General features: G+C 72.4%; 50 protein-coding genes and 1 other RNA gene (1 of these 51 running past the window's edge). 36 read left to right on the forward strand and 15 right to left on the reverse strand.

Annotated features, from left to right (window positions below; genetic code table 11):
- Positions 1 to 269 precede the first annotated feature (269 nt).
- The gene (locus OO60_RS40740; protein WP_033263399.1) at positions 270 to 3,506 is read left to right on the forward strand and encodes an ATP-dependent helicase; all 3,237 of its coding nucleotides are present in this window, start codon (positions 270 to 272) and stop codon (positions 3,504 to 3,506) included.
- 53 nt (positions 3,507 to 3,559) lie between these two features.
- Here OO60_RS40740 and OO60_RS40745 read toward each other — a convergent pair whose 3' ends face one another.
- A complete protein-coding gene (locus OO60_RS40745; RefSeq protein ID WP_033263376.1) occupies positions 3,560 to 3,928 on the reverse strand; it encodes a DoxX family protein in 369 nt (122 codons plus the stop codon).
- A gap of 79 nt (positions 3,929 to 4,007) precedes the next feature.
- On the opposite strand from OO60_RS40745, the gene OO60_RS40750 reads away from it, so the two are divergent.
- Entirely contained in the window at positions 4,008 to 5,087 is a 1,080-nt protein-coding gene (locus OO60_RS40750) for a potassium channel family protein (RefSeq protein ID WP_033263377.1), read from the forward strand.
- Positions 5,088 to 5,168: 81 nt separating this feature from the next.
- The gene (locus OO60_RS40755) at positions 5,169 to 5,588 is read left to right on the forward strand and encodes a hypothetical protein (protein WP_003080101.1); all 420 of its coding nucleotides are present in this window, start codon (positions 5,169 to 5,171) and stop codon (positions 5,586 to 5,588) included.
- Here the strand turns inward: OO60_RS40755 and OO60_RS40760 are convergent.
- Positions 5,581 to 6,606 (reverse strand): neutral zinc metallopeptidase, encoded by a 1,026-nt coding sequence (locus tag OO60_RS40760; RefSeq protein ID WP_003080099.1) that lies wholly within the window; start codon positions 6,604 to 6,606, stop codon positions 5,581 to 5,583. The genes OO60_RS40755 and OO60_RS40760 overlap by 8 nt on opposite strands.
- A 250-nt stretch (positions 6,607 to 6,856) precedes the next feature.
- On the opposite strand from OO60_RS40760, the gene OO60_RS40765 reads away from it, so the two are divergent.
- The 5 genes from OO60_RS40765 to OO60_RS40785 are packed head-to-tail and all read left to right on the forward strand — an operon-like array spanning position 6,857 to position 12,083.
- Entirely contained in the window at positions 6,857 to 8,053 is a 1,197-nt protein-coding gene (locus tag OO60_RS40765) for a hypothetical protein (RefSeq protein ID WP_003080096.1), read from the forward strand.
- Positions 8,047 to 8,688 (forward strand): DUF4129 domain-containing protein, encoded by a 642-nt coding sequence (locus OO60_RS40770; protein WP_033263378.1) that lies wholly within the window; start codon positions 8,047 to 8,049, stop codon positions 8,686 to 8,688. The genes OO60_RS40765 and OO60_RS40770 overlap by 7 nt, the downstream gene beginning before the upstream one ends.
- Positions 8,685 to 9,827 carry a DUF4350 domain-containing protein gene (locus tag OO60_RS40775; RefSeq protein WP_003084347.1) on the forward strand — a complete coding sequence of 381 codons (1,143 nt, stop codon included), beginning with the start codon at positions 8,685 to 8,687 and terminating at the stop codon, positions 9,825 to 9,827. The genes OO60_RS40770 and OO60_RS40775 overlap by 4 nt, the downstream gene beginning before the upstream one ends.
- Positions 9,824 to 10,789, forward strand: a complete 966-nt coding sequence (locus tag OO60_RS40780; RefSeq protein ID WP_003084343.1) for an AAA family ATPase — start codon at positions 9,824 to 9,826, stop codon at positions 10,787 to 10,789. The genes OO60_RS40775 and OO60_RS40780 overlap by 4 nt, the downstream gene beginning before the upstream one ends.
- Before the next feature lies 1 nt (position 10,790).
- A complete protein-coding gene (locus OO60_RS40785) occupies positions 10,791 to 12,083 on the forward strand; it encodes a DUF58 domain-containing protein (RefSeq protein ID WP_003084332.1) in 1,293 nt (430 codons plus the stop codon).
- On the opposite strand, the gene OO60_RS40790 is transcribed toward OO60_RS40785, so the two are convergent.
- Positions 12,080 to 13,087 (reverse strand): stage II sporulation protein M, encoded by a 1,008-nt coding sequence (locus OO60_RS40790; RefSeq protein ID WP_003084330.1) that lies wholly within the window; start codon positions 13,085 to 13,087, stop codon positions 12,080 to 12,082. The genes OO60_RS40785 and OO60_RS40790 overlap by 4 nt on opposite strands.
- 33 nt (positions 13,088 to 13,120) lie before the next feature.
- Here OO60_RS40790 and OO60_RS40795 point away from each other — a divergent pair, with 33 nt between their 5' ends.
- Positions 13,121 to 14,062, forward strand: coding sequence for an RDD family protein (locus tag OO60_RS40795; protein ID WP_003084328.1), 942 nt, complete (start codon positions 13,121 to 13,123; stop codon positions 14,060 to 14,062).
- On the opposite strand, the gene OO60_RS40800 is transcribed toward OO60_RS40795, so the two are convergent.
- A complete protein-coding gene (locus OO60_RS40800; RefSeq protein ID WP_003084325.1) occupies positions 14,059 to 15,195 on the reverse strand; it encodes a neutral zinc metallopeptidase in 1,137 nt (378 codons plus the stop codon). The genes OO60_RS40795 and OO60_RS40800 overlap by 4 nt on opposite strands.
- A 314-nt stretch (positions 15,196 to 15,509) precedes the next feature.
- On the opposite strand from OO60_RS40800, the gene OO60_RS40805 reads away from it, so the two are divergent.
- The 11 genes from OO60_RS40805 to OO60_RS40855 all read left to right on the forward strand — a co-directional run bounded on the left by OO60_RS40805 (position 15,510) and on the right by OO60_RS40855 (position 29,394).
- A complete protein-coding gene (locus OO60_RS40805) occupies positions 15,510 to 17,216 on the forward strand; it encodes a DUF2207 family protein (protein WP_033263401.1) in 1,707 nt (568 codons plus the stop codon).
- 2 nt (positions 17,217 to 17,218) lie between these two features.
- The gene (locus OO60_RS40810) at positions 17,219 to 18,730 is read left to right on the forward strand and encodes a DUF2207 family protein (protein WP_051767961.1); all 1,512 of its coding nucleotides are present in this window, start codon (positions 17,219 to 17,221) and stop codon (positions 18,728 to 18,730) included.
- 63 nt (positions 18,731 to 18,793) lie between these two features.
- Positions 18,794 to 20,086, forward strand: a complete 1,293-nt coding sequence (locus OO60_RS40815) for a M16 family metallopeptidase (protein WP_003092504.1) — start codon at positions 18,794 to 18,796, stop codon at positions 20,084 to 20,086.
- A complete protein-coding gene (locus tag OO60_RS40820; protein WP_003092506.1) occupies positions 20,083 to 21,462 on the forward strand; it encodes a M16 family metallopeptidase in 1,380 nt (459 codons plus the stop codon). The genes OO60_RS40815 and OO60_RS40820 overlap by 4 nt, the downstream gene beginning before the upstream one ends.
- Positions 21,462 to 22,481 carry an NAD(+) diphosphatase gene (gene nudC / locus OO60_RS40825; protein WP_003092508.1) on the forward strand — a complete coding sequence of 340 codons (1,020 nt, stop codon included), beginning with the start codon at positions 21,462 to 21,464 and terminating at the stop codon, positions 22,479 to 22,481. Before OO60_RS40820 ends, nudC begins: the two co-directional genes overlap by 1 nt.
- 231 nt (positions 22,482 to 22,712) lie before the next feature.
- Complete coding sequence (locus OO60_RS40830; protein WP_003092513.1) at positions 22,713 to 23,924, forward strand: ROK family transcriptional regulator; 1,212 nt, start codon at positions 22,713 to 22,715, stop codon at positions 23,922 to 23,924.
- Positions 23,925 to 23,935: 11 nt separating this feature from the next.
- On the forward strand, positions 23,936 to 25,297 hold the full coding sequence (locus OO60_RS40835; protein ID WP_033263379.1) for an extracellular solute-binding protein: 1,362 nt from the start codon (positions 23,936 to 23,938) through the stop codon (positions 25,295 to 25,297).
- Positions 25,294 to 26,280, forward strand: coding sequence for a carbohydrate ABC transporter permease (locus OO60_RS40840; RefSeq protein WP_003092518.1), 987 nt, complete (start codon positions 25,294 to 25,296; stop codon positions 26,278 to 26,280). Before OO60_RS40835 ends, OO60_RS40840 begins: the two co-directional genes overlap by 4 nt.
- Positions 26,277 to 27,167: a carbohydrate ABC transporter permease gene (locus tag OO60_RS40845; RefSeq protein WP_003092521.1), complete on the forward strand. Its 891-nt coding sequence runs from the start codon at positions 26,277 to 26,279 to the stop codon at positions 27,165 to 27,167. The genes OO60_RS40840 and OO60_RS40845 overlap by 4 nt, the downstream gene beginning before the upstream one ends.
- Positions 27,164 to 28,429 (forward strand): 6-phospho-beta-glucosidase, encoded by a 1,266-nt coding sequence (locus OO60_RS40850; RefSeq protein WP_003092524.1) that lies wholly within the window; start codon positions 27,164 to 27,166, stop codon positions 28,427 to 28,429. The genes OO60_RS40845 and OO60_RS40850 overlap by 4 nt, the downstream gene beginning before the upstream one ends.
- On the forward strand, positions 28,426 to 29,394 hold the full coding sequence (locus OO60_RS40855; RefSeq protein ID WP_003092526.1) for an N-acetylglucosamine kinase: 969 nt from the start codon (positions 28,426 to 28,428) through the stop codon (positions 29,392 to 29,394). The genes OO60_RS40850 and OO60_RS40855 overlap by 4 nt, the downstream gene beginning before the upstream one ends.
- Positions 29,395 to 29,441: 47 nt before the next feature.
- Here OO60_RS40855 and OO60_RS40860 read toward each other — a convergent pair whose 3' ends face one another.
- From OO60_RS40860 to OO60_RS40875, 4 genes are all read right to left on the reverse strand, one after another.
- The gene (locus OO60_RS40860; RefSeq protein WP_003092529.1) at positions 29,442 to 29,954 is read right to left on the reverse strand and encodes an SRPBCC domain-containing protein; all 513 of its coding nucleotides are present in this window, start codon (positions 29,952 to 29,954) and stop codon (positions 29,442 to 29,444) included.
- Positions 29,951 to 30,274 (reverse strand): ArsR/SmtB family transcription factor, encoded by a 324-nt coding sequence (locus OO60_RS40865; protein WP_003092533.1) that lies wholly within the window; start codon positions 30,272 to 30,274, stop codon positions 29,951 to 29,953. Before OO60_RS40865 ends, OO60_RS40860 begins: the two co-directional genes overlap by 4 nt.
- Before the next feature lie 172 nt (positions 30,275 to 30,446).
- The gene (locus OO60_RS40870) at positions 30,447 to 31,814 is read right to left on the reverse strand and encodes a GntT/GntP/DsdX family permease (protein WP_003092536.1); all 1,368 of its coding nucleotides are present in this window, start codon (positions 31,812 to 31,814) and stop codon (positions 30,447 to 30,449) included.
- The gene (locus tag OO60_RS40875) at positions 31,811 to 32,308 is read right to left on the reverse strand and encodes a gluconokinase (protein WP_033263403.1); all 498 of its coding nucleotides are present in this window, start codon (positions 32,306 to 32,308) and stop codon (positions 31,811 to 31,813) included. The genes OO60_RS40870 and OO60_RS40875 overlap by 4 nt, the downstream gene beginning before the upstream one ends.
- 103 nt (positions 32,309 to 32,411) lie before the next feature.
- Here OO60_RS40875 and OO60_RS40880 point away from each other — a divergent pair, with 103 nt between their 5' ends.
- The 3 genes from OO60_RS40880 to OO60_RS40890 are packed head-to-tail and all read left to right on the forward strand — an operon-like array spanning position 32,412 to position 34,543.
- Positions 32,412 to 33,116: a FadR/GntR family transcriptional regulator gene (locus tag OO60_RS40880; RefSeq protein ID WP_003092542.1), complete on the forward strand. Its 705-nt coding sequence runs from the start codon at positions 32,412 to 32,414 to the stop codon at positions 33,114 to 33,116.
- Positions 33,117 to 33,158: 42 nt separating this feature from the next.
- Positions 33,159 to 34,049: a cobalamin biosynthesis protein CobD/CbiB gene (locus OO60_RS40885; protein WP_033263380.1), complete on the forward strand. Its 891-nt coding sequence runs from the start codon at positions 33,159 to 33,161 to the stop codon at positions 34,047 to 34,049.
- 56 nt (positions 34,050 to 34,105) lie between these two features.
- Positions 34,106 to 34,543 (forward strand): hypothetical protein, encoded by a 438-nt coding sequence (locus tag OO60_RS40890; RefSeq protein ID WP_033263381.1) that lies wholly within the window; start codon positions 34,106 to 34,108, stop codon positions 34,541 to 34,543.
- A gap of 28 nt (positions 34,544 to 34,571) precedes the next feature.
- Here OO60_RS40890 and OO60_RS40895 read toward each other — a convergent pair whose 3' ends face one another.
- Genes OO60_RS40895 through OO60_RS40905 form a run of 3 tightly spaced genes read right to left on the reverse strand, consistent with a single transcriptional unit; the run spans position 34,572 to position 36,573 of the window.
- Positions 34,572 to 35,189: an FMN-binding negative transcriptional regulator gene (locus tag OO60_RS40895; protein WP_004559912.1), complete on the reverse strand. Its 618-nt coding sequence runs from the start codon at positions 35,187 to 35,189 to the stop codon at positions 34,572 to 34,574.
- A 50-nt stretch (positions 35,190 to 35,239) separates the two neighbouring features.
- Positions 35,240 to 36,073 (reverse strand): SURF1 family cytochrome oxidase biogenesis protein, encoded by an 834-nt coding sequence (locus OO60_RS40900; RefSeq protein ID WP_004559913.1) that lies wholly within the window; start codon positions 36,071 to 36,073, stop codon positions 35,240 to 35,242.
- Between the two features lie 38 nt (positions 36,074 to 36,111).
- Positions 36,112 to 36,573 carry a low molecular weight protein-tyrosine-phosphatase gene (locus tag OO60_RS40905; protein WP_004559914.1) on the reverse strand — a complete coding sequence of 154 codons (462 nt, stop codon included), beginning with the start codon at positions 36,571 to 36,573 and terminating at the stop codon, positions 36,112 to 36,114.
- Between the two features lie 439 nt (positions 36,574 to 37,012).
- Here OO60_RS40905 and OO60_RS40910 point away from each other — a divergent pair, with 439 nt between their 5' ends.
- The 4 genes from OO60_RS40910 to OO60_RS40925 all read left to right on the forward strand — a co-directional run bounded on the left by OO60_RS40910 (position 37,013) and on the right by OO60_RS40925 (position 41,788).
- Positions 37,013 to 37,834, forward strand: coding sequence for a Nif3-like dinuclear metal center hexameric protein (locus tag OO60_RS40910; RefSeq protein ID WP_033263382.1), 822 nt, complete (start codon positions 37,013 to 37,015; stop codon positions 37,832 to 37,834).
- A 10-nt stretch (positions 37,835 to 37,844) separates the two neighbouring features.
- Positions 37,845 to 38,582 (forward strand): zinc ribbon domain-containing protein, encoded by a 738-nt coding sequence (locus tag OO60_RS40915; RefSeq protein WP_033263383.1) that lies wholly within the window; start codon positions 37,845 to 37,847, stop codon positions 38,580 to 38,582.
- Between the two features lie 77 nt (positions 38,583 to 38,659).
- On the forward strand, positions 38,660 to 39,862 hold the full coding sequence (locus OO60_RS40920; protein ID WP_033263384.1) for a bifunctional RNase H/acid phosphatase: 1,203 nt from the start codon (positions 38,660 to 38,662) through the stop codon (positions 39,860 to 39,862).
- A gap of 183 nt (positions 39,863 to 40,045) precedes the next feature.
- Positions 40,046 to 41,788 carry a hypothetical protein gene (locus OO60_RS40925; RefSeq protein WP_033263385.1) on the forward strand — a complete coding sequence of 581 codons (1,743 nt, stop codon included), beginning with the start codon at positions 40,046 to 40,048 and terminating at the stop codon, positions 41,786 to 41,788.
- 111 nt (positions 41,789 to 41,899) lie between these two features.
- Here OO60_RS40925 and OO60_RS40930 read toward each other — a convergent pair whose 3' ends face one another.
- From OO60_RS40930 to OO60_RS40945, 4 genes are all read right to left on the reverse strand, one after another.
- On the reverse strand, positions 41,900 to 43,141 hold the full coding sequence (locus OO60_RS40930; protein WP_033263386.1) for an SLC13 family permease: 1,242 nt from the start codon (positions 43,139 to 43,141) through the stop codon (positions 41,900 to 41,902).
- Between the two features lie 202 nt (positions 43,142 to 43,343).
- Positions 43,344 to 46,136 carry an AAA family ATPase gene (locus OO60_RS40935; protein WP_003094517.1) on the reverse strand — a complete coding sequence of 931 codons (2,793 nt, stop codon included), beginning with the start codon at positions 46,134 to 46,136 and terminating at the stop codon, positions 43,344 to 43,346.
- Between the two features lie 31 nt (positions 46,137 to 46,167).
- Positions 46,168 to 46,545: a hypothetical protein gene (locus tag OO60_RS40940; protein ID WP_033263387.1), complete on the reverse strand. Its 378-nt coding sequence runs from the start codon at positions 46,543 to 46,545 to the stop codon at positions 46,168 to 46,170.
- A complete protein-coding gene (locus tag OO60_RS40945; RefSeq protein WP_004562698.1) occupies positions 46,542 to 47,120 on the reverse strand; it encodes a sigma-70 family RNA polymerase sigma factor in 579 nt (192 codons plus the stop codon). The genes OO60_RS40940 and OO60_RS40945 overlap by 4 nt, the downstream gene beginning before the upstream one ends.
- A 249-nt stretch (positions 47,121 to 47,369) precedes the next feature.
- Here OO60_RS40945 and OO60_RS40950 point away from each other — a divergent pair, with 249 nt between their 5' ends.
- The 9 genes from OO60_RS40950 to OO60_RS40985 all read left to right on the forward strand — a co-directional run.
- Positions 47,370 to 48,038, forward strand: coding sequence for a DUF4142 domain-containing protein (locus tag OO60_RS40950; RefSeq protein WP_004562699.1), 669 nt, complete (start codon positions 47,370 to 47,372; stop codon positions 48,036 to 48,038).
- Positions 48,039 to 48,045: 7 nt separating this feature from the next.
- Positions 48,046 to 48,858, forward strand: a complete 813-nt coding sequence (locus OO60_RS40955; RefSeq protein ID WP_004562700.1) for a ferredoxin — start codon at positions 48,046 to 48,048, stop codon at positions 48,856 to 48,858.
- Complete coding sequence (locus OO60_RS40960; RefSeq protein WP_033263388.1) at positions 48,855 to 50,090, forward strand: NAD(P)/FAD-dependent oxidoreductase; 1,236 nt, start codon at positions 48,855 to 48,857, stop codon at positions 50,088 to 50,090. The genes OO60_RS40955 and OO60_RS40960 overlap by 4 nt, the downstream gene beginning before the upstream one ends.
- A 20-nt stretch (positions 50,091 to 50,110) precedes the next feature.
- An RNA gene (gene rnpB / locus OO60_RS45265) (RNase P RNA component class A) lies at positions 50,111 to 50,508 on the forward strand.
- Positions 50,509 to 50,613: 105 nt separating this feature from the next.
- Positions 50,614 to 51,468, forward strand: a complete 855-nt coding sequence (locus OO60_RS40965) for an SCO6745 family protein (RefSeq protein ID WP_004562702.1) — start codon at positions 50,614 to 50,616, stop codon at positions 51,466 to 51,468.
- 453 nt (positions 51,469 to 51,921) lie between these two features.
- Positions 51,922 to 52,188, forward strand: coding sequence for a hypothetical protein (locus tag OO60_RS40970; RefSeq protein ID WP_004562703.1), 267 nt, complete (start codon positions 51,922 to 51,924; stop codon positions 52,186 to 52,188).
- Positions 52,189 to 52,198: 10 nt separating this feature from the next.
- A complete protein-coding gene (locus OO60_RS40975; protein ID WP_004562704.1) occupies positions 52,199 to 52,678 on the forward strand; it encodes a hypothetical protein in 480 nt (159 codons plus the stop codon).
- A gap of 3 nt (positions 52,679 to 52,681) precedes the next feature.
- Positions 52,682 to 55,630 (forward strand): ATP-binding protein, encoded by a 2,949-nt coding sequence (locus tag OO60_RS40980; RefSeq protein ID WP_033263389.1) that lies wholly within the window; start codon positions 52,682 to 52,684, stop codon positions 55,628 to 55,630.
- A gap of 115 nt (positions 55,631 to 55,745) precedes the next feature.
- Positions 55,746 to 57,671 carry the 5' portion of a hypothetical protein gene (locus OO60_RS40985; RefSeq protein ID WP_033263390.1) on the forward strand. Its footprint extends 138 nt past the window's final position, so the window shows 1,926 of its 2,064 coding nt (coding positions 1-1,926); it begins with the start codon at positions 55,746 to 55,748; the stop codon falls past the right edge of the window.

Below are 57,671 nucleotides of genomic sequence, written 5' to 3' on the forward strand. Positions count from 1 at the left end.
ACGTGCGAGGTCTCGAATGAGTCATTCGCGACGTGCGAGGTCTCGAATGAGTCATTCGCGACGTGCGAGGTCTCGAATGAGTCATTCGCGACGTCCGAGGTCTCGAATGAGTCATTCGCGTCGTGCGAGGTCTCGAATGAGTCATTCGCGACGTCCGAGGTCTCGAATGAGTCATTCGCGTCGTGCGGGGTCCCGAATGAGTCATTCGCGACGTCCGAGGTCTCGAATGAGTCATTCGCGGCATTGCTGTGCCGCGGTGGGGTGCGGTCGTGAGCCCGCTCCTCGTCGCCAACCCCGTCGAGCCCGCCGAACTCGCCGATGCCCTCGGCCTGCACCGGCCCACGCCCGAGCAGGCCACCGTCATCGCCGCGCCCGTCGAACCCTCGCTCGTCGTCGCCGGCGCCGGGGCCGGGAAGACCGAAACCATGGCCGCGCGGGTCGTCTGGCTCGTCGCGAACGGCATCGTCAGCCCCGACCGCGTCCTCGGCCTCACCTTCACCCGGAAAGCCGCGCGCCAGCTCGGCGAACGCGTCCGGGCCCGGCTGCGCCGCCTCGCCGGGTCCGGGCTCCTCGACCGGCTCGACCCGACCGGTGGCCTGCGGTCCACTGTGGTCGCCGGCGAACCCACCGTCCTCACCTACCACGCCTACGCCGGGCGCCTGCTGTCCGAACACGGTCTGCGCCTGCCCGTCCAGCCCGGCGTCCGGCTGCTCTCCGAAACGTCGTCGTGGCAGATCGCGCACCGCGTTGTGTCCACTTGGGACAACGAGCTCGACACCGACCGGGTCCCGCCGACCGTCACCGCCGACCTCCTCGCGCTGGCCGGGGAACTCGGTGAGCACCTGGTTTCGACCGAACAGCTCGCCGAGTACACCAGCTGGCTGTGCCGCGTGATCGAAAACGCGCCGCGTGCCAAGGGGCAGCGGGCCGCGCTGCCGCAGAAACTCACCGAAATCATGGCGGCGCAGCACTTCCGGCTCGCGCTGCTGCCGCTCGTCGACGACTACCACCGCCGCAAGCGCAACGAAGGCGCCCTGGACTTCGCCGACCAGATGTCCCTTGCCGCCCAGCTGGCCGGCGGGTACCCGTCGGTCGTGCGCGGCGAACGGGAGCGCTACGGTGCCGTCCTCCTCGACGAATACCAGGACACCGGGCACGCCCAGCGCGTGCTGCTGCGGGCGCTGTTCGGCGGCGTCGAGAACCCGCCGATGCCGGTCACCGCGGTCGGTGACCCGGCGCAGGCCATCTACGGCTGGCGTGGCGCCAGCGCCGCCAACCTGCCCCGGTTCACCACGGACTTCCCGCGCTTCGACGGCGAACGGCTCGTTCCCGCGCACGAATTCGGGCTGCTGACCAGTTTCCGCAACCCACCCGAAATCCTCGACCTCGCCAACGCCATCGCCGAGCCGCTGCGGGCCCGCGGTCTCGGCGTCGAACGGCTGCGGGCGCGCCACGGCGCCGGGCCCGCGGACATCGCGTGCGCGCTGCTGCCGGACATCCGCGCCGAACGCGAGTGGGTCGCCGAGGCCGTCGCGCGGCGCTGGCACGCCCAGCAGGAGGAGACCGGCAAGCCGCCGACCGCCGCGGTGCTCGTGCGGCGCCGTGCCGACATGGCGCCGATCGCCGCCGAGCTGCGGGCGCGCGGGCTGCCCGTCGAGGTCGTCGGGCTCGGCGGGCTGCTGGACGAGCCCGAGGTCGCGGACCTCGTTTCGACGCTGAAGGTGCTGGCCGACCCGCTGTCCGGCAGCGCGGCGGCCCGGCTGCTGACGGGGGCACGCTGGCGGCTCGCTGCCGCCGACGTCGCCGCGCTGTGGCGCCGGGCCGGAGAGCTCTCCAGCCCGGAGAAGGCGGACACCCCCGAGCTCGTCGCCGAGCGCGTCGAGCAGGCCGGGCTGATCGACGCCATCGACGAGCCCGGGGACCCGGCGCGGTACTCCGAGGAGGGCTTCAAGCGCATCAAGCGGATCGGCTGGGAGCTGGCCGCGCTGCGGCGGCGGCTCGACCAGTCGCTGCCGGAGCTCGTCGCCGACGTCGAACGCACGATGCTCCTGGACGTCGAATCCCTGGCACGCCCGGGATCCGCGGGACGGGCGCACCTGGACGCGTTCGCCGAAGTCGTCACCGACTACGCCGAGACGGCGCCGACGGCGACCCTGCTGTCCTTTGTGGACTACCTGAACACCGCCGCGCACGCCGAGGACGGGCTCACCCCGGGCGAGGTCGAGGTCGTGCCGGACCGGGTGCAGGTGCTGACCGTGCACTCGGCGAAGGGCCTCGAATGGGAGGTCGTCGCCGTGCCGCACCTGGTGCACGAGGTGTTCCCCGGACGGCGGCGGTCGTCGTCGTGGCTGCGGACCGCGACGTCGCTGCCGGCTGCGTTGCGCGGCGACGCCGAGGACCTGCCCGAGCTGCGGATCGCCGAGGGCTACGACCGCAAGGAAGTCCAAGAAGGACTGGAGCTGCACGAAGCGGGCTTCGTCGAGCGGGAGCAGGCGGAGGAACGGCGGCTCTGCTACGTCGCGCTGACGCGGTCCGAGCACGCGCTGATCGTCTCCGGGCACTGGTGGAACGAAAGCAGCAGCCGGGCGAAGGGGCCGTCGGAGTTCCTCACCGAGATCAGCGACGTCCTGCGCGAAACCGGTGTCGGGCAGCTCGCCGAGTGGGCGCCCGAACCCGCCAAGGAGGACGAAAACCCGCTGGTGTCGGACTCGCGGGCGGGGCGCTGGCCGGTCGACCCCCTGGCCGGCCGCCGCACCGGCGTGCAGACCGGGGTGGAGCTCGTGTCCGAGGCGATGGCCGCTCCGCCCGAGCCCGCCGAGGAGGACGACGACCCCGACGGCTGGCTGACCGACACCGACGTCCTGCTGGAGGAGTGGGCGCGCAAGGACGACCAGGTCAAGCGGGTCCCGCTGCCGTCGCGGCTTTCGGTGAGCCAGCTGGTCGCCCTGGCCGACGACGCGGCCCGGCTGGCCGGCGACCTGAGCCGGCCGCTCCCGGTGGAACCCAACAGCTTCGCCCGCCGCGGCACGGAGTTCCACGGCTGGCTGGAACGCCGGTTCGCGGGCGACCAGCTCATCGAGATCGACGACCTCCCGGGCGCGGCCGACTTCGGCGAAGCCCCCGACGCGGACTTCGAGGAACTGCAGACGGAGTTCGAGAAGAGCGAGTGGGCGGCCCGCGTGCCGGTGGCGGTCGAGGTGACGTTCTCGGCGGACGTCGAGGGCATCACCCTGCGCGGCCGCATGGACGCGGTGTTCGCCGACCCGGACGGCGGCTGGACGGTGGTGGACTGGAAGACGGGCGCGGTCCCGCCGGAGTCCCGCATCCCGGCGTTGTCGGTCCAGCTGGCGGCGTACCGGATGGCGTGGGCGGCGCTGAAGGACGTCCCGGTGGAGCGGGTCCGGGCGGCGTTCCACTACGTCCGCGCGAACCGCACGATCCGCCCGGCGGACCTGCTGGACCCGGAAGCCCTCCAGCGCCTGTTGCGGGACATCCCCGAGGCGTGATCAGCGGGGCATCACGCGTGATCGAAGGGGCATCATGCGTGCTTGAGCGGGCATCAGGCGTTGTCGCGGACCTTCAGGGCCCACGCGATCAGGGGCCACTGCAGCGGGAGGCGGGCCCAGGCGATCGCGCGCTGCGGGGCAGGTGCGCGCCGGGCGTCCACCGCCATCTTCACGTTTCCCGGGAACACGCCCAGGAACAGCAGGGCCGCCGCCAGGCCGCCGAGACGGCGGGTGCGCGGGGTCGCGACCGCGGCCGCCACCGCCAGCTCCGCCACGCCCGAGCCGTACGTCCAGGCCCGGCGGGACCCCGGCAGCGAGGACGGGATCAGGCCGTCGAACGGCTTGGGGACGGCGAAGTGCAGGACGCCCATCGTGCCCAGTGCGCCCGCCAGCACGTGCGCGGGCCGTTGCGAAGTTGCCATGAACTCATCGTTTCACGCGGCGGGCCGGTGTCCGGTTCGGCTATCCTCCGGGCGTGAGTGACGCTCGACACGAGCCAGCATGAGGGCCCTCAAACGGTTGCCGCTGGGCAGTCTCACCGATCGGCCCGACCACGAGCTCGTCGGCGTCCTGCGGATGCCGGAGCTGACCGTCAGCCCGCTGCGGTCGATCGTCAAGCGGATCATCGGCGCGCTGCTCGCGCTGCTGGCCACGGTGATCATCGTCTACGTCGACCGCGACGGCTACCGCGACGCCAACGGCGACGGCCTGTCCCTGCTGGACAGCCTCTACTACGCCACCGTCTCGCTGTCGACGACCGGCTACGGCGACATCGCGCCGGCCACCTCGTCCGCCCGGCTGGTGAACGTGCTGGTGATCACCCCGCTGCGGGTGCTCTTCCTCATCGTCCTGGTCGGGACCACCCTGGAGGTGCTCACCGAGCGCTCCCGGCAGGCGTTCAAGATCCAGAAGTGGAGGACGAAGGTGCGCGACCACACGGTCGTCGTCGGGTTCGGCACCAAGGGCCGGTCCGCCGTCAACGCGCTGCTCGGCGACGAAAACGCCGTCCCGGGCCAGATCGTCGTCGTCGACACCGACCAGCAGGCCCTCGACGCGGCGAGCGCGCTCGGCCTGGTCGCCGTGCACGGCTCGGCCACCCGGTCCGACGTCCTGCGCGTCGCCGCGGTCCAGCACGCGCGCGCGGTCGTGGTCGCGCCGAACCGCGACGACACGGCGGTGCTCGTCACGCTCACCGCGCGGGAGCTGGCGCCCAAGGCGCACATCGTCGCGTCGGTGCGGGAGGCGGAGAACGTCCACCTGCTCAAGCAGTCGGGCGCCGACCAGGTCGTCGTCTCCAGCGAGACGGCCGGGCGGCTGCTCGGCATGGCGACGTCGACGCCGCTGGTCGTGGACATCATGGAGGACCTGCTCACGCCGGAATCCGGCCTGGCGATCGCCGAGCGGCCGGTCGAGCCGTCCGAAGAGGGCGGTTCGCCGCGGCACCTGTCCGATCTGGTGCTCGGCCTGGTCCGCGACGGCGTCCTGTACCGCGTCGACGCGCCGCAGGCCGACGCCATCGAACCGGGCGACAAGCTGCTTTACGTCAAAAAGGTCACCCAGGCGGAGAAGATCGAGCGGTAACCAGGGCGCCTGGGTTTTGCCCGCCGGATCTGGAACCATGGCCGGGTGCCCCCGCGATCCCTCGCCCTGAAGTGGCCCACGGTGGCGATCCCCGCCGCGGCGGGCGTGCTCGTCGTGCTGCTCGCCTGGCTGGCCGGGCCCGGGCTGCTGGGCATCAGCAGCGACGCCGCCGGCGCGCCGGTGCCGGCGGAGGTCACCAAACCGGCGTCGTGCGACAAGCCGGACGCGAAGGAAACCGTGCGGTTCACCATCACCGGGAAGGTCCACGAGGGCACCCTCGACGGCTGCGGGCACGGCCAGGGCGAACGCGTCGAGGTCGCCGTGCCGGACGTGCTGCCGGACGCCGGCGCGGTCACCGTCACCGCCGCGGACACCTCGATGGGCGCGTCGGACGCCCGCCGCCCGCTCGGGCTCGCGCTGCTGGTGTTCGCGTGCTTCTCCGGCGGGATGTTCGCCTACCTCTGGCTGAGCATCCCGCTGCGCCCCAAACCGGCTAGCTGACCTCGGACGACGGCGCCGCGAAGGTGTTGCAGTCGGCGATCCGGTTGCTGGTCGCACCCGCCCGCCACCAGGACGCGTAGTGCGCGTTCGTCCCGTGGTCGTGGCTGCGGGAGGTGTTGTCGCCGCGGGTCTCCTGGTCGTTCCAGGCCTTGTTGTACATGTCGCGGCTGATCGTGCCGCCCTGGTCGACGTGCGCGCCGAGGAACATCCCGGAGAAGCACTGGGCCTGCAGTTCCTTGCGCCGCGACATCTCCAGCCCGGCCGGGCTGTTCTGGCCGGCCTCGTAGATCTTCTGCCAGGCCGCGTCCATCAGCCCGGCGACCTCCTGCACGTGGTGGCCGTACTCGTGGGCGAACAGGGCCAGGTAGACGCCGGGGTTGTTGCCGTACTGGTCGGTCTGCAGGCCGCGGAACGGGACGTACAGGTTGTTTTCGCAGTAGTACGCGGCGGTCGCGATGCCGACCTGGATGGTGCCGCACTCGGTCTCGAAGCTCGCGCCGGTCGGGAAGTGCAGCGACGGCGGCGTGAACGGCAGGTGGTAGGCCTCGAGGAACGGGCCCCACGCCGCGTCGAGGCACTTGCTGGCCGCGGTGAAGAACGCTTCCGCGCCTTCCTGCGTGCTCTGCCAGGCCGGCAGCGTGCAGACGCGGTTCTGCAGACCGGCGTTGGGGTCCTGCAGGATCGGGTGGTCGGCGAGCTTGAGGACCTTCTGCGGGCCGGTCGGGCTGGGCGTCGACAGCTCGGTCGAGGGGCTCGACGCCGACGCCGGGGCACCCGCGCCGCCGGGCGGGGGCTGCTGCGGGGGGACGTCCTGGGACGACGGCGCGTCGCGGAAGTTCGCGTTCGCGAGCGGCGGCGTGCCGGTGCGGTTGAGGGCCACGATCGCGACCAGCCCGAGCACCAGCACGGCGACGGCGCCGAGGCACACGCCGATCACGGCCGCCGGGGACCGGCGCTTCGGTGCGGCCACGGTGTGCGGGCGGCCGAGCCACGGGAGATCCGGTTGCGCACCCGGCACCGGCGGCGGCTGGACGGTTCCGCGAGGCGGTTCCTGGCCGTGGGGCGGTTGCGTCACTAGGCAGTCCCGAAGGGTCTCGGTACGGACCGGGGGTACCCGATCCCGCCATTCAGCATATCGGGGGAACGGGTCGTCTCGCACCCGTCCGTGCGCGTGCTGTCACGGCGACCGGACGTCACCCCAGGTCTGGCCGGGTGCAAGTGCCTCTGAGAGAGTGTGGTCAAGCAGGCACTGCAGGCGAGGGGCTTCGATGACAGACACCGGTGGCGCGCCCGGCGGCGATGGCGCCGACACGCCGACACCGAGCCAGGGCGTTCCCCAGGCTCCAGCCCCCGGATCGGGTGAACCCGAAGGTCACGCGCCGTCACCGGCGACGCCACCCCGGGGCTGGCAGGCACCGGACACGCAGGCCACGCCGCCGCCCGGCTGGGAGGCACCCGGCACCCCGGCCGCGCCGCCGCCGGGCTGGGAGGCGCCGAACCAGCCGCTGAACCAGCTGCCGTCCTACGGCGGCCCGCAGTACGGGCAGCAGCCGCGGTGGAACCCGCACGGGCTCGGCAAGCCCGGCGTGATCGCGCTGCGGCCGCTGAACATCGGCGACATCCTCGACGGCGCGATCACCGCGATCCGCCGTCACCCGCTGCTCGTGCTCGGCATCGGCGCGGTGGTGGCGGTGATCAGCGCGGCCATCACGTTCGTCGTCCAGAAGTACGTGCTGGGAGACCTGGAGAGCTTCGCCTCGACGGCCCAGCTCGGCCCGGCCGCCACCGACACCGAGCTGCGCGACGCCGTCCTGGGCACGTTCGGCGACGCCGCGCTCGCGCTCGTCTCGACCACGCTGGTCTCGACGCTGCTGCTGACCGTCACCACCGGCCTGATGGCCGCGGTGATGGGCCGCGCCGCGTTGGGCCGCGAGGTCACCTTCGCCGTCGCCTGGCGCGACGTGCAGCCCCGGCTGCTGCCGCTGCTCGGGGTCGCGTTCGTCTACGCGCTCCTGACCACCGTCGGCGTGATGCTGTGCATCATCCCGGGTGTGGTCGCCTGGGTGTTCTGGGCGCTGGCCGCCCCGGCGCTGGTGCTCGAGCGCGGCACGTTCCGGGAGGCGTTCTCGCGGTCGGTCAAGCTGGTCAGCGGGGCGTTCTGGCGGGTGTTCGGCGTCCTGCTGCTGGCGCAGATCATCGAGTCGTTCTTCGAGAGCATCATCAGCCTGCCGTTCAGCCTCGGCAGCGGCGTGTTCAGCCAGATCCTGAACCCGGGCAAGGTGACCGTGCCGAGCACCGGTGACCTGCTGCTGGCCTCGGCCGGGCAGATCATCGCGGGCACCATCGCGATCCCGTTCGTCACGCTGGTCACCGTGATCGTCTACCTCGACCAGCGGATGCGCCGCGAAGGCATGGACATCGAGCTGGCCCGCGCGGCCGGGGTCCAGCCGCCGCAGGCATGGTGACGTTCCGGCTCACCGACGTCCCGGTCGACATCGACCGGGACACCGCGCGGCGCGCGGCTGCCGAAGAGCTGAGCGACCCGAAGTACCGGGACGCGAAACCAGGCTTCCTGCAGCAGGCCGCGCAGTGGCTGGGGGAGCAGCTGGAGAAGCTGCTGAACAGCCTGTCTTCAGGCTTCCCCGGCGGGATCTTCGGGGTGCTGCTGATTCTCGTGCTGCTGATCGTGCTCGTCGTGGTGATCCGGCTGCGGACCGGCCAGGTCGCCCGCGCCGCCCGGGCCGGCCGCGTGGTCTTCGGCGGGACGCGCCGGAGCGCCGCCGACTACCGGCGGTCGGCCGCGGAAGCCGCCGCGGCCGGCCGGTTCGACGACGCCGTCCGCGACCGCTTCCGCGCCGTCGTGCGGGCCCTGGAGGAACGCGCGCTGCTCGACGTCCGGTCCGGCCGGACGGCGGACGAGGCCGCTGCCGAGGCGGGCGTACTGCTGCCTGGCGTCGCTGACCAGCTGCGGCAGGGGGCCCGGCTGTTCGACGATGTCCACTACGGCGGCCGCGAAGGCACCGAAGCGGCCTACCAGGCCTTGACCGAGCTCGACGAGCGCTGCCGACGTGAGCGGCCGGTCGCCATGGCGGGCTCGTGACCACCACTTCCGTTTCGCCCGACCTGCGCCGGATCTGGCGCGGCGCCCGCATCCCCCTCGCCCTGCTCGCGCTGATCTTCGCCGCCGGTGCCCTGCTCCTGCTCGCCCGCGGCGAGCAGACCCACGGCGCCCTCGAACCCGGCTCCTACGAACCCGGCGGCGCGCACGCCCTCGCGAAACTCCTGAAGGACCAGGGCGTCGACGTCCGGACGGTCCGGACGCTGGCCGAAGCGGACGACGCCATCGGCAAGGACGCGACGCTGCTCGTCGCCCAGCCCGAGCTGGTGCCCGCGAAGCGGTTCGACGCGCTGCGGGCGGGGGCCGCCGACGTCGTCCTGGTGACGCCGGGGCCGCGGACGCTGCACGACTCGCTGCCGCTGGTGCACCCGGCGGGCCAGAGCGACGTCGGAACCCTGAGCCCGCAGTGCACGGTCGCCGCGGCGGTCGCGGCGGGGGACGTCACGCTCGGTGGCACCGGCTACGCGGCGCCCGGCGCGCGTTCGTGCTACCCCGGCGAGGACGGCGGCGGCACCCTGCTGCAGCTCGCCGACACCGGCGGCACGACGACGCTGCTCGGCTCGCCGGCGCCGCTGACCAACGCGCGGCTCGCCGAGCAGGGCAACGCGGCACTGGCGCTGCACCTGCTGGGCGCGCACCCCAAGCTCGTCTGGTACCTGCCGTCCCCTTCGGACCCGGCGCTGGACGACTCCCGCAGGTCGATCTTCGACCTGATCCCGGCCGGCTGGTACTACGGCGCCGCGCAGGTGGGCGTCGCGGTGGCGCTGCTGGCGTTGTGGCGGGCCCGCCGGCTCGGCCCGGTGGTCACCGAGCCGCTGCCGATCGTCGTCCGGGCGGCCGAAACGGCCGAAGGCCGCGCCCGGTTGTACCGCCGGGGAAAAGCCGCCGGCCACGCGGGTGAGACGCTGCGGGAAGCGGCGCGGACCCGGCTGCGGACGACGCTGGGCCTGCCCCGCGACGCCGACGCGCAGGCGCTGGTGACGGCGGTGAGCACGCGGACCGGCCGGTCGCCGGGCGACATCGGGGCGGTGCTGCACGGCCCGCCGGTGCCGGACGACCCGGCGCTGGTCCGGCTGGCGGGCGAACTGGACAGGGTGGAACGAGAGGCGGGGCGAACTTGACCAGCGAGAACGCGACGGGGGCCCGGGACGCGCTGATCGCGTTGCGCGCCGAAGTCGGCAAGGCCGTCGTCGGCAACGACGCCGCGGTCACCGGGCTGATCCTGGCCCTGCTCTGCCGGGGCCACGTGCTGCTCGAAGGCGTCCCCGGCGTGGCGAAGACGCTGCTGGTGCGCGCCCTGGCCGCCGCGCTGGACCTGGAGACCACGCGCGTGCAGTTCACGCCGGACCTGATGCCCGGCGACGTCACCGGCTCGATCGTCTACGACGCCCACAGCGGCGAGTTCTCCTTCCGCGAGGGGCCGGTGTTCACGAACCTGCTGCTCGCCGACGAGATCAACCGGACGCCGCCGAAGACGCAGTCGTCGCTGCTGGAGGCGATGGAGGAGCGGCAGGTTTCCCTCGACGGCAAGTCGCGGCCGCTGCCCGACCCGTTCATCGTGATCGCCACCCAGAACCCGGTGGAGTACGAGGGCACCTACCCGCTGCCCGAGGCGCAGCTGGACCGGTTCCTGCTGAAGCTGACCATGCCGGCGCCGTCGCGCGAGGACGAAATCGGCATCCTCTGGCGGCACGCGCAGGGCTTCGACCCGCGCAACCTCGCCGCGGCGGGCCTCAAGGCGGTCGCCGGGGCCACGGAGCTGGCGGCCGCGCGCGAAGCCGTGGCCCGGGTGACGGTCGGGCCCGAGGTGATCGGGTACGTCGTCGACCTGTGCCGGGCGACGCGGCAGCTGCCGTCGGTGCGGATCGGCGTCTCTCCCCGTGGTGCCACGGCGTTGCTCGCGGTGACCCGGGCGTGGGCGTGGCTCGCCGGGCGCGACTACGCGACCCCCGACGACGTCAAGGCGCTCGCCCGGCCCGCGCTGCGGCACCGCCTGGACGTGCGGCCGGAAGCCGAGCTCGAGGGCGTCACCGCGGACGGCGTGCTGGACCGCGTGCTGGCGTCCGTGCCCGTGCCGCGCTGACATGGCCGTCACCGGAAGGCTCGGGCTGCTGGCGCTGTTCGGCGCGCTGGTGGTCGGGCTGCTCCTGCCGTCGGCGACCGGGTTACTGGCGGTCGGCACGGTGCTGCTGGTGCTCGCCCTCGCCGACCTGGCGCTGGCCGGGAACGTGCGTGCGCTGACGTTCCGGCGGTCGGGCGACACCTCGGTGCGGCTCGGCGAGCCGTGCGAGGTGACGCTGGTCGTCGCGAACGCCGGCGGGCGGACCGTGCGGGGCGTGCTGCGGGACGCGTGGCCGCCTTCGGCGGGTGCCTCGGACCGGCACGCACTGCGCCTTCCGCCGGGGGAGCGGCGAGCGTTGGTGACGGCGTTGCGGCCGTCGCGGCGCGGGGACCGGACGGCGGCGCGGGTGACGGTCCGGTCGGTGGGTCCGCTGGGCCTGGCCGCGCGGCAGGGGTCGCACGAGGTGCCGTGGACGGTCCGCGTGCTGCCGCCGTTCCACAGCCGCAAGCACCTGCCGTCGCGGCTGGCGCGGCTGCAGCAGCTGGACGGCCGCAACGCGGTGCTGATCCGCGGCCAGGGCACGGAATTCGACTCGCTGCGCGAGTACGTGATCGGCGACGACGTGCGGTCCATCGACTGGCGGGCGACCGCGCGGGCGGCGGACGTCATGGTCCGCACCTGGCGCCCCGAACGCGACCGGCAGGTGGTGCTGGTGCTCGACACCGGCCGCGTCTCGGCCGGCCGCGTGGGTGACGCACCGCGCCTCGACGCGGCGATGGACGCGGCGCTGCTGCTGGCCGCGCTGGCCACCCGGGCCGGCGACCGCGTCGACCTGCTGGCCTACGACCGGCGGCTGCGGGCGGCGGTGCAGGGTTCGTCGGGGGCGTCCCTGCTGACGGCGCTGGTGAACGCGATGGCGCCGCTCGAGCCGACGCTGGTCGAGACGGACGCGCGCGGGATGGTCGCGGAGGTGCTCAAGCGCACCCGCCGTCGCGCGCTGGTCGTGCTGCTGACCGGCCTGGACGCGGCGCCGCTGGAGGAGGGGCTGTTCCCGGTGCTGAGCTCGCTGACCGCGCGGCACGAGCTGGTGGTGGCGTCGGTGGCGGACCCGCGGGTGGCGGAGATGCTGGCGGGCCGCGGCGACGCGGAAGCGGTCTACGACGCGGCCTCGGCGTCCCGGACGACGGCCGAGCGGCTGCGCGTGACCGAGCGGCTGGCCCGGCACGGCGTGAGCGTGGTCGACGCGGTCCCGGAGGAACTGCCGCCGGCGCTGGCGGACCGGTACCTGGCCCTGAAGGCCGCGGGAAGGCTTTAGGCCGCTTCGGGCAAGGCGTCTCCGGCGTCGCGGGCCTCGAGGTCGCCGGTCTCGCCGTCCTTCGCCGCGCGGCGGCCGAGCGTGAACACGTAGACCAGGAACAGCACTTCGACGAGCGCGCCGATGCCCACGCGCAGCCACGTCGGCCAGCCCGACGGCGTCACGAACGCCTCGATGACCCCCGACACGAACAGCACGCACGTCAGCCCGAGCGCCATCACGACCACCGACCGGCCCTGCTCGGCCAGCGCCGCGGTGCGGGACCGGCGGCCGGGGTCGATCACCGTCCAGCCCAGCTTCAGTCCGGTGCCCGCCGCGACGAACACCGCGGTCAGCTCCAGGAGGCCGTGGGGGAGCAGGAGGCCGATCATCACGTCGCCGCGGCCGGCCGCGCTCATCGCGCCGATGATCAGCCCGGCGTTGAGCGAGTTCAGCCAGAGCGCGCCGATCACCGGCAGGCCCAGCGCGATGCCGAGGAACAGGCAGGTCGCCGCCACCCAGGCGTTGTTCGTCCAGACGTGCGCCGCGAACGACGCCGCCGGGCCCGTCGAGTAGTAGCTTTCGGCTTCGCCGCCGGGTTTGGTGAGCGCGTTCAGCTCGTCCGGCGACGCGATCGACGCCCGCACCACCGGGTCGCGCGCGATCCAGACGGCGATCACCGCCATCACCGCGATCGACACGAGCGCGGCCGGGATCCACCACCGCCGGGACAGGTAGACCGCGGCCGGGAACCGGCGCGTGAAGAACCGGGCGACCTCCCGCCACGCGGGGCTGTGCGACCCGGCGACCGCCGACCGGCCACGGGCGACCAGCCCGGACAGCCGGCCGACCAGCGCCGGGTCCGGCGCCACCGACCGGACGATCGACAGGTGCGTCGCGGCCCGCTGGTAGAGCGTCACCAGCTCGTCGGCTTCGGGCCCGGTCAGCTTGCCGCCGCGGCGCGTCAGCTCGCCGAGCCGGTTCCACTCCGCCGCGTGCGAAGCGACGAAGACGTCCACATCCACGGCCCCACCCTATCCGTCGTTACGCTGGGCTTCGTGCACGAGGAATCGGAGCTGGTCACCGGCGAAGCGGTCGTCCTCGACCTGCGGGTGGCCAAGCTCGCCAGCCGCGCGCTGGCGATGGCGCTGGACGTGCTCCTGCAGTTCGCGGCGCTGGTCGGGCTGGCCATGGTGCTGGCCTTCGCACTGCCCGAGACCGACGAAGGGCTCTTCGTGGCCCTGCTGCTGGTGTGCACGGTGCTGGTCATGGTCGGCTACCCGGTGGTGTTCGAGACGCTTTCGCGCGGCCGGTCGCTGGGCAAGCTGGCGGTGGGCCTGCGGGTGGTCCGCGTCGACGGCGGCCCGATCCGCTTCCGCCACGCGCTGGTGCGCGGCCTGGCCGGGTTCGTCGTGGACTTCTGGGCGCTGGGGTTGTTCGGCGCGGTCGCGGTGATCGTGTCGCTGTGCTCGTCGAACGGCCGCCGCGTCGGCGACTTCCTGGCCGGCACGCTGGTGGTCCGCGAGCGCGTCCCGGCCAGCGCGGGCTACGCGGCGATCACCATGCCGCCGGGCCTGGAGGGCTGGGCGGCGCAGCTCGACCTGACCCGCCTCCCGGACGACCTGGCCCTGGCGAGCCGCCAGTTCCTCGCCCGGTTCAGCGAGCTGCGGCCGGAGGCGTCGCACGCCCTCGGCTGGGGACTGGCGCAGCAGGTCGGCAACGCGCTGGGGACGCCGGTGCCGCCGGAGGTGCCGCCGTGGGCGTTCCTGGCGGCGGTGCTGGCCGAGCGGCGCAACCGGGACCACGCCCGCGCGTTCCGCGGGTACGCGGCGCCGGGGGTGCCGGGAGCACCGGGCGGTGCCGGGTACGCGGGACCGGGCTTCGCCGGCGGGCGATACCCGGCGGCCGTTCCGCAGCCGGGCGCCGCACCGGCGGAGCCGCCGACACCGCCGTCCGGGACCGCGGTGCCCGTCGAAAACCCGTTCACGCCACCGAGTTAGGACACGTCACTCGACGGCGAGAGCCACGTGTTGCACTGCTGGTTGCGGTTCCTGGTGGCCCCGTGCTGCCACCAGGACGTGTTGTGCTTGGCGCTGCCGTGGTCGCGTTTGCCGTTGCGGGCGTAGTCGTCGCCGCGGTCCTGGGCGTTCCAGGCTTCGTTGTAGAGGTTCTTGTCGACCGAGCCGCCCGAAACCGAGGCCGAGCCGAGGAACATGCCCGAGAAGCACTGCGCCTCGAGTTCCATGCGCCGCGACAGTTCCAGCCCGGCCGCCGAGTCGGCGCCCGCGTCGTAGCGCTGGTTGCCGTACGCCTCGGAGATGCCGGCCAGGTTCTGCACGTGGTGGCCGTATTCGTGGGCGAGGATCGACAGGTACGGGCCGGGGTGGTTGCCCCACGTCTCGATTTCGATCCGGTCCATCGGCATGTAGATGGTGTTGTTGCTGGGGCAGTAGAAGGGTGTGACACCGGTGGTGGTGCCGCCGCTGCCGCACGGCGTCGACGACTCCGACAGCGACCGCGGGACGGCCAGGTTCGGGGTCCGGAACGGCAGGTCCGCGCCGTCGAGCATGCGTGACCACATCGCGTCGAGGCAGCCGATGCCGGACTGGAAGAACCTCGTGGCGCTGTTCTGGTCGGTGGCCCACCGGCTCAGCGAGCACGGGATGTTCTGCAGGCCGTAGTCGGCGCGGGCGAAGAGCGGGTTGTCCCCGGTGGCCGCGACCGACCGCGGACCGGCGGGCGGCTGCGAGGTCGGGGTCCGGCGCTCGGTGCTACGGGTGGTTTCTTCGGTCGACGACGTGGTGGCCGAGGTGGTCGCTTCGGTGGTGGGTTCGTCGGAGGTGGTGGGGTAGGTGCTGGAGTACCCGGCGTCGGCGACGTGCTGCGTGCGGTGCCCGGAGAGGGCAACGGCGGCGACCAGGCCCCCGGCCACGGCAACGATCGCGAAGACGGCGACGGCGACGATCACCCCGGTGTTCGACTTCTTGGCGACGTAGGGCCGGTAGCCGGGAGCGAACCGCGGCCCGAAGGACGGCGGAGGCGCGTAGTGCGGGGCGAAGACCGGGGGCGGAGCGGCACTCGGCGGCGGCAGGGGAGCGCGGGCGGGCGGCGGCGCGGGATAGCCGAAGGGCACGCTCGGCGGTCCACCGAAACCGCCGGGGCGCGGCGGCGGACCTTGCGGAAACTGCGGTGGGCGACCCGGCAGCGGACCGGCGGGTCTCGGCGGCTGTCCGCCCCGCGGCAGCGGCCTGACCCCCGGTGGCGGCAGCGGCCGCGCCCCCGGTGGCGGCTGGCGGCGCGGGTCATGCGGACCAGGACCCTGCGGGCCGTGCGTCATCGAGTGGAACCCCCCGTGCGATTTCCCCGTCGGAAGCGGCGTACCTGCGGTGATCGCGCCGTTCCGGGCGTCAGCATAGATCGGTTGCTCTAGGGTGTGGTGCTGTGTCGATGAAATGGGGGGCCGCCGCCGCGATCGCCGTTGCGGCCGCCGTGCTGGGTGCCGGGCCGGCCGCCGCGCAGGGGCCCTCCGCCGGGCCCGTCCTGCCCGATCTGCCCGAAGACCAGATCAAGAAACCCCAGCTGCTCACCGGGCAGGACGTCCAGCCGCCCGCGGGCACCACCGCCGAAGTCGCCCTCAAGGTCCTCCGCGACGGCACCCTTTCCGTCACCGAACACGTCACCGTGCCCGGCGGGCAGCAGCTCGTCTCCCGCGTGCCGCTCCGGGTGCCCGCGAGCGACGACCAGGACCGCGTCTTCGCCGTCGGCGACGTCAAGACCGAAGGCGCCACCAGCGCGCTCACCGGCGACCAGCTCGTCCTCACCTTCCCCGGCGGCACGTCGTCGGTCACCTACACCGTCGACGGCGCCGTCGCCGACCTGGCCGGCCGCCAGCAGGCCCGGTGGCAGGTCGCGAGCGGCTTCGACACCCCGGTCGCCAAGGTGACCGCGTCCTTCCTCGCCCCGACGCCGCAATTGTCCCCTGTGGACTGTTTCGCCGGCCCGGTCGGTTCGAGCCGTCGCTGCACCCTCGCCGAGCTCGACCACACCGGGGTCGTGCGCCTCGAACAGAACGACGTCCGGCCCGGCGACCGGGTCGACCTGCTCGTCGGCCTGCCCGCGAACACCGCACCCGCCACCGCGAAGTTCGCCGCCATCGGCCTGCTCGCCAACGCCTTCGCGCTGACGCCGCCGGCCGGGATCGCCTTCGCCGTCCTGCTCGCCTTCCTCGTGGCGGCCTCGCTCTTCGTCTGGCGGCGCCGCAAGCAGGACGCCGGTGCGCTGCACGCCGCCACCGGGCCGGTCGAGGTCCTCCTGCGCGACGGCGGCCGGGTCTTCTTCGCCAGCCCCGACGGCGTGCTGCCCGGCCAGGTCGGCACGGTCGTCGACGAGACCGTCGACGTCGTCGACATCAGCGCCACCGTCGTCGACCTCGCCGTCCGCAACTACCTGTGGCTGGCGGAGGTCCCGGGGCCCGACTGGCAGCTCGCCCGCCGCAACCCGCCGGACGAGCACCTGCACGACTTCGAGCGGGCGGTCTACGAAACGCTGCTGCCGCCGGGCACCGACACCGTGCTGGTGTCGCAGCTGCGCGCCCGCGGCGGGCTCGACCTGCGCCGGATCAGCGACGCGATGTACGCCGACGTCGTCACCAAGCGCTGGTTCTCCCGCCGCCCGGACACCGCCCGCGGCCGGCTGACCTGGCTCGGCGCCGGCGTGTTCACCGCCGGCCTGGTCGCCACCGCCGTGCTCACCTTCACCGTCGGGTACGCGCTGCTCGGCGTCGCCGTCGCGCTCGCCGGGCTCGCCGTCGCCGCGGTGGCCGCGCTGCTGCCGTCGCGCACCGCCCGCGGCCGGGCCCTGGTGGGTCAGGTCCGCGGGCTGCTCGACTACCTGCACACCGCCCGGGCCGAGGACATCCCGCCCGGCGACCGCGAGCTCGTCTTCTCCCGTTCGCTGCCGTACGCGGTGGTGCTGGGCGACACCGAACGCTGGCTCGGCACCTTCGCCGCGCTGAACCCGTCGGCCGACGGCTCGGCCGGGCTGTACTGGTACGGCGGCATGGAGGCCGAGTCCGACCTGCGCCGGTTCGGCGCGCACTTCCCGTCGTTCCTGACCGCGCTCGACGGCGTGCTCACCGCCGCCGCGGCCCGCTGACCGTGTTCGCCGGGGCGCTCCTGGCGCTCGTCCTGACCGCGGCCCCGGTCGACCAGCCGCCCCTGCCGGCGCTGCCGCAGAGCGCCGAGGTCCAGCTCAAGGTCCAGCGCGACGGCTCGTTGTCGGTCGCCGAAGCGATCTCCGTCCCCGAGGGCATGACGATGGACCGCCGGGTCCCGCTGCGGGTCCCGGCGCCGCACCACCGCGACCGCGTCTACGGCGTCCGGGACGTCGTCCTGGAAGGCAGCGGGACGGCGAACGTCGACGAGGACACCTTCACCGTCCACCTCACCGCGGGCACCTCGATCGTCCGGTACACAGTGGACGGTGCGGTGGCCGGCGACCGCGTCACCTGGGAGCCGGCCGGCGGCTGGAGCGCCGAGCTGAAGTTCCTCCGCGCCTCCTTCGCGGCCCCGAAGATCCCGGTCGCCGTCGACTGCGTCGTCGGCGACCTGCCGTGCGGCGCCGCGCAGATCGACCACGCCGGGCTGACCCGGTTCAGCCAGCAGAACCTCGCCGCGGGCGCCCGGATGACGGCGACCGTCGAGCTGCCCGCGGGAACCGTCCCGGCCAACGAGGTCCTCGTCCCGGCGAAGACGTTCGCCGGCGCGTTCGTACTCACGGCCCCGGTCGCCTGGGCGTGGGCGGCCTTCGGCGTGCTCCTCCTGGCCGCGGCCGGCTGGGTCCTCCTTGCCCGCCGCCGTCACGTGAAGGCACCGGATGGCGGCTTCCACGGGGAAGCGACGGGGGAGTTCGCGTCGCCCGCCGGGGTGCTGCCGGGGCACGTCGGCGTCCTCCTGCGCGGCCGGGCCGGGCCGCTCGACCTGGCCGCGACCGTGCTGGACCTCGCTGTCCGCAACTACCTCTGGGTGAGCGACGGCCCGGCACTGGCGCGGCGCAACCCGCCCGACGAGCACCTGACCGCCTTCGAACGTGCGGTGTACGAGGCCGTCGTGCCGGACGAGCCGGTGACCCTCGCCGAGCTGCGGCAGCGGCACGTCGAAGTCCCCCGCGCCGAGCTGGCCGCCGAGGTCGTCCGGCGCGGCTGGTTCGCGACGGGGCGGCTCCGCCGGGCGGGGGTCCGGATCGGCTGCTACGGCGTGTTTCTCACCGTCCTGCTGGCCCTGACCGCCGGGTACGCCCAGCTCGGCGTGATCCTCGCGCTGGCCGGGGTCGCCGCCGTCGCCACGTCGGCCGCCTTGCCCGCGCGGCGGCGAGCGGGCGCCGAGGTCGCACGCCGGCTCCGCGGCGTCACCGAGATCCGGGTGAAGGACCTGGCCAAGCCGCAGCGCGAGCTGGCCTTCTCCCGCGGCCTGCCGTACGCGCTCGCTCTGGGCGAACTAGCCCCGTGGGTGGCCGCCTTCGACGCCCTCAAGACCCCGCCGCCGGTCTACTGGCACGCCGGCGACGTCACCCCTGACCAGGCCGGATCCTTCGCGACGACGCTGGCGGGGACGTTCGCCGCCGCCCACCGCGGTCACCTCAAGGACGTCGTGAGTGGTAAGGCGCGTTAGAACGCGCCTTACCACTCACGAGCCGGGACGCCGGGACGGGCGGTGGCGTCGTAGGGTGGGGCCATGGCCGATCCCGAGCTCGTCCGATACACCCTCGACAACGGTCTGAGGGTGGTTCTCGCCCCCGACGCGACCGCGCCGGTGGTCGGCGTCAGCGTGCACTACGACGTGGGTTTCCGTTCCGAGCCGGAGGGGCGCACCGGTTTCGCGCACCTCTTCGAGCACCTGATGTTCCAGGGCTCGGAGAGCCTCGAGAAACTCGCGCACTTCCGGCACGTGCAGTCCAGCGGCGGGACCTTCAACGGGTCCACCCACCCGGACTACACCGACTACTTCGAGGTGCTCCCGAGCGCCGCGCTCGAACGCGCGCTGTTCCTCGAAGCCGACCGGATGCGCGCGCCCAAGCTGACGGCGGAGAACCTGGCGAACCAGATCGACGTCGTCAAGGAGGAGATCCGGCTCAACGTGCTGAACCGGCCCTACGGCGGGTTCCCGTGGATCACCCTGCCGCCGGTGCTGTACTCGACGTTCCCCAACGCGCACAACGGCTACGGCGGCTTCGAGGACCTCGAAAGCGCCACGGTCGACGACTGCGCGGCGTTCTTCGACACCTATTACTCGCCCGCGAACGCCGTCCTCACGGTGGCGGGCGACTTCGAAGTGGACAACGCGAAGAAGCTGATCGAGGAGCACTTCGGCGACGTCCCGCACCGGCCGGCGCCGCAGCGGCCGTCGTTCGCCGAGCCGCTGCCGACCACGCAGCTGCACGGCGAGGTCGAGGACGCGCACGCCCCGCTGCCCGCGCTCGGCATCGGCTACCGGATGCCGGACCCGATCAACGACGTCGACAGCTACCTGGCCTACCTCGTGCTGGCCGGCGTGCTCACCGACGGCGACGGCTCCCGCCTGCAGCAGCGGCTGGTGCACCGCGAGCCCCTCGTCGTCGACATCGGCGCCGGCGCCGGGCTGTTCGGGCCGTTCGAGGCCCGCGACCCGGACACCTTCACCATCACCCTGATCCACCCGCACGAGGTGTCCCGCGAGCGCGTGCTGGCCGCGCTGGACGACGAGCTGGAGAAGCTCGCCGAGACGCCGCCGAGCGAGGAGGAGCTGCGCAAGGTCACCGCCCGCTGGACGGCGAGCCTGCACTCCGAGCACGACAGGCTGGTGTCGCGGACGCTGGCCCTCGGCTCGTTCGAACTGCTCTACGGCGACGCGTCGCTGGTGTACCGGCTCGCGGACCGGATGTCCGCCGTCACCGCGGAAGCCGTTTCGGCGGCGGCGAAGGCGCTGCGCCCGGACGCGCGCGCCGTGCTGGTGGTCAAGCCCGCTTCGGAAGGGAACAACGAGCAGTGACTTCAGCAACGCACCGCAGCGCGGAGGAGATCGGCCGCACCGCGCGGGGGCCGCGGCCGCTGCCGCCGCTCGGTGAGCAGCGGGCCGCCGCCGACCTGTCCCATGTGGACACCGAGCTGGGCAACGGCCTGCGCGTGCTGGCCGTGCGCAAGGCGACCGTGCCGATGGTCGAGGCCCGGCTGTGGATCCCGTTCGCGGGCGACGACGCGCTGCACCCGGCCACGGCCGAGGTGCTCGCCGAGACGATCCTGACCGGCACCGGCCGCCGCAACCGCATCGAAATCGATGCCGAGCTGGCCCTGATCGGCGGCGACATCGGCGCCGGCGTCGACCCGGAACGCCTGGTGCTCACCGGCTCCGCGCTGGCCGACAAGCTGCCGACGTTCCTCGACGTGTTCGGCGACGTCCTCACCGGGGCGACCTACGCCGACGAGGAGATCGCGCGCGAGAAGGAGCGGCTGGTCGAGCGGATCGCCGTCTCGCGCACGCAGCCGCGCACGATCGCGCGGGAGGCCCTGCAGAAGCACCGCTACGGCGACCACCCGGCGACGCGCGAGGTCCCGCGCGCCGAAGACGTCGCGGTCGTGACGCCGGAGCAGGTCCGGGCGCTGCACCAGGCGTCCGTGCTGCCGCGGGGTTCGGTCATGGTGCTGGTCGGCGACCTCGACCCGGCCGGGGTGATCGGCGAGCTGGAGAAGGTGCTCGGCGGCTGGGCGTCGGACCGCTCCGCCGTCCGGCTGCCGCCGCTGCCGGACCTGACCGGGCCGGACGTGCTGCTGGTGCCGCGCGCGGGTGCAGTGCAGTCGCAGATCCGGCTCTCGGCGCAGACCGTGCCGCGCACGGACCCGGGCTACGCGGCGCTGCAGCTGGCGAACCTGGCCTTCGGCGGGTACTTCTCGTCGCGGCTGGTGGAGAACATCCGCGAGAACAAGGGGTACACGTACTCCGCGCACTCCGGCTTCGAGTTCACCGACGGCACAGCGGTGGTCAACGTCGACGCGGACACCGCGACCGACGCGACGGCCCCCGCACTGCTGGAGACGCGGTACGAGCTGGGCCGCCTCGGCCAGGTGCCGCCGTCGGGCGACGAGCTGGAATCGGTGCGGCAGTACGCGATCGGCTCGCTGCTGACGTCGACGTCGTCGCAGGCGGGGCTGGCCGGGCAGGTGCTGGCGCTGGCCTCGACCGGGCTCGGCCTGGAGTGGCTGAACGAGCACCCGGCGCGGGTGGCGGCGGTGACGGCCGACGACGTCGCGGAAGCGGCGCTGAAGTACTTCGCGCCCAAGCGGTTCACCGGCGTGGTGGTCGGCGACGCGGCGGTGCTGGAACGCAAGCTGCACGCGCTCGGCGACGTCGTCGTGGGCGAGCCGGCCTGATGTCCGTCCCGTTCACCCTCGGTGCGCTGCCGACGCTTTCGCGGTCCACAGTGGACCGTCAGGAGGACCTGCGCACCAACCCGGCGCGGCTGGTGTCGCGGTGGCCCGACGCCCGGGTCGTCCTCCTGGACGACACCGGGCGCACCCCGGTGGTCGAAGGGGCGTCGACACTGGCGTTCCGCAAGGCGATCGACTTCGGTTCGGCACCCCCGGCCGACGCGGTGTTCCTCGGCGAGTGGCAGGACGTCGACTACTGGTCGCTGCCCGGCGGGCCATCGGGCGAGGCCGACACGGTGAAGATGGCGGGCAGCTGGGGTTTCGTGGAGGAGGTCCCCCGCGCGGACGGCGAGGTCTGGGTCGAGCTGCGCGGCTACGGAGACCTGCTGGACGACACGTCGGCCGGCCTGTTCACGACGGCGCAGGCGTTGCGCTTCTGGCGCCGCCAGGCGAAGTTCTGCACCCGCTGCGGGAGTGAGACGGAGCTGGTCCAGTTCGGCTGGGCGAGCAAGTGCACGGGCTGCGGCCGCGAGGAGTACCCGCGAACGGACCCGGCGGTGATCTGCCTGGTCCATTCCCTCGAGGGAACCAACGGCTCGCACGTGCTGCTGGCGCGCCAGCCGATCTGGCCGGCGGGGCGGTATTCGGTCTTGGCGGGGTTTGTCGAGGCGGGGGAGTCCCTGGAGGCGTGCGTGGTCCGGGAGATCCGCGAGGAGGTGGGCGCGGTGGTGTCGGACGTGCGGTACCTGGGCAGCCAGCCGTGGCCGTTCCCGCGCTCGATCATGCTGGGCTTCACGGCGCGGGCGGACAGGTCTGCGGCTTTGGTGCCGGCGGACGGCGAGATCGAAGAGGCATTGTGGGTGTCGCGGGCGGAGGTGCGCGCGGCGTTCGAGAACAGCGCGGTACGCGGGGAAGGCTCGAAGCCGACACCGATCGCAGACGGGGCGGCGGAGATCATCTTGCCGGGGAACTCGTCGATCGCCCGCGTGATGTTGAAGGCTTGGGCGGACGCGGAGGAGTAACCACCCGCCACTGAGCGCGACCACGAGACGGTCCTGGCTACCCGCCGGGGCCGTTTTCGTTGCGCTCCGCGCACGTTACCGCCAGGTGGCTCAGCGCGGCCCCAAGCGTTACCTGGCCGTTTCACCGAGCCCGTTGACGGCTGTGCCCCGGCTCACTACAGTCCCCGGAAACCGTCTGTAAAGTATCCTAATTAAGTCGGGAGACGTCGAGTGCGAGCCGGCAGTCCGCGGATGCTGCGCGAGATCAACGATCGCGCCGCCATCGAGGTCCTTCTCCGCGAAGGGCCCCTCACGCGTGCCGAACTCGAGCTCGCCATCGGACTCTCGAAGCCCGCCACCGCGCAGCTGCTCACCCGGCTCGAGCAGGACAACCTCGTCACCAAGGCCGGTGTCCGGGGTGGTGGCCGGGGACCCCGCGCCCAGCTCTGGGCGGCCAACGGCAGCCTCGCCTTCGTCGCCGCCGTCGATCTCACGCCGCACCTGGCCGACTTCGTCGTTGCCGATGTTGCCGGGGTCGTGCTCGCCGAGTACCGGACTCCGCTGCCCGTCCACGAAGGCGCCGACGTCGTCGGGACCTTCGGCGAAGCCCTCCAGCGGGTTGCCGAAGAAGCCGGGATCCGCCGGGAAGACCTGGCCCACGTCGTGATCGGCGCGCAGGGGGCGTTCGATCCGCGGACCGGCCTGCTCTCCTCCGCGCCGCACATCCCCGGCTGGCTCGGCTTCGACGTCCCGCAGAAGCTGTCCGACGAACTCGGCGTCGACGTCCTGATCGAGAACGACGTCAACCTGGTCGCCGTCGAGGAGATGACCGTCGGGCAGGCCCAGGACGTCGACGACTTCGTCATGGTGTGGCTGTCCGAAGGCGTCGGCGGCGCGGTCGTCATCGGACGGCGGCTGCTGCGTGGTGCCACCGGCGGGGGCGGTGAGATCGACTGGATGCGCGTCCCCGATCCCGCCACCAAGGACACCGGGGACGTCTGGCCCGAGGCCGGCGCCCGGTTCGGCAACCTCGTCGATTCGCCCGCCATCTGCCGCCTCGCCGCCGCCCACGGGATCCAGGCCGACACCGCCTGGGAAGCCGTGGCGAAGACCGGACCGGACCATCCCTTCCGGCACGATCTCGCCAGGAGGGTCGCCGGCGGCGTCGCCAACCTCGTCGCCGTCGCCGACCCGCAGCTCGTGCTCCTCTGCGGTGACACCAGCCGCGCCGGCGGCGTGGACTTCGCCGCGCTCGTCCAGGAGAAGCTGCACCAGCTGGTCCTGCCGCGCACGCCCGTCGGGTGCGCGTCCGTGCAGGGCAACGCCGTCCGCGCGGGCGCTCTCCAGTCCGCGCTCGCCACCACCCGTGAGGACGTCTTCGGCGTCGTCACCCCCACGCTCCTCGGGTCGCGCAGGCCCGAGGGCGACAGCACCCGTCCCCGACCGAGTAGCCCCAACCGATGAGGAGGAGGGCCATGCCCCCTACCACCCGGACCCGTCGCGGCGCCCTGCTTGTGGCCGCCGCCGCGGCGTCCGTCCTGCTGACCAGCGCCTGCTCCGGCGCTGCCGCCCCGAGCGGCGGCGGTGACGCGGCGGCCGCGCCCGGCAAGGACGACAAGCTCACGATCACCGTGTACTCCAAGTTCACCGACCGCGAGTACGGCGTGGTCACCGCGGGCCTCAACAAGCTCAAGGCGAAGTTCCCGAACATCGAGATCAAGCACGAGGGCAACCAGGACGACGACAAGCTGACGCAGTCGATCCGCGGCGGCAATCCACCCGACGTCGCGATCTCCTTCTACACCGACAACCTGGGCGCCTGGTGTTCCACCGGCAGCTTCCAGGACCTCAAGCCCTACATCGAACGCGACAAGATCGACCTGAACCAGATTCCCGAAGCGGTCCGCAACTACACCGAGTACCAGGGCAAGCGGTGCGCGATGCCGATGCTCGCCGACGTCTACGGGCTCTACTACAACAAGGACATGTTCGCGGCGAAGGGCATCACCTCGCCGCCGAAGACGACGTCGGAACTGTTCGAGGCCACCAAGAAGCTCACCGAGTTCAACCCGGACGGCTCGATCAAGGTCGCCGGGTTCCTGCCCTCGATGCCGTTCTACGCCAACCAGGCCCAGTACTGGGCGCCGAACTTCGGCGCGCCCTTCCTCGGCCCGGACGGCAAGTCCGACCTCGCCACCAACCCCGGCTGGAAGGCGATGTTCGAGTTCCAGAAGCAGCTGATCGACTTCTACGGCGGCCACGCCAAGGTCGAGCAGTTCAAGGCCGGCCTCGGTGACGAGTACTCCGCCGACCACGGCTTCCACAAGGGCAAGCTCGCGATGATCTACGACGGCGAGTTCCGCACCGCGTTCCTCAAGGACCAGGCGCCCAACGTCAACTACGGCACCGCGCCCGCGCCGGTGCTCGACAGCATGGCCGACCACTACGGCGGCGGCTTCACCACCGGCACGATCATCGCCATCCCCAAGGGCGCCAAGAACCCCGGCGCCGCGTGGGAGCTCATCAAGCAGGTCACCCTGGACACCGACACCCTGGTGGACATGGCCAACGGCCTGAAGAACGTCCCGAGCACCAAGGCGTCGCTCACCTCGCCGCGGCTGGACCTGCAGCCGCAGTTCAAGACGTTCCTCGACATCTACGACAGCGGCAAGCTGGTCGCCAACCAGACCACCCCGATCGGCGACGCGCACCTCAAGGCGGTCAACGACTTCGCCGAGAAGTGGCAGGCCGGTTCGGTGCCCGACCTGACCGCGGGCCTGCAGAAGGTCGACGCGCAGATCGACGACGAACTGAAGCAGAAGGGCGCGGGCGGATGACCTCCACCCTCGCGGAAAAGGCTTCCCCGTCCGCACCCGAAAAGGTGCGGGCGGGGGCCCGCCGGGCCAAGCGCCGCCGGACCGTCCTGTTCTTCATGGCCCCGGCGTTCATCGGGTTCCTGATCTTCTTCGGCTACCCGCTGATCGCCACGCTCTACTACTCCTTCACTCGTTACGACCTGATCAACCCGCCGCAGTTCATCGGCTTCGACAACTACGTGCGGATGTTCACCAGCGAGCCGCTGGTCGGCACGGCCGCGTATAACACGCTGTGGCTGGTGGTCGTCCTGACAGTCTGCCGCGTGGTGTTCTCCCTCGGTGTCGCCTCGGTGATCTCGCGACTCAAGTCGGGTGTCGGCCTCGTCCGGACGCTCTGCTACCTGCCGACGCTCGCCCCGCCCGCGGCGGCCACGCTCGCGTTCGTCTTCGTGTTCAACCCGGAGTTCGGCCCGGTCAACCGGTTCCTGCGGCTCGTCGGCATCGACGGCGGCCTCTGGTTCAACAGCCCGGCGATGTCGAAGCCCGCGCTGACGCTGCTGGCGCTGTGGGGCTCCGGCGAGCTGATGATCATCATCCTGGCCGCGCTGCTGGACGTCCCGACCGAGCAGTACGAAGCCGCCGAACTCGACGGCGCCGGCCCGATCCGCCGGTTCTGGCACGTCACGCTGCCGTCGATCTCGCCGGTGCTGCTGTTCGGCGTGGTCAACTCGATCATCTACGCGCTGCAGTTCTTCACGCAGGCGATCGTGGCCGCGTCCGCGTCAGCGGGCACCGCGGACGTCGCCGGGAACTCGAAGCTGATCGGCGCGCCGCAGAACTCGACGCTGACGTATCCGATCTGGCTGTACGTCCAGGGTTTCCGCTACTTCAACATGGGTTACGCGGCGGCCATGGCCGTGCTGCTGTTCATCGTGAGCTCGGCGTTCACCTGGATTCTCGTGCGGCAGCTGCGGAAGTCCCAGCACCAGGAGGAGGGCGCATGACCGCGGTGGCCGAAGCGCCGCAGAAGGCGGCGGGCGTACCGCCGAAGGTGCGGTTCAAGCGGAACTGGGACAAGCGGCTGTCGTTCGTCGCGCTGCATTCGGTCGGCATCGCCATGGGCGTGATCTTCATGCTGCCGATCCTGTTCGTCTTCCTCACCGCGGTGATGGCGAGCGACCAGGCGATGACGGCGAGCCTGTGGCCGACGGAATGGCACTTCGAGAACTTCGTCAAGGTGTTCCAGAAGGCGCCGCTGCTCGAATACTTCGGCAACAGCCTGCTGTATTCGGCGCTGGCGACGGTGGGCGCGCTGCTTTCGGCGATCCCGGCGGCGTACGCGCTGTCGAAGCTCAAGTGGCGTGGGCAGAACCTGTTCTTCATGCTGACCGTGGCGGCGATGCTGCTGCCGCCGCAGGTCACCGTCGTGCCGCTGTACGACCTGTGGGTGCGGCTGGGGCTCACCGGCACGCTGGTTCCGCTGATCGTGCCGTACTTCTTCTTCGACGCGTTCTCGATCTTCCTGCTCCGGCAGTTCTTCCTCACCATTCCGAAGGACTACCTCGAAGCGGCGAAGATCGACGGCTGCAACGAGTTCCAGGCGATGTACCGCGTGCTGATCCCGATGGCGAAGCCCGGGATCGCGGCCACCGCCATGTTCTGCTTCCTGTTCACCTGGAACGACTACTTCGGGCCGCTGCTCTACACCGGCGAGGACCAGGACCACTGGCCGCTTTCGCTGGCCATCGCGTCCTTCCGCGGCATGCACCACGTCGAGTGGAACATGACGATGGCGGCGACCGCGCTGATCATGGCGCCGGTGATCGTGCTGTTCATCTTCGCCCAGAAGTCGTTCGTCAAGGGCATCACATTCACGGGGGTCAAGGGATGAAGCTGGCAGTCGTCGGTGGCGGGTCCACCTACACGCCGGAACTGATCGACGGGATCGCCGGTCGCCGGTCCACTTTGGACGTCGACGAGATCGTGCTGGTCGACCCGGACGCCTACCGCGTGGAAGCGGTCGGCGGGTTCAGCCAGCGCCTCCTCGACCACGCCGGGCACCCCGCACGCATCAAGACCACGCAGTCGCTGGAGGAGGGTGTCGACGGCGCTTCCGCCGTGCTGATCCAGCTGCGCGTCGGCGGGCAGCGGGCACGGCGCTCGGACGAGACGTTCCCGCACGCCTGCGGCTGCGTCGGCCAGGAGACGACCGGCGCGGGCGGCCTGGCCAAGGCGCTGCGCACGGTCCCGGTGGTGCTCGACATCGCCGACCGCGTCCGCAAGATCGCCGGCGACGACACGTGGATCGTCAACTTCACCAACCCGGTCGGCATCGTCACGCGGGCGCTGCTCAACGAGGGCCACCGCGCGGTCGGGCTGTGCAACGTCGCGATCAACCTGCAGCGCCAGTTCGGGCGGCTCCTGGGCGTCGGCGCGGACGACGTCAAGCTCGTCCACACCGGACTCAACCACCTCAGCTGGGAGCGCGGCGCGCTCGTCGACGGCGTCGACCGGCTGCCGGAGCTGCTCGACAACCACCTGGACTACCTGTCCAACGAGGTCAGCGTGCCGGAGAAGTGGCTGCGGCGGATGAACGTCGTGCCGTCGTACTACCTGAAGTACTTCTACGCGCACGACGAGCAGGTCACCAAGCAGCGCACCGAACGCCCGCGCGCGGACGTCGTCTCCGACGTCGAGGAAGAGCTGCTGAAGATCTACCTCGACCCGGAGCAGAACACGAAGCCGGAGTCGCTCGAAAAGCGTGGTGGCGCGTACTACTCCGAGGCCGCCGTGCAGCTGGTGCACGCACTGACCGCGGGTGGCCCGGCCGAGGAGCACGTGGTGAACGTCCGCAACGACGGGACGTTCCCGTTCCTGCCGGACGACGCCGTCATCGAGGCTCGGTCCACTGTGGACTCGAAGGGCGCGGTGCCGATCCCGCAGCCGCCGGTGGAGCAGAACTTCGCCGGGCTCATCGCGGCGACGACGTCGTACGAGTACCTGGCGCTGGAGGCGGCGCTCAAGGGCGGCCGCGACCGCGTGGCCGACGCCTTGCTCGCGCACCCGCTGGTCGGGCAGTACTCGAAGGCCGACACCCTGGCCGATTCGCTGGTCCAGATCAACCGCGAGTACCTGCCCTGGGCCCGCGGATGAAGCCTGCAGTCATCGCGATCGACGGCGGCAACAGCAAGACCGAGGTCCTGGTGATCTCGGAAGACGGCGTGGTGCTGGGCAAGTCGAGAGGCCCCGGCGCGTCGCCGCAGAACATCGGCGTGGCGGCCTGCGTCACGGCGCTGGAAGGCCTGGTGCTGGAGGCGTACCCGGCCTTCGAGGAGAAGCCGTTCGCGGTGCACACCTCCGCGTACCTGGCCGGGCTGGACTTCCCGCGCGAGGAGGAGGCGCTGCACGCGGCCCTGTTCGCGCGCGGGTGGAGCGACACGCTGACCGTCGGCAACGACACCCTCGCGCTGCTCCGGGCGGGCAGCGCGGGGGTGGGCGTCGCGGTCGTCTGCGGCGCCGGGATCAACGGCGCCGGCGTCGGCCCGGACGGGCGCGTGCACCGCTTTCCCGCGCTGGGCAAGATCTCCGGCGACTGGGGTGGCGGCTACCGGCTCGGCGAGGAAGCCCTGTGGTGGGCCGTGCGCGCCGAGGACGGCCGCGGTCCGCGGACCGCGCTGATGCCGGCGGTGGCGGCGTACTTCGGGAAGCCGACGCTGCTGGACGTCGTGCAGGGCCTGCACTTCGAGGAGATCGACCCGGCGTCGATCCACGGCCTGTGCCCGCTGCTGTTCGAGGTGGCCGCGGGCGGCGACGAGGTCGCGCAGGACATCGTGACGCGGTTCGTCGAGGAGGTCAGCGTGTTCGCGGCGGTGATCCTCCGCACCCTGGACCTGACCGAGGACGCCCCGGAGATCGTGCTCGGCGGCGGCGTGCTGACCGGGATCGGCGCACCGGTGATCGCGGAGATCGAGCGCCGGTGCCTCAAGGTCGCGCCGCGCGCGGTGGTCCGCGTCGTCGACGTGAACCCGGTGGTGGGCGCGGCCCTGTTCGGACTCGACACGCTGGGCGCTCCCGAAGCCGCGAAGGCGGCTTTGAAGGCGGCGACCCAGCGCACCTAGACCTGGTGGCCTGCCTCGAAGCGGCGCGAGGCAGGCCACCAGACCCTTCACGGCGCCGGAACGATGGTGTCGCCGGTCTCCAGCAGCGTCTTGAGGTCGGAGAGGATCCAGGCCCAGCCGCCACCGGCGTTCTCGTTCGGCGGCGCGTCCAGCCGCTCGAAGGCCCCGCTGACCATCCCGGCGATGTTCGGGGCGCCGGTGACGTCGTGGGTGACGGTCAGCCGGGTGCCGGCGGTCTTGGACTCCTCGATCTCGTAGGTGAGCGTCGTGTAGGGCTCGTCGGCGGTGTCCTCCGGCGCCATCAGCAGCTTCCAGGTGATGACCAGCTTGCGCGGCGGGTCCACTTCGAGGACCTCGCCGTCGACGAGGTCGCCGGTCATCCCGGCGTCGATGAACGCCTGCGTCGGCCGGGTGCGGTGCTTGCCGCCGGGGCGCAGGTCGAAGTCGGCCAGCCCGGTGTAGCCGTACCTCGCCGTCCACTCGGGCTTCGTGATGGCGTCCCAGATGCGCTCCGGGGACGCCTTGATGTAGACGCGGTAGACCTGCACGGTGTCGCTCATGGTTCTTCGCCTTCCAGCTCGTTCTTGAGATCGAGGAGCGCGGTGACGTGGCGCTCGGTGTACTTGTCGATCCACCGGTCGTGGATCTGGCGGATCGGGACGGGGTTGAGGAAGTGCCGCTTCTCGCGGCCCTCCTTCCGCGCGACGACGAGCCCGGCCTCCTCCAGGAGCTTCAGGTGCTTCATGACGCCGAAGCGGGTCATCTCCACCTGGGTCTCCAGCTCGGTGAGCGTGCGGCCGTCACGCTCGAAGAGCAGGTCGAGCAGGAACCGGCGGGTCGGATCCGCCAGCGCCTTGAACACCAGGTCGTCGTCGGGCACCCGGCGAGAATAGGTGACCAAAAGGTCACATGTCAACGCACGAAGAAGGCCGTCACCCGCGGTGGGTGACGGCCATTCGTTCGTGCGGCGGTCGTGAGTGGTAAGGCGGGTTCTAACCCGCCTTACCACTCACGACCGGGGGCGGCAGGGCACGCACGGAGACCGGCCGCCGCTAGACGATCAGCGACAGCGGCAGGATCAGCGCGATCGCCACCACGGAGATCAGCGTCTCCATCACCGACCAGCTCTTCAGCGTCTGCCCGACCGAGAGTCCGAAGTACTCCTTGACCAGCCAGAACCCGGCGTCGTTGACGTGTGAGAAGAACAGCGACCCGGCACCGATGGCCAGCACCAGCAGTGCGCTGTGCGACGGGTCCATGGTCGCCGCCAGCGGGGCCACGATGCCCGCCGCGGAGACGGTCGCGACCGTGGCCGAGCCCGTCGCCAGCCGGATGGCCACCGCGACCAGCCAGCCGAGCAGCAGCGGCGAGAGGTTCGCGTCCTTGGCCAGGCCGGTGATGACGTCGCCGACCCCCGCGTCGACCAGGGTCTGCTTGAAGCCGCCGCCCGCGCCGACGATGAGGATGATCCCGGCGATCGGGCCGAGCGACTCACCGACCACAGTGGACAGCCGGGACCGGTCGAGCCCGGCCGGGCGGCCGAGCAGCACCATGCCGACCAACACCGCCGCGAGCAGCGCGATCAGCGGGTCGCCGACGAAGTCGAGGATCTTGCGGGCCTGGCTGTCCTTGGCCAGCAGGATGTCCGAGAGCGCTTTCGCCAGCATCAGCACGACCGGCAGCAGCACCGTCGTGAGCGTCGCGGCGAAGCTCGGGCGCGGCTTGTCGGTGTCGGCGCGTTCCGGGATCAGCCGCTCGGGGGCGACGGCGTCCGGGACGAGCCGGGCCGCCACGCGGGCGAACAGCGGGCCCGCGATGACCAGCGTCGGGATGCCGACGAGCAGGCCGAACGCCAGCGTGACGCCGACGTTCGCGTTGAGCGCGCCGGCCGCGGCGAGCGGGCCGGGGTGCGGCGGGACCAGCCCGTGCAGCACCGAAAGCCCGGCGACGGCCGGAATCCCCAGCAGCATCAACGGTTTCCCGGTGCGCTTGACCGCCAGCAGTACCACCGGGATGAGCATGACGAGCCCGATTTCGAAGAACATCGGCAGCCCGATCAGCGCGGCGACCAGCGCCATCGCCCACGGGAGCGCGGCGCCGCGGGCCTTGCCGAGCACGGTGTCGACGATCTGGTCGGCGCCGCCGGAGTCGGCGAGCAGCTTGCCGAGCATCGCGCCGAGGGCGATCAGGATGCCGACGGACGCGACCGTGCTGCCGACGCCGGTCGTGAAGCTCTTGAGCAGCTTGTCGACCGGCATCCCGGCGGCCAGCCCGAGCGCGAGCGAGCCCAGGACCAGCGACAGGAAGGGGTGCAGCTTCACCTTCGTGATCAGCACGACGATGATCGCGATGGCCACGACGGTCGCGATGATCAGGCGGGTCGAGTGGCCGGTCCAGCCGGCGGCGAGGACGGCGTTCACGCGTGCTCCCGGAAGGCGGTCAAGGCGGCTTCGGTGATCTCTTCCGGTGTGCCGCTGGTGTTGTCGAAAACGGCGCCGGCCTCGTCCGGCTCGAGGGGTTCGAGGTCGGCGAGCTGCGAGTCCAGCAGCGAGACGGGCATGAAGTGGCCCTTCCGGGTCTTCATCCGCTCGGCCAGCTGCGCGCGGTCGCCGTGCAGGTGGGCGAACCAGACGTCGCCGCCGCGGCGCAGCACGTCGCGGTACCGGCGCTTGAGCGCGGACGACGTCACGACGCCGCCGGTGGCCTGGTGCTCGCGGATCCAGCCGGCGATGGCGTCGAGCCAGGGGGCGCGGTCCTCGTCCGTCAGCGGCGTGCCGGCGGTCATCTTGTCGATGTTGGCCTTCGGGTGGAACGTGTCCGCTTCCGCGTAGTCGACGCCGAGCGCCTCGGCGAGCGCCGTGCCGATCGTCGTCTTCCCGGAGCCTGACACCCCCATCACCACGATGACGGTCATCCGCACCTCCCACTTCGTTGTGCCCAGGTGAGTCAAACTCAAAAGTACTACTTATTCAAGATGAAGTACTACTTAATCGAATCAGACGGCTAGGTTGATCAGGGTGAGACACGAGCAGGTACTGGATGCCCTCGGCGCGGCGATCGCGAACGGATCCCTGGTCCCGGGCACCGTGCTGCGCTCGGAAGACCTCCAGGAGCGCTTCGGCGCTTCGCGGACCGTGGCGCGCGAAGTCGTCCGCGTCCTGGAGACGATGCGGCTGACCAGCAGCAAGCGGCGCGTCGGCGTGATCGTCCGGGAGCCGGCGGAGTGGAACCACTACGACCCGCGGCTGATCCGCTGGCAGCTCGACGGCCCGGCCCGCCCGGCGGCACTGGCCACGCTGAACGAGCTCCGGTCGGCGATCGAGCCGTGCGCGGCCCGGTACGCGGCCCTGCGCGCGACCCCGGAGGAGCGCGGCCGGCTGACCGCGCTGGGGGAGCGGCTGGCGCGCACGGCACGGGCCCGCGACCTCTCGACGTTCCTCGAGTTCGACATCGCCTTCCACGACCTGCTGCTCAGCGCGTCCCGCAACCCGATGTTCGGCCAGCTGTCGGCGGTCGTCGCGGAGGTGCTCACCGGCCGGACCGGGCACGGCCTGATGCCGCCGGAGCCGCAGCCCGAAGCCATCGCGCTGCACGCCGAGGTGGCCGCGGCGGTGGCCGCCGGGGCGGCGGACCGGGCGGAGCGGGCGATGCGGGACATCGTCGTCCAGGCCCGCGACGAGATCGCCGCCCTGGTATCGGAAGGCGGTCCCCGGGGCGAGTAGCCTCCACGCGGAACTGGACTTTTCTTCCGCCGGGGGGCACGGGTGAGCGCGGCGCGCGCGATCGGACTGGTGTTGGGCGTGGCGGCCGACGGCGCCCTCGGCGACCCCCGCCGCCGCGCTCCGGTGACGGCGTTCCGCCGGCTCCCGCCCCGCTCGGGCGTCGTGGTCGCCGCCGCGGCGGTGGCCGCCGGAGCCGTGCTGGAGCGAGCCGGCCGCGGCCGCCCGCTGGTGCAGGCCTCGGCGACGGCGGTGACGACGTGGGCGGTCCTCGGCGCGGCCGGCCTGGCTCTCCACGGCACGGAACTGGCCCGCGACCTCGAGGAATGCCGCTTCGAGCCGGCGCGCTCGACACTGTCCGAACTGGACCCCCGGGTGGCGGACGGGCTCGGCGCGATCGCGCTGTCGCGAGCTTCGGTGGAGACACTGGCGGAGAACACGTCGGACGCGGTGGTGGCCCCGCTGGTGTGGGGCGCCGTGGCGGGGGTGCCGGGCCTGCTGGGCGCCCGGGCGGTGAGCCTGCTGCGCCGCGCCCGGGCGGGCCGCCGCGGCCACTGGGCGATCGACCGCCTCGACGAGCTGGTCCACCTGGTCCCCACCCGCGTGGCGGCGGCCCTGACGGTGCTGGCGGCCCCGGTGGTCGGCGGTTCGGCGGGCGGCGCGTGGCGGGCGTGGCGGCGTGACACGATCGCCCACCCGAGCCCGAACGCGGGCCGCGTCGAAGCGGCGTTCGCGGGAGCGCTGGAGATCCGGGTCGGCGGCCGGACGGTGTACCCGCACGGGGTGGCGGAGCTGCCGGTGCTGGGCGTCGGGCGCAACCCGGACGCCGGACACGTGACGCGGGCGGTCGAGCTGTCGCGCGTGGTGGGCTGGCTGGCCGGGGCGACCGCGGTGGTGCTGGCCGTCGGTTCGGGCTTCCGGCGCCGGGCCGTGTAACCCCTCCCCGTATCGACGAGCGTAGGCAACGCTTCGCCGAAACCTGGGAGGAACTCTTGCGGTACAAGCACATGGCGGCCGGGGTGGTCGCCGCGAGCCTGCTCACCCTGGTCGTCACCGGAACCGCCGACGCCAAGAGCCGGCCCTGCGGCCCCACCTACAAGCAGGACGGCTTCGGCAGCCTCGGCACGTCGTTCACGCTGAAGTCCAAGCACGACGACGACGGCCCCGGCGGGTCGTTCGTCGTGGGGGAGGAGTTCGAAATCCACACCAACGTCGCCGGCCAGATCTGGACCATCACCTTCGCCGACAACGGCAAGGTCTTCTTCACCGGCGACGACGTCTCGACGACCACCGGGATCCGGGAGCAGCACCCGACGGCCAACCAGCCGGGCGTCACCCAGCACATGACCGCGGACGCGCTGAACCACACCACCGGCGAGACCATCCACGGTTTCCTGGACGTCCTGCCCGTCCCGGGCTGCGGCGGCTGACCCGCGGCGGCAAGACGGCGGCCGGCCCTCAGCCGCGGCGGCGCAGCTGCGCCAGCGCCTCCGCGTCCAGCGGCCCGCCGCGCTCCGCCAGCCGCGCGCCGATCCGCGCACGGTCCGCCGCCGTCTTGTTGCCGCCGAACTTGAACTTCGCCCGGACGCCGGTGATGGTGAACTCGATCCCGCGGATGCCCGGCAGCAGCCGCCGGTCCGGGGCGTCCTGGCCGGCGCTCACCGGCGCACGCGCGCCGTCCGGTTCGAAGTGGCGCAGCTGCTCGTCCAGCAGTGCGGCCTTCGCCGCCGGCTCGTCGACCAGCCGGACGTCCCCTTCGAGCTGCACCGTCGCGTAGTACGACGTCGGCACGCCGTACGCCGGGTCCGCGTCCGTGTTCCAGTCCGCCCGGATGTACGTGTAGTCGCCGACCACCGCCAGCAGGGCCCGCGGGTGCTCCTCCAGCAACGGCCAGATCGGGTTCGGGCGGGCCAGGTGCGTGACGATCGTGCGGTCGCCGTCGAACGCGAAGTGCGCCGGCGTCACCACCGGCAGGTCGCGGCCCCGGCCGCCGGCGATCAGCTGGCCGAAGTCGTGCGCGGACAGCCACTCGCGCCACTCGGAATCGGCGGCCGCGTCCCACGGGTGGATCAGCATGGCCGGAGTATCACCGGACCGAGTGGCCACGCCGAAGGGCCAGTTCCGGCCTACTTCTGATGGCCACTTTCGGCGAGTTCGTCCTCGGCCAGGATTTCCGCGACGGACTTCCGCCGGGCCGGCGCGGCCTCGGACGCGTCCAGCGCCCCGCCCGGCTTCAGCTCGCGGACCGTGAAGTACAGCCAGCCCAGCAGCGCCATCGCGCCGAACGCGATCCACTGCAGCGCGTACGACAGGAACGGCCCCGAGTCGGTCTGCGGCAGCGGCAGCGCGCCGAGCACGCCGGGCTGGCCGACGTCGAGCTGGAAGTACCCCGGCCGGATGTCGATCCCGCCCGCTCGCGCCACGACCCGGGAGTCGACGACGTAGCTCTGCAGCTGCCCGCCGGTCGAGGCGTCGGCGAACGCGTCGCGGTGCTTCGGGTCGGTCTCGTCCGCGCGCACCCGGGCCGTCACGGTGACGGTCCCGGCCGGCGGCGGCGCGAACGGCAGCGCACCGGACTTGCTGTCGAGCCGCACGTAGCCGCGGTCGACCAGCACGACCGTGCCGTCGGTGGTCCGCATCGGCGTCAGCACCTCGAAGGCGCCTTCGCCCTGGACCGTCCGCAGCCGCGCGACGACCTCCTTGTCCGGCAGGTACCGGCCGGTGATCGACACGAGGTGCCATTCGGTGCGCTGACCGGGCACGCTCCCCGGCGGCAGCAGCTGCGCCAGCGGCAGCGGCGCCGCGGTGAAGGACGCCTCGAGCGCGGAGTTCTGCTGCTCGCGCTCGGTGTTGCGGCTGAACTGCCACGGCGAAAGCAGCGTGAAGCAGCAGACGGCGAAGGTGAACACCACCGCCGTCAGAGCCAGCCACCCGGGCCGGAGCAGGAACCGCAACCGCACCCCACCACGGTAGCCCGGCCCGTCCCGGGCCGCGTCCGCTACCTCTGCGAACGCACCCAGTCCAGCAGACCGGGCACCGCGCGCTCGACCATGCCGAGGACGTCTTCGAAGCCGTCGTCACCGCCGTAGTACGGGTCCGGGACCTCGGCACCCTCGGGCGCCGACGGGTCGAACGACCGCAGGAGCCGCACCTTCGCCGGGTCCTCGACCCGCGACCGCAGGAAGGTGAGGTGGCCCGCGTCCGCGGCGAGCAGCAGGTCGGCGTCGAGGTCCTCGCCGGACACCTCGGACGCGACGTGCGAGGTGGGGTAGCCGTGCGCCTTCAGGGTCGCGCGAGCGCGCTTGTCGGCGGGCTCCCCGGCGTGCCACGGACCGGTCCCGGCGCTGGTCACGCGGACGGCGTCGCCGAGGCCGGCCTCCTCGAGCCGCGCACGGAAGACCAGCTCGGCCATCGGGGAGCGGCAGATGTTGCCGGAGCAGACGAAGACGATGTGCGTCACATCCCGAGCGTAACCACCGGGTTCACCCAGCCACCCGCGAGGACATGCCCCTCCAATCACGGGTGATGCCTTTCCAGACACGGGTGATGCCCATCCAGTCACGCGTGATGCCCCTTGGCGCTCGCCGCCGAGCCCGTGCGTAACCACCGGGTTCACCCGGTCACCCGCCCGCACGGCGGTATCCGCGGCCCGCGCCGCCCGCTTAGCGTCGATCGGGCGAGGACGCGAACCGGAAGGAGAGCGATCATGCACGGGTGCTGCTCGAAGTGCACGGGCCAGGGCTGCGGCTGCTGCGGCAACTGCAACTGACCGGCCCCGGCGCCCGCGGCGGCCGTCGCCGCCGGGGCGCCTCCGGCCCGCGGGGAACCCCGCCGCGGCCGACCCGCCACCACCGGGTCGCGAACGCAGGGGCCTGGGTGATGCATGCCAAAATCACCGGATGGCCGCCCTTTCCGAAGTCATTTCCGTGCTCGAGCGGGCCTACCCGCCCGCGCTCGCCGAGTCGTGGGACGCCGTCGGCCTCGTCTGCGGCGACCCCGCCGAACCCGTCAGCCGGGTGCTGTTCTGCGTCGACCCGGTCACCGAGACCATCGACGAAGCCGTCGAGACCGGGGCGCAGCTGATCGTCGCCCACCACCCGCTGCTGCTGCGCGGCGTGCACGGCGTGCCCGCCGACACCGCCAAGGGCGCGCTCGTGCACCGGATGATCCGCGCGGGCATCGCCCTCTACTGCGCGCACACCAACGCCGACTCCGCCGACCCCGGCGTCTCCGACGCGCTCGCCGCGGCCATCGGCCTGCGGGTGACCGGCCCCCTGGAACCGAACGCCGACGGCGTCACCGGCATCGGCCGCCTCGGCGAACTGCCCGCGCCGGAGCCGTTCGCGGCGTTCGTCCAGCGCGTCGCCGACGCCCTGCCCGCGACCGTGCCCGGGGTCCTCGGCGCGGGCGACCCGGACCGCCCGATCCGCACGGTCGCCGTCTCCGGCGGCGCCGGCGACTCCTACCTGAAGCAGGCCACCGCCGCTCGGGTCGACGCCTTCGTCACCGCCGACCTGCGGCATCACCCCGCCGGCGAGCACCTGGCGAACCCGGGTGCGGTGCCCGCGCTGGTCGGGCTGACCCACTGGGCCAGCGAGTGGCCGTGGTGCGGGCAAGCCTCGGCGCTCGTGGCGCAGGCGTTTGCGGGTAGCGTTGACGCTCGCGTCTCCACGCGGTGCACCGACCCGTGGAACGTCCGCGCCGAGCGCACATCTAGCTAAGAGGAGCACCGTGAAGGCCGAACCCGCCGTGCAGCGCCAGTTGCTCGAGCTCGCCAAGGTGGACGCCGAGCTCTCGCGCACCGCGCACCGCCGCCGCACCCTGCCCGAGCTGGCCGAGATCGACGCGGGGGAGAAGACCGCCCGCGAGCGCCGCGACGCGCTCGTCTCGGTGGAGACCGCCGCCTCCGACCTCGACCGGGAGATCGCCCGGCAGGAGAAGGAGATCGAGTCGGTGCGTGCCCGCGAGGACCGCGACCGCAAGCTGCTGGCCTCCGGCTCGGTCAACGCCAAGCAGATGACCGACATCGAGCACGAGCTGCAGTCGCTGGAACGACGGCAGGGCGCGCTCGAGGACGACCTGCTGGAGCTGATGGAGCAGCGCGAGGCCCTCGGCCTGGACGCGCAGCGCACCGGCGCCGAGGTCGACAAGGCCGAGGCCGAGGTCGCCGCCGCGATCGCCCGCCGCGACGAGACGTTCAAGGACCTCGACACGACCCGCGCCCGCCGCGCCGAGGACCGCGAGAAGCTGGTGCCGCGCTTCCCGGAACCGCTGCTCAAGCTGTACGAGCGGGTCCGCGAGCACAAGGGCATCGGCGCCGCGCTGCTGCGGGCCCGCCGGTGCGGCGCCTGCCAGCTGGAGCTCGACCGCAACACCGTCAGCGAGATCAAGGCCGCGCCGGAGGACGAAGTCATCCAGTGCGAGAACTGCGGCGCGATCCTGGTCCGGACCCTGGAGTCGGGTCTGTGACCTCGCACGGTGCCTTCGGGGGTGCAACCCCCGCGCCCCGCCCGAGGGGCTCCGCCCCCACGGACCCCCCGAAGCATGTGGTCGTCGAAGCCGACGGCGGCTCACGGGGCAACCCCGGTCCCGCCGGTTACGGCGCCGTGATCCGCGACAGCGACGGCCAGGTCCTCGCCGAGCGCAAGGAAAGCCTCGGCGTCGTCACCAACAACGTGGCCGAGTACCGCGGGCTGATCGCCGGGCTGGCCGCCGCCGCCGAGCTCGGAGCGTCCACTGTGGACGTCCGGATGGACTCGAAGCTCGTGGTGGAGCAGATGTCCGGGCGCTGGAAGATCAAGCACCCGGACATGCAGCCGCTCGCCGAGCAGGCCAAGGAGCTGGCCGCCGGCTTCTCCCGGGTCAGGTACGAGTGGATCCCGCGCGCGCAGAACTCCCACGCCGACCGCCTGGCCAACGAGGCCATGGACGCGGCCACCGGCAAGCCCGCCGCCGGCCGGCCCGCCACCGCCGGTCGCGCCTCCCGGACCGCCCGGCAGCCGGTCCCCGTCGAGCCCGCCTCCGCCACCCGGGACACTGCCGCCCCGGAGCCCACCCTGCCGAAGCTGCCGACCCGCAAGCCCGACCGCGCGGCCGTCGCCTGGACCGGCGCGAAAGGCACCCCGACCCGGCTGCTCCTGGTCCGCCACGGCCAGACGGAGATGTCGGCGCTGCGCCGCTACTCCGGCCGCGGCGACGTCCCGCTCACCGAGCTGGGCCGGACGCAGGCCGCGGCGGCGGCGAAGCGGCTGGCCGCGATGGACGGCCTGGTCGTCGACGGCGAGGCCGTGCCGATCGTGTCCTCGCCGCTCACCCGCACGAAGCAGACCGCGCAGGCGATCGCCGACGCGCTCGGCGGCCGCGTCGAGACCCACCCCGGCCTGATCGAGACCGACTTCGGCGAGTGGGAGGGCCTGACGTTCGCCGAAGCGGCCGACCGCGACCCCGACCTGCACCGGTCGTGGCTGGGCGACAGCTCGGTGCCGCCGCCCGGCGGCGAGAGCTTCGACGTCGTCCACCGGCGCGTCCGCAAGGTCCGCGACGAGCTCATCGCGGAACACGGCGGCAAGACGTTGGTGCTGGTCAGCCACGTGACGCCGATCAAGACGCTGCTCCGGATGGGCCTTGACGCCGGACCCCAGCTGCTGTTCCGGCTGCACCTCGATCTGGCGTCGTTGTCGATCGTCGAGTTCTACCCGGACGGGAATGCTTCGGTCCGCCTCGTCAACGACACCTCGCACCTCGTCTGACCGGGGAAAATGTGGGGTGGATCACGCTCAACACCGACGCGTGGCCGACCCCGGATGGGGTATTGGCTACAGTGTCTCGACCGCGTCGCCGCGGTGGCGGATCCGCCGACGGATCCACTCAGGGGGCGCCGGCTCGCGCGTATCCCACCGGCAGAAGCCTGCGGGCGGAACAGTGACGAGGACATGACGGCTAGCGCACTCACCGAGACCTCCCCGAGCGACGTCCCCGAGGACCCGGCCACCACCACGGCCACCCGCGGCTGGGGCGCGCGCCTGGCGCCGGTGCTGGCCGTGCTCGCCGGCGTCGCCGCGGTCGCCGTCCACGCCACCCGCTACGGCCACTGGATCGTCGACGACGCCGCCATCACCTTCTCCTACGCCCGCAGCTTCGCCGACGGCCTCGGCCCGGTGCTGCAGCCGGGCGCCCCGCCGGTCGAGGGCTTCTCCGACCCGACGTGGATGGTGCTGCTCGGCCTCGGCAAGGTCGTCGGCCTCTTCGACCACGGCGCGCTCTTCGGCATCCCGGACTACGTGCTGTTCCCGAAGGCGCTGGGCCTGCTGTTCACCGGCGGCGTCCTGACCGCCTGCTACATCGCCGCGAAGCAGATCTTCACGCGCTTCGCCTGGCTGGTGACGCTGATCGCCGGCCTGACGCTGGCGACGATCCCGTCGTACGTCATCTGGGTCGTGTCCGGCCTGGAGAACTCGCTGTTCGCGTTCGCCGTGGTCACCCTCGGCGTGACGCTGTTCGTCGCGGTTCGCAACGACCGGCTGCTGACGCCGAAGGTCGCGCTCTGGGCCGGGGTCATGGTCGCCTTCGCCGCGCTGACCCGGCCGGAAGGGCTGATCTACGCGGGTGCGTACCCGCTGGCGGCGCTGTTCCTGCTGCGCTCGGGGCTGTTCTGGAAGAGCTTCCGGCTGGCGCTGCTGTCGGTCGCGGCGTTCGCGGTGCCGTTCGGCGCGTACGTCGTCTGGCGGCACGCGGAGTTCGGCCGGCTCCTGGCGAACCCGTCGGTGGCGAAGCAGCAGGGCCTGCCCGGGTTCGACGCCGTCAAGCGGCCGTTCGAGCTCGTCGGCTACGCGGGCTGGGCGGGCGTGATCGTACTCGCGCTGGTGATCGTGTTCGCGCTGGTCAAGGCGCCCTGGCGGCGTTCGCTGGTCGCGCTGCTGGTGCCGCTGGTGCTGGGGATCGTCGCGTACGGCGTGATGGTCGCCGACTGGATGTACCAGCACCGGTTCGCCAGCCCGATCTGGCCGCTCGCGGTCATCGCCGGCACGCTCTCGGCCGGTGAGCTGCTGCGGCACCGGCAGGCGCTGCTGCGCGTCGGCGTGGTCGTGGTGCTGGTGGGCGCGTTCGTCCCGTCGGCGGTCGGGTTCGCGGCCGCGGCGGACAAGTTCGCGAAGAACCCGAACATCACGGCGTGCCTGGTGGCCGACCGCTTCGGCCGCGGCTTCAACACCTACGCCGACATCCTCGGCCTGCAGAAGGCGTCGCTGCTGCTGCCGGACCTCGGCGGCTCGTCGATGACCAGCCGGCTCGAACTGGTCGACATGGCCGGGCTGGTCAACAAGCCGATCGCCGACCTGGTCCACGACAACGACCTGCAGGGCCTGCGCGACTACGTGTTCGACACGGTCAAGCCGACGTTCATCCACTCGTGGGGCCCCTGGGCGGCGGGCAACGGCATCGCCCTCGACCCGCGCCTGGACCGCGACTACGTGCTGATCTACAGCTCCCCGATCGAGGGCCTCCGCAACGGCGACTGGGTCCGCCGCGACGCGGCAACGGACCCGGCGAAGCTCAAGGCAGCCCAGGACTACGCGGCGAAGACGATCCCGGCGGTGGCCGCGGACCGCTTCGGCGGCCCGCTCGACGACTGCGGCGCGACGATGAAGCCGGGCCAGACGATCACCATGCCCAGCTGACCCCGAGTCCCGCCCCCGATCACGCGAGCCCCGGCTCGGATCACGCCAGTTCCGCGCGTGATGCCCCTCGAAACACGCGTGATGCCCGTCTGATCACGCGTGCTGCCCGGTTCACGAGGCCAGGCCGAGGCCCAGCCAGAGCGCGACGGTGGCCGCGGCCAGGCACAGCGGGGTCGTGATCGCGCCCAGCGCGTGGAAGGTCCTGGCCGAAGGGGCCTTCGGGAGCGTCCGGCGCCAGAGCAGCGTCGCCAGCGAGCCGAGGTAGGTCGCGTTCGGGCCGATGTTCACCCCCAGGAGCACCGCCAGCAGCACGCCCGGCGCCGGGTGCGGGCCCAGCACGGACAGCAGGATCAGCGTGGCCGGCAGGTTGTTGACCAGGTTGGCCAGCAGCGCGGCCACGCCGGCCGCCACCAGGAGGTCGAGCAGGCCGGTCGACGACGGCAGGACGGCATGCAGCAAGCCGCCGAGGACGTGCTCCGACACGGCCTCCACCACCACCGCCAGCCCCAGCACGAACAGGCACAGCTGCGGCGCCGCCTCGCTGACCAGCTGCCACGGCCGGATCTTGCCCTGCGCGAGCGCCCGCACGCCGAGGATCAGCGCGGCCAGCGCGGCGATCCACACCGGCTCGACGTGCCCGAGCTGCCCGACGGCGAACCCGGCGAGCGTCAGGCCGAGGACGACCAGGGCGAACGTCGGCGTCTCGAGGTGCTGCCGCGGTTCGGGTGTTTCGCGCGGCCGCAGGTCGATCTTGAAGAACCACAGGAACACCAGCAGCTCGATGCCGATCGTGACGAGCCACGGCAGGGCCATCAGCGCGGTGAACCCGGCGAAGGTCAGCCCGGACGCGGCGAAGGCCAGCAGGTTCGTCAGGTTGGAGACGGGCAGCAGCGTCGACGCCGAGTTGGCCAGGTGCGCGCAGGCGTAGACGTGCGGCCGGGCGGGCAGGTCCAGGCTGGTCGCCGTGGCGAGGACGACCGGTGTGAGCAGCACGACGGTGGCGTCGAGGCTGAGGATCGCGGTGACCCCGGCCGCCGCGGCGAAGGTCAGCACGAGCAACCGCCGCGGCCGGCCGTGGCACGCCTCGGCGAGCCGGTTGCCGAGCCAGGTGAAGACCCCGTCCACACTGGCCAAAAAGGACAAAAGGAGAATGGCGGCGAGAAAGCCCAGCGTGGGCAGGATTTCGACGGCCCGGCGCCCGGCCGCGGCGGGTTCGACGAGCCCGAGGAGAAGAACGACCCCGGCGGCGGGCACGGCGGCCACGGCCTCGGGCCACCCCCGCGGCCGGACGACGGCGAAGACCAGCACCGCGGCGAGGAGTAGAAGGCTTCCCGCACCTGCCCAGAAGTTCACCGGCTCACGCTAATCGACGCCGGTGCTCAGACCCCCAGCGGCTCGGGCGTGGCCCACCCGCGATCTGCGCCGGCGTTCCGATCAGCTTCGTGCGGAACTCGTCGTTGTACTGCAGCAGATCCCCGAACTCCGGATCCGCCCACATCCTCTTCGTGTCCGAAGTGGACGGCTCTTCGAACGACACGGCCCGAGCAGCGGCCGGTCAGCGACCGTCCACGCGCTGGGAAGACTTCGCCAGCGCCCCACCGAGTTCCGCGCGTCCGGGGATGCCGAGCTTGCGGTACGCGCCCGACAGGTGCAGCTCCACCGTCCGCCGCGTCAGGTGCAGGGCCGTCGCGATCTCGCGGTTGGTCAGGCCCTGCGCCGCCATCACGGCGATGCGGTTCTCCTGCCGCGTCAGGCCGTGCTCGTTGTCCTTCGCCGGTGTCAACGCCCGCCGCGCCGAACGCAGTTCCTCCGCCGCCCGCCGCGCCAGCGGGCGCGCGCCGCACTGCTCGCTCAGCTCCACCGCCTGCCGCAGCGTTTCGATGGCCTTCTCGGACTGCCCGTGCCGGGCCTGCAGCGTGCCCAGCTCGGTCAGCGCCGTCGCCAGCTGCAACCGGGCCGGCGACGACCGCAGCGTCGTGATCGACTTCTGCAGCGCCCGTTCGGCTTCGTCGTCCTCGCGGACCAGCCCGAGCGTCGTGAGCGCCGTGCCCAGCGGGCGCGGGGCACCCCAGCGGGCCGAGGCGGTCATGTCCTCCTCCGCCAGCCGCGCCGCGTCGTCGGTCTGGCCGAGGGCCAGCGCCGCGCGCGCCGCGTGCGCGCGCCACGGCACGAAGCCCGGGAACCGCATGCCGTGGTGGGCCAGCCGCCGTCCGCAGCTCAGTAGGTCCTCGAACCCGAAGCGCGTGTACCCCGTCGCGACGCGCAGGCGGCCCCGCGCGTACAGCAGGTACGTGTGCGTGAACAGGCCCTGGCTCGCGACGAAGTCCATCCGGTCCAGCAGCGACGTCGCCGCCTCGAACCGGCCGAGGTCGACCCAGCACTCGACGAGTTTCGCCGCGCACAGCACGCCGACCGGGCACGTCGTCGTCCCGCCGCGCTCGTCGAACCGGCGCAGCAGCGATTCGAAGTGGACGCTCGCCCGCTGCAGGTCGCCGCTGGCCTGCAGCGCGATCCCGCGGGCCAGGGTCGGCAGCGCGCCGTGCGGCACGTGCACGTCCCACGGTTCGCGCTCGACGTCCAGCACCCGGCACAGCCGGTCGACGTGCGCCGGCTCGTCCGAGAGCACCGCCGTCGCCAGCGTGAAGAAGTAATGCTGCTCGAACAGGTCGCCGTTGTCGCCGGTCAGCGCGTCCGCGAAGTGCCCGACGGCGTCCTGCGCCGACTCGCCGTTGCGGACGGCGTCCAGCGCCAGCAGCGCCGAGCGGCTCCGCTGGGCCGCCGGGTCGGTCAGCGGCGCCCACTGCTCCTCGAAGTCGCGGAACTCCGGGGGCGGGCCGAGCCGGCTGCCCGCTTCGGCCAGGTAGGTCATGCACAGCAGCGGCCACACCGCGTCCGGGCCGCCGGCGTCGAGCCGCGCCGCGATCTGGCCCGCCGCGCTGATTCCGAGCCGGGCGTCCTGGCCGCCGCAGAGCGACAGCAGCATCGCGGTGGCGATGTACGCGGCCGTTTCGCGGTTGCCGACCGTGTCGACGGCCTCGCGCACCCGCTTCGCCGCGCCGGGCGGGTCGAACTGGAACTCCGCGTGCGCGAGCTGCAGCAGCACGGCCATCCGGCGCCCGGACGTGAGCCGTTCCTCCAGCGCCCGCCGCAGGTGCCGCGCGGCCAGCTCCGGCCGTCCGGAGAACACGGCGTCGCGCGCGCTCAGCCGCAGCACGTCCACCGCCCACGGGATCCGGATCGACGTCGCTTCCAGCAGGTGGGCGGCCACGCGCTCGGCCGGCGCGCCCGTCTCCGTCAGCAGCTTCGCCGCCCGGGAGTGGTTGACCGCCCTCGTCGTCCGCGGCATGTCCTTGAGCAGGGAGTTGCGGACGAACGAGTAGGTCAGCGTCGGCTGGCTGCTGTTGTTGAGCACGTGCAGCCGGACCATGGTGTCGATGGCCTGCAGCGCGTCGAGCTCGTCGACGCCGGCGAGCTTGGCCAGCAGGTCGAAGGCCGCGTCCTCGCCGAGCACCGCCGCCGCGTGGAGGATGGCGGGCGCGTGCGGGAACTCCTGCATCCGCGTGTGCAGGACCTGCCCGATCAGCGACGACCCCAGCTCGTGCGGGTCCGCGCCGGGCAGCAGCCGCGGCCGCAGCGCCTGCAGCAGGTACGGGTTGCCGCCGGTCGCCTCGCGGCACGCGGAGACGAGCTCGCCGGGCGCGATGCCGAGGATCTCCGCCGCGGCCGCGTCGCCGAGGCCGTTGAGCGTGATCGTGGCCGGTGTGCAGCCCGCCATCTCCAGCAGCGCGACCTCGCGGTGCGGCGGGTGCCCGGTCAGCGCCGTCAGGAGGATGAACACTGGCAGGTCGAGGACGCGGTTGCGGAGGTAGGCCAGGCACCGCATCGACCAGGCGTCGGCGAGGTGGACGTTGTCGATCCCGAGGAACAGCGGACCCCGCTCGGTCGCGTCGCGGACGATCCGGAAGAAGAGGTCGAGCGCTTCGCTCTCCCCGGCGGGCCCGCACAGCTCGCCGATGGGCGGGCGCGGCGGCGCACCCGGCTCCTCGAGCGCGTCGGCCAGCTGGCGGACGAGCCCGCCGGGCAGGTGGCTCTCCAGCCGCGACCCGGTGGCGACCGCGACGGTGAACCCGGCGTCCGCGGCCAGCGCCGCGGCGGTCCGCAGGGTGGCGCTCTTGCCCATGCCGAACTCGCCGACCAGCACCGCGCTGGCGGCCGAGCCGCCCAGCGCGACCGGGAAGAGGGCGGTCAGGCGGCCGAGTTCGGGCTCGCGGCCGGGGAGCCGCGGGGCGGGACGCTTCGGTACCGAAGCCCCGCGGGCGGGGTGCTCGGGATTTACTTCGGTATCCACCGTAAGGACTTTCATGTTGGGTTGGGGCAGACTACTGGAAACCGGCCGGCCACGGGAGACTCCGCGGCGCGCAGCCGGCACCGGCCACGACCTGACCAGGGGAGACGATGGACGCAGCGGATGCGAACCGGATCTTCCCGGTGGCCGGCCGGGCCACGCAGCAGGCCGTGACGGCCACCCCGAGCGCGAGCAGCAGGAGCGGGCCGGCCACCTTCCGGCGCCGGGCCGCCCCGTCGCCCGGCGGCAGGTAGCCCAGCCGCGCGGCCTCCGCCAGCGCGCCGGCCACCGGGCCGAACCCGGCGACCCGGCCCCGGCAGCGGGCGCAGCCGAGCAGGTGCGCTTCGAACTCTTCCGGATCGTCGAGGACGCCGAGCCCGTAGGCCGCGGCGTCCGCGTGCCGCCCCCTCATCGGACCGTCACTTCCCCGAGCGCCTTCCGCAATTGCCGCATCGCCGTGTACAACCGCGATTTGACGGTTCCCTCCGGAATTCCGAGAATTTCCGCTGCCTGTCGAACGGTGTTTCCGGCGAGATACGTCTCGTAGATGACGGACTGATATTTCGCGTCCAGTTCGCGCAATGCGCGAGTAATCGTTAGCGCGGCTAACGAGCTGTCCGTGCGATCGGTGGACTCGGCGTTTTCCGGGATCTCCAGAGCGACCTCCTGCGGGCGGACGCGGCGATTCCTCCAGCCGTCGATGACGATCCGGCGAGCCACCGTGAGCAGCCATCCGCGCAGCATTCCGGGCTCGCGTTCGAGCGTGTCGGAGTGCTGCCACGCGCGGATCATGGTCTCCTGCACCACGTCCTCGGTCCACTGCCGGTCATGGTTGGTCAGGGCCAGGACCTGCGCAAACAGCGTCGCGCGGAAGTCCTTGTAGAGCAACGGGACGAGGTCGTCCCCCGTGTCGGGGCCGGTGTCGACCGCGGTGGCGGACGGGGCGTAGCCGACGTGGCCGCGACTTTCTCTGCCCAGTGCTTCCATAAAGCTCGCAACCTCACCTGACTGGCGGACCGTGGGGCTACCGGAGCGTAGCGCAAAAACACTTAATAGACCATATGCATTAGTTTCCCGGCCCAATTAGCTGCGGGCCCGACGTGGCTCACCGTAGCGGGGTTCACAATCTGTCTTGTGATGCACGTCACAGGTCACTAAAAGGTGACGGTGAGAACCGGATCACACCCGCCGCCCGTAGCTGGATATGACGACTCCTTTTGCGAAGGGACAACGGGGATGCCGCTCCGATTCGTGGCGTTGCTGGCCGCCGCGACCGCGCTGGTGCTCGGGTGTGCGCTCCCGGCGTCCGCCGGGGAACTGCAGCAGACCGACCGCGCCCTGCTGACCCGGCTGAAGCAGCACACGCTGTGGGCCGTGCCGTCGAGCAGGCTCGCGGTCGAGCGCGCGACCAACCGCCGCGTCCGCGCCGTCGCCGTCCGCATCGCCGACGACCAGGCCCGCCTCGACGTCGCCCTGCGCGCCGTCGCCGACCGGCTCGCCGTCACCCTCCCGGGGGAGCCGACGGACCAGGAGCGCGGCTGGGCCGACGAGATCGCCGCCGACTCCGGCGACGCGTTCGACCGCGCCTACGTCAACCGCCTCCGCGCCGAGTACGGCACCCTCTTCGGCCTCGCCTCCGACGTCCGCGCCGGCACCCGCGACGACGACGTCCGCGCGTTCGCCCAGACCGCCGTCGACACCTCGCTCGGGCACCTGACGCTCCTCGAGAGCACCGGGCTCGCCGAAACCACGTCCCTGCTCGTCTCCGCCACCGAGGACGACACCCTCGGCGGCGGCGCCATCGCCCTCGGTGCCGGTTCCGTGGCCCTCGCCGCCGTCGCCACGTTCGGCCTGCTCCGCCTGCTCGGGACCCCCGGCAGGACCTCGCCGCGCCCCCGGAGGTAACCCGCCCATGTCCCCCTCAGCCGCGCTGGTCCCGGTGTCCCCCCACGACACCGGGATCGCCGAGGCGGCCACGCTGTCCGGCCGCCTCACCTACCTCTGCATGTGCCTGACGCTGTGCTGGGGCGTGCTCTCCGCCACCGGCTGGGTCCGCCGGTTCAGCGGCCAGGACGCGCTCCGCACCGGGCACGTGCTGCTCGCCGCGTTCACCCTCGCCACCGGCACCCTGCACGGGCTGACGTTCCTGTTCCTGGAGGACGACCCCTTCGGCGTCGCCGACCTGCTGCTGCCGTTCTACGACGGCAGCGCGCGGCACGCGCTCGGCATCGCCGGGCTCGAGCTCGTCATCGCCGTGTCGGTGACGGCGGGCCTGCGCCGGGGCGCCCGTGAAGGCCGCTGGCTCCGCTTCCACCAGGCCGGGTACCTCGCCGTCGCCCTGCTCGCCGTGCACGCCTGGCTGGGCGCCGTCTCGAGCGGGCACCTCGCCGTCGTCTGGCTCGCCGGCATCACGCTGCTCGTCCCGCCGGTGCTGCTGTCGGTTCTGCGCGTGCTGCCCGCGGCCGTGCTCGCCCGCGCCGGGCTCGTCACGCTCCCGCCGCCCGAGCCCGGCCCGGAGCCGTCGACCCTGCGCGTCGACGTCGACAGCCAGCGCTGCCACGCCTACGGGGTCTGCCAGTCCGAGGCGCCGCAGGTCTTCCAGCTCGGCCTGGACGGGCAGCTCGCCTACGAGAGGCGCCCGGAGGCCGAACTGGTCCCGAACGTCCAGGCCGCCGCGCGCGCCTGCCCCATGCGAGCCATCCACCTGTTGGGAGCCACCCGATGAGCGAACGCATCGTCATCGCCGGAGCCGGCCTCGCCGGCCTGCGCGCGGCCGAACGGCTGCGCGAACTCGGGTTCGACGGCGAAGTCGTCGTCCTCGGCGCCGAGCCCGACATCGCCTACCACCGGCCGGCGCTGTCCAAGCAGCTGCTGACCGGCGCGGTCAGCCGCGCCGACACCCTGCTCGCCGACCCGCTCGAAGTCGACGCCGAATGGCGGTTCGGCACGCCCGTCACGGCGTTGTCGCCGAACCGGCAGATCGTGCACCTGCGCGACGAGGAACTCCGCTACGACGGCCTGATCATCGCCACCGGCGTCGAACCCCGCCGGATGCCGGGCGCGCCGCACGGCCACCCGCGCGTGGTCGTCGTGCGCACCCTCGCCGACACGATCGCCCTCCAGCGGGCGCTCGCCGCCGGCCCCGGCCGGGTCGCGGTCGTCGGCGACGGTTTCATCGGTTGCGAAGTCGCTTCCAGCCTGCGGGAGATGAACCGGGACGTCGTCCTCTTCGGACGGTCGAGACCGCTGCTGTCCGACGTCCTCGGCCGCGACATCGGCGACTGGCTCACGGCCCTGCACACCGCCCGCGGCGTCCAGCTCGAACTCGGCACCACGATCCGCCGCTGGCGGCCCGCACCGAACCACGTCGGCCTGGAGTTCGCCGACGGCCGGGCGATCGACGTCGCCTGCGTGGTCGTCGCCGTGGGCAGCGTCCCGGCCGTGTCGTGGCTGCGCGGCGCCAAGCTCCCGCTCGACGACGGCGTCGTCTGCGGGCCGACCTGCCACGTCGTCGGCTCGTCGACGATCGTCGCGGCCGGCGACGTCGCCCGCTGGCCCAACCTCCGCTTCGACGCGACACCGCAGCGCGACGAGCACTGGCTCAACGCCGTCGAGATGAGCCGCGCCGCGGCTCAGAACCTGCTCACCGGCCCGCAGGGGTCGCCGGCCTACACCCCGGTGCCGCGGTACTGGTCCGAACAGCACGGCGTCCGCATCCAGGTCGCGGGCCGTCCGTCACTGGCGACCGACACGGTGCTGCTCGAGTCGCCCGTCCCCGGCACGCGGCCGATCACCGGGTTCGTGCGGCACGGCAGGCTCGTCGGCCTGATCGGCCTCGACAGCCCGGCCGCGGTGCTGCACTGGACGGCCGAGCTCGCCCGCCAGCACCCGGCGCCCGCCGAGCCGCCGCCCGAGGCCCGGCCGCGTCACCACACCGAGGCCGTGGCCGGGTACTGAGCTACCATCCTGCCTGCGGACGAGCTGGCAGGGCGGTCGCGAGCCGGGGCGACCCGGTTCGAGGAAAGTCCGGACTCCGCAGGGCAGGGTGGTTGCTAACGGCAACCCGGGGTGACCCGCGGGACAGTGCCACAGAAAACAGACCGCTCCGGCCCGCGAGGGCCGGGGTAAGGGTGAAACGGTGGTGTAAGAGACCACCAGCGTCCCGGGCGACCGGGACGGCTAGGTAAACCCCACCCGGAGCAAGGCCAAGAGGGAGCCCGAGGGCTCCTGCGCAGGCGTTCGAGGACGGCCCGTCCGAGCCTGCGGGTAGGCCGCTGGAGCCTGCCGGCAACGGCAGGCCGAGATGGATGGCCGCCGCCCCGCGAGCCGCAAGGCGACCGGGGAACAGGATCCGGCTTACACGCCAGCTCGTCCGCCCGGACTCTTGTGAGTGGTAAGGCGAGTTCAAACTCGTCTTACCACTCACGAGAGTCCGGGCGGACGGTTCCGCGGTGTGGTTACCCGGTAGTAGGGTGCGGGCATGGCGGGTGACGAGCAGCGGTTCAAGTCGGCTTTCGATTCCTTGCACGCCTTGGCGTACTTCGCGCCCGAGGTCGACGCCGCGCTCACCGGGATCGGGCTGCGGCCTGGCCGGATGCCGTACTTCGCGAGCCGGTCCGCGGCCATGGGGGCCGTCGGCCCGGAGGTCGTCGCCGCCACCTTCTACAACTTCAACCCCGAGGTCGTCGCCCGCGTGATCCCGCGCGCCTGGACCCTGGCGACGCCGGAGCAGGTCCTGGACGCCCGCCTCGAGGGCGTCGACAAGGCACTGACCCGGCTGCTCGGCGACCACGTCAAGAGCGACGAGGTCGCCGAAGCCGCCGAACTCGCGCGCGAGGCCGCCGCCGGGTGCACCGGCGAAGGACGTCCGCTCTACGCCGCCCACGCGGGGCTCGCCTGGCCGGGCGAGCCGCACCTCGTCCTCTGGCACGCCGTCACGCTGATCCGCGAACACCGCGGCGACGGCCACATCGCCGCCCTGGTCCTCGAAGGGCTCGACGGGCTCGAAGCCCTCGTCACCCACAGCGCCACCGGACGTGGCTTCAACCTCGCCGCCGCGAAGCTCACCCGCGGCTGGAGCGACGAGCAGTGGGCCGCCGCCGCAGGCCGTCTGGAGGCCCGCGGGCTCCTCGACGCCGAAGGCGCCCTGACCGACGCGGGCGCCGCGTTGCGTGACCGCATCGAGGTGGCGACCGAGACGGCCGCGCGGGGACCGTGGGACCACCTGGGCCCCGAGCGCACCGCGCGGCTCGAGGAACTGTGCCGCGGCCTCAGCCGCCACGTCGTCGAGGCCGGCGCCTTCCCCGATGGGGTGTTCGCGCTCGGCCGACCGTGAACGGTCAAGATCACGCTATGTAGTGAAGAATTGGTGAAGTTTCGGACACCCCGTGACGGACAGCACGCGTGCCCAAGATCGACATGGCCGCCGACCGGCGGGCCGTCGTCACAGAGCGGACTCGCGCGACACGGCCGATCGTGTCATGCAACACTGTTCCAGGCCGCACAACGGCCACAGTGTCAGTACCCACAGTGAGCAAATCCCGGGCAATGGGGTGAGTTCGTCAGCACACTGAGAAGTATGGGTGGCCGGGGTTCAACCCGAGGGCCCTTGCCGCGATGATGGTGGGCGTGGAGTTTTCGCGTGCCATCCGCACCACGCCGGTTGACGAGCCAGCCGGTGTCTACGCTGCGCACTTTGACCACTACCCCTCGTAGCCCCCATGATGTTGTTCGAAGCACCGCCTGAGCCAGAACCGCGCGGCCCCCACCGCGCACCGGGAGTATCGCGATGATGACCTTGACCACCCTCGACACGCTGGCCGCCGGCGAGCTGGGCACCGGAAACGTGCGCCAGTGGCTGCTCGACAACGTCATCCCCCTGGTGCTGCTGGCCGTCGCACTCCTGCTCCTGTGGCTGGGCGGCGGCAAGGGCGACAACGCCGGTGTCATGCGCCGGCTCGCCGGCGTGGTCATCGCGCTCGCCATCATCGGTCTCGCGGTCAGCGGCGCGGGCGTGAACGTGGGCCAGTGGATCGCCGGCCTGTTCACCGGCTGAGGCGGGCCGCGTGCGCATCAGGACCGATGACGAGGTTTACCGGGTCGACGCCGTGTGGCTCGGCCCGCCGAAAGCGACTTTTCCCTGGAGAGCCCGGTACGTCGCCTGGCTCATCGGCATCCCGACGTTCTTCCTGGTCCTCGGCGTCGAACGCTGGGCCGGGTGGAGCTTCGGGTTCTTCTCGACGGCGTGGGCGTTCGTCGCCACCATCGTGATCACCCGGCTGCTCACGGCCAAGATCAGCCACGAGCGCCCGCTCGGCGCCGTGGTCGCGATGGCGGGGCGCGAGCTCAACACGCCACGGGAGCGGACCACCGGCACCGGCGGCGCGGTCAGCGCCAGCCGCGTCCGGGTGCGGGCCGAGCGCCCGCTGCCGAAGCACCGCCGCAGGCGGCAGTACCAGCACCACGGCGGCCCGCCGGGTGCGTCAGTCACCCAGGGAGCACCACGAGCGCGCCGGAGCCGTAACGCAGCTCGGGCCGGGAGGTAGTCGTTGTTCGGTCGCGGCGGTAGCCGAGGAAAACGGGGTCGGGACACCCACTCGGGCGCATGGCAACCGCCCGAGCAGGTCCGCGCGTCGCGGAACGGCTCGGGGAACAAGGCGCGCCTGCCCGGTGAGCAGGCGATTCCCGCTTATACCCCGTCGATCGCGGTGCGAAGCATCGACGGGCACCTGGTCCGCACCGGCGTGGAGGTCTACGCCTGGTACCGGCTGGCGCCGCAGCGCTGGTCGTTCCGCTCGGACTCGCAGCGGCGCGACCTGATCGCCGCCATCGCCGGCCAGTACGCCGAGCTGCAGGGCCGCTGGCTGCACCTGCGCGTGACGAACCGGCCGTACCCGATCCGGATGTGGGCCGAGGCGCACGTCTACAACGCGCACAACCGCCCCGGCGACGTCCCGGGCGCGCTGTCGTTCGACGACTACCTGATCGGCGAGCAGCAGCAGCTGATGGGCCGCTCGATGGCCGAAAAAGAGGTCTACCTGGGTGTCCAGGTGCAGACCCGGCGCATGGTCGACCGCGCGGTCGAGCGGGCCGCGCCGGTGCTGCGCAAGATCCTGCCCGAGGCCGTGGACGCCGAGCTGACCGCGCTGGACTCCGAGGTCGAGCACCTCGACCAGGTCATCGGCAGCGCCGGGCTCGAGGGCCGCCCGGTGCACGCCGAGGAGATGTCCTGGCTGATGCACCGCTCGTGCTCGCTGGGCCTGCCCGCGCCGCGGAACATGCCCGCCGTGCCCGGCGCGGCCTGGGAGCCGGAGGACTTGGCCAGCTTCACCGACGCGGCCGACTACTACGCCGACCCGTACGCGCCGACGGTCACCGTCCGCGGCCGCACCGGCTCCAACGCCGGCGTCTCGCGGCACCTGGCCATCCTGACCGTCGGGCAGATGCACGGCCTGCAGATCCCCGAGGTCGACGACCCGTGGATCCAGCACGCCGACCGGCTGCCCGCCGCGGTCGAGGTGTCCGCGCGCATCTACGTCCGGCGGCCCGAAGAGGTAGCCGGCGAGCTGCAGCGCCAGATGAACAAGGTCCGCTCGCAGGTCAAGCACTACACCGACGAGCACGAGCTGGAACCACCGCAGTCGCTGTCCCGCCAGGCCGGGCGCGTGCTGGAGATCGACGACGAGATGACGTCGGGCTTCACCGCGCTGGCCACCCGCGTGCGCTCGTGGTGGCGGCTGGCGGTGTCCGGCCCGACCGAGCGCGACGCGCTGCGCCTGGCCCAGCAGCTGCTCGACCTGTACAAGCCGAAGATCGCCATCGAGCACCCCGAAGCCCAGTACGCGATGGCGCGGGAGTTCATCCCGGGCGAGCCGCTGGCCTCGGCGGCGTACATGCGCCGCGGCTCGGTGGTCTGGGCGTCCTCGGCGGTCCCGACGGCGACGGCGGAGGTCGGCGACCGCCGCGGCATCCTCCTCGGCGAGACGTGCACGGCAACCCGCCGCCCGGTGGCCTGGGACCCGTGGATGGCGCAGGAAATCCGCGACGGCTCCGGCCTGACGGCCATGGTGGCCGGCCTGGGTGGCGGTAAGTCGTTCCTCGGCGGCGGCATCGTCTACAAGACGCTGCGCGCGGGGGCGAACTGGACGATCCTCGACCCGTCCGGCCCGCTGTCGCGGCTGTGCGACCTGCCGGAGCTGCGCCCGTACGCGCGGCCGATCAACCTGCTCAACGCGCAGCCGGGGATCCTGAACCCGTACCGGGTGGTCGCCGAGCCGCTGATCGAGCACTTCATGGACGAGGACGACCCCGAGCGGTCGTGGCGCCGCGAGAAGGCGCTGGCGGGCGCGACGCGGCGGCGTCTGGTGCTGGACGTCCTGACGGGTGTCCTGCCGTACGAGGTGTCCCGGATGGCGCAGACGCGGATCGTGCTGCTGCGCGCGGTCCGGGCTGTGGGCGGCCGCTTCGACGCCGATCCGGGCCAGGTAATCGATGCCCTGCGCCGGGATTCGTCGGAGCACCACGAGCACGCGGGCGTCGTCGCGGACTTCCTGGACGAGATGCGCGAGCGGATGGCGCTGCTGATCCCGGAGTCGGACGCGGACCCGTACTCGGAGACCCGCGACGACCGGCTGACGGTCCTGACGATGGCCGGGCTGACCCTGCCGAAGGACGGCGTCCCCCGCGAGTACTGGACGGACGCGGAGTCGCTGGGTGTCGAGATGCTGAACCTGGCGGCGTGGCTGACCCAGCGGTCGGTGTACGAGAAGCCGAAGGAGATGCGCAAGGGCGTCTGGATCGACGAGGCGTTCTTCCTGTCGGAGGTCCCGACGGGGCGTGTGCTGATGAACCGCTTCGCGCGTGACTCGCGCAAGTGGAACGTCCGCGTGCTGCTGTCGTCCCAGATCCCGGCGGACTTCCTGAAGATCCAGGGTTTCGTGGCCCTGCTGGACTCGGTGTTCGTCGGCCGCTTGGACGACGACGACGCCCAGGCCGACGCCCTGCGGCTCCTGAAGGTCCCGGTCGGCGTGGGGTACGAGCAGGTCGTGGCGGCGTTGGGTCGCCGTCCCGGAGCGCAGCGGGGCCTGGAGCGGGACGTGGAGCCCCGCCAGTTCATCTTCGGCGACGGCGCCGGCGGCGTGGAGCGCATCCGCGTCGACTTCTCGGGCCCCCACCTGGACCACCTGCGCGCGGTGATGGACACGACCCCGGGTTCGAAGGACGCGGCCACCCGCCGCCCGGGCAACGAGCTGGCCCTGCCGGTCACGGAGGAGAAGAAGCCGTACGTCCCGGTACCCCCGGAGGACGACATCGAGCTGGAGCAGGACTTCGAGCTGGCGGCGGAACTGGAGGTCGGCCTGGCCGACGAGAACCTCCTCGGCGCCCCGGACCCACTGGCGTCGGAGACGGGCGAAGTGGAGGGCGGGGTCCAGCCGTCCAACGGGCAGCAGCACGCCCGCACAGGTGGAAAGGGCGGCACCGGCCGGGACGCCGCATGAACGCGGCCCGGGAACGAGGCATGCGAGCAGGCGCGGGCCCCGGCCGCCGGGTCGCGGCCCGCCGCTGCGCGGCCGGTCCCTTCGCGACCGCGCGGACGACCGCGGGGGGCGCCGCATGAACACCCTGCTGACGTTGGCGGTGCTGCTGACGCTGGCCGCCGGATGGCACACGCTGAAGCGCCGGATCAAGGAAGGCCCGCGGGCCCGGCGCGTGCCGAGCCGCCGGGCGACCATGTTCGCCGTCATGCTGGTCTTCGGGTTGCAGGCCATCGCCACGGCCCCCGCGGCCAGCGCGGCGGCGTGCGGCGAGGCGCCGAACCCGGAACGCCCGGGAGCCGGGATGGTCGGCGCGATCGATCCGCCGGAGGGCCACGGCGAGCCGAACAGCGCGTACATCGACTACGGCTACGCCGGCATGGTGTGGAACACCTTCGAGACCAACTGCTCGGGTCTGAACCTGACCCCGGCGGGATCCACTTTGGACACCTGGGGTGGCAACCAGTTGTTCAACCTGGGCAAGAACATCGTCGGTGCCACCAACTCGCTGCACTACACGGTGCTCGAGGGTGGCCTGCTGAACCCGATCTACAACGCCGTGAAGTCGGGCGCCGAAAAGGTCTACAACAACATCTACGCCCAGCTGTTCGGCCTGGTCGCGCTGGTCCTGTCGATCATGATGTTCCGCAACATCTGGCGGGGCGACCTGGCCGCGGTCAGCAAACGGGCGCTCTACGCCCTGGCCGGTGTCTGGCTCGCCGCGTCCTCGCTGGCGATGCTGCGCTACTTCGACCCCATCGACAAAGCGATCGTCCAGACCACGACGAACATCCAGGCGGGCTTCGTCGACGAGAGCGGCGACCGGATCATCCGGGACATCCTGCCCACCCAGCTCCACACGCAGATCGTCTACAACAACTGGCTGCGCGGGGAGTTCGGCACACCGACGGCACCGCAGGCGGAGCAGTACGGCAAGCCGCTGCTGGACGCGCAGGCGTTCACCCGCAACCAGCTGGTGAACGGCGACGACGGCAACCAGGCCGTCATCGACGGCAAGAAGAACGCCTACAAGGACATCTCCACCAAACTCGGCCCGGCCACCGGTTACTTCACCGGCGAAGCGGGCGGCCGCACCGGCGCCGGCTTCCTCTCCCTCGGCCAGGCCCTCGTCTACTCCCTCTTCCAGCTCCTGGCGAAAGCGTCCGTGCTGCTGGCCCAGGTCCTCATCCGCCTTTTCGCCCTCACCGCGCCCCTGATCGGCCTCATCGCCCTCCTCCACCCGGAGATCCTCCGCCGCGTGCTCAAGGTCGCCGGCGGCGTCGCCTTCAACCTCGTCGTGCTCTCCGTCCTCGCCGGCGTGCACGCCCTGCTCCTGCAGGCCATCTTCGACGCCGGGAACTCGCTCAACATGCTCACGCAGATGGTCCTCGCCGGGCTCATCACCGTGCTGCTGTTCATGGTCGGGCGGCCCGTGCGGCGGCTGTGGCAGATGGTCGAGATGTCGGTCAGCATGGTCGGCGCCGCCGTGCCGTCGCCCGGGGGCGGGATCTTCTCCCGGTTCCGGCGCAACCGCAACGGCCCGACCCCGCAGGACGAGTTCTGGCAGAACGTCCGTGACACCGACGACGTCGTCGACGGCGAGCAGCGCGGCCCGCTCGGCGCCACCGCCGGTGGTGGGCGGTTCCGGCCGGAAGCCACCATCTTCGCCAACGCCCAGCGCCTCGACAACGGCGCCTCCCGCCCGGCCGCGGCCTGGTCCGGCGCCTGGCCGGGGGCCGTCGCCGGGGGCGGGTCCGCGGGGGCGCTGCCCGCGGGCAGGCGTCCCGGTGCTCCCGTGTTCGGCCAGTACAACCCGGCCAGCGGTGACGGCGGCGAGTACGTCGTCGTCGGGGCCGGTGGCCGTCCGACCACCCGGGAGGAGAGCCGGCGCGTCGACACCTCGCCGGTGGCCGACCGGCGGTGGAGCGACGAACCCGAGCCCGTCGTCGTGCCCTCCGACCTGCGCCCGCCCGAGTCGAGCTTCAGCGACTTCGCGCCGCGCACC

The sequence above is a fragment of the Amycolatopsis vancoresmycina genome (assembly GCF_000716785.1).
Taxonomy (GTDB): domain Bacteria; phylum Actinomycetota; class Actinomycetes; order Mycobacteriales; family Pseudonocardiaceae; genus Amycolatopsis; species Amycolatopsis vancoresmycina.

Bases quoted from the DNA above. Each gene is read 5' to 3' on its own strand.
- OO60_RS40745 (WP_033263376.1), bottom strand. From the start codon at position 3,928: ATGGCAACTTCGCAACGGCCCGCGCACGTGCTGGCGGGCGCACTGGGC.
- OO60_RS40750 (WP_033263377.1), top strand. From the start codon at position 4,008: ATGAGGGCCCTCAAACGGTTGCCGCTGGGCAGTCTCACCGATCGGCCC.
- OO60_RS40765 (WP_003080096.1), top strand. From the start codon at position 6,857: ATGACAGACACCGGTGGCGCGCCCGGCGGCGATGGCGCCGACACGCCG.
- OO60_RS40770 (WP_033263378.1), top strand. From the start codon at position 8,047: ATGGTGACGTTCCGGCTCACCGACGTCCCGGTCGACATCGACCGGGAC.
- OO60_RS40785 (WP_003084332.1), top strand. From the start codon at position 10,791: ATGGCCGTCACCGGAAGGCTCGGGCTGCTGGCGCTGTTCGGCGCGCTG.
- OO60_RS40805 (WP_033263401.1), top strand. From the start codon at position 15,510: ATGAAATGGGGGGCCGCCGCCGCGATCGCCGTTGCGGCCGCCGTGCTG.
- OO60_RS40815 (WP_003092504.1), top strand. From the start codon at position 18,794: ATGGCCGATCCCGAGCTCGTCCGATACACCCTCGACAACGGTCTGAGG.
- nudC (WP_003092508.1), top strand. From the start codon at position 21,462: ATGTCCGTCCCGTTCACCCTCGGTGCGCTGCCGACGCTTTCGCGGTCC.
- OO60_RS40830 (WP_003092513.1), top strand. From the start codon at position 22,713: ATGCTGCGCGAGATCAACGATCGCGCCGCCATCGAGGTCCTTCTCCGC.
- OO60_RS40835 (WP_033263379.1), top strand. From the start codon at position 23,936: ATGCCCCCTACCACCCGGACCCGTCGCGGCGCCCTGCTTGTGGCCGCC.
- OO60_RS40840 (WP_003092518.1), top strand. From the start codon at position 25,294: ATGACCTCCACCCTCGCGGAAAAGGCTTCCCCGTCCGCACCCGAAAAG.
- OO60_RS40845 (WP_003092521.1), top strand. From the start codon at position 26,277: ATGACCGCGGTGGCCGAAGCGCCGCAGAAGGCGGCGGGCGTACCGCCG.
- OO60_RS40850 (WP_003092524.1), top strand. From the start codon at position 27,164: ATGAAGCTGGCAGTCGTCGGTGGCGGGTCCACCTACACGCCGGAACTG.
- OO60_RS40855 (WP_003092526.1), top strand. From the start codon at position 28,426: ATGAAGCCTGCAGTCATCGCGATCGACGGCGGCAACAGCAAGACCGAG.
- OO60_RS40860 (WP_003092529.1), bottom strand. From the start codon at position 29,954: ATGAGCGACACCGTGCAGGTCTACCGCGTCTACATCAAGGCGTCCCCG.
- OO60_RS40875 (WP_033263403.1), bottom strand. From the start codon at position 32,308: ATGACCGTCATCGTGGTGATGGGGGTGTCAGGCTCCGGGAAGACGACG.
- OO60_RS40895 (WP_004559912.1), bottom strand. From the start codon at position 35,189: ATGCTGATCCACCCGTGGGACGCGGCCGCCGATTCCGAGTGGCGCGAG.
- OO60_RS40910 (WP_033263382.1), top strand. From the start codon at position 37,013: ATGGCCGCCCTTTCCGAAGTCATTTCCGTGCTCGAGCGGGCCTACCCG.
- OO60_RS40925 (WP_033263385.1), top strand. From the start codon at position 40,046: ATGACGGCTAGCGCACTCACCGAGACCTCCCCGAGCGACGTCCCCGAG.
- OO60_RS40940 (WP_033263387.1), bottom strand. From the start codon at position 46,545: ATGAGGGGGCGGCACGCGGACGCCGCGGCCTACGGGCTCGGCGTCCTC.
- OO60_RS40945 (WP_004562698.1), bottom strand. From the start codon at position 47,120: ATGGAAGCACTGGGCAGAGAAAGTCGCGGCCACGTCGGCTACGCCCCG.
- OO60_RS40950 (WP_004562699.1), top strand. From the start codon at position 47,370: ATGCCGCTCCGATTCGTGGCGTTGCTGGCCGCCGCGACCGCGCTGGTG.
- OO60_RS40955 (WP_004562700.1), top strand. From the start codon at position 48,046: ATGTCCCCCTCAGCCGCGCTGGTCCCGGTGTCCCCCCACGACACCGGG.
- OO60_RS40960 (WP_033263388.1), top strand. From the start codon at position 48,855: ATGAGCGAACGCATCGTCATCGCCGGAGCCGGCCTCGCCGGCCTGCGC.
- OO60_RS40965 (WP_004562702.1), top strand. From the start codon at position 50,614: ATGGCGGGTGACGAGCAGCGGTTCAAGTCGGCTTTCGATTCCTTGCAC.
- OO60_RS40970 (WP_004562703.1), top strand. From the start codon at position 51,922: ATGATGACCTTGACCACCCTCGACACGCTGGCCGCCGGCGAGCTGGGC.